At 72.0% G+C, this 43028-nt stretch carries 34 protein-coding genes and 1 tRNA gene; 24 read left to right on the forward strand and 11 right to left on the reverse strand.

The window, feature by feature from the left end:
- The first annotated feature begins 106 nt into the window (after positions 1-106).
- Together K7854_RS31865 and K7854_RS31870 are read left to right on the forward strand one after the other, a co-directional pair.
- Positions 107-769, forward strand: a complete 663-nt coding sequence (locus K7854_RS31865) for a DegT/DnrJ/EryC1/StrS family aminotransferase (RefSeq protein WP_226030061.1) — start codon at positions 107-109, stop codon at positions 767-769.
- An 81-nt stretch (positions 770-850) separates the two neighbouring features.
- A tRNA-Thr gene (locus K7854_RS31870) sits at positions 851-923 on the forward strand.
- Between the two features lie 49 nt (positions 924-972).
- On the opposite strand, the gene K7854_RS31875 is transcribed toward K7854_RS31870, so the two are convergent.
- Positions 973-3726, reverse strand: coding sequence for a SpoIIE family protein phosphatase (locus K7854_RS31875; protein ID WP_226030031.1), 2754 nt, complete (start codon positions 3724-3726; stop codon positions 973-975).
- A gap of 391 nt (positions 3727-4117) precedes the next feature.
- Between K7854_RS31875 and K7854_RS31880 the strand changes: the two genes are divergently transcribed.
- From K7854_RS31880 to K7854_RS31935, 12 genes are all read left to right on the forward strand, one after another.
- Positions 4118-9607 carry a HAMP domain-containing protein gene (locus tag K7854_RS31880; RefSeq protein WP_226030032.1) on the forward strand — a complete coding sequence of 1830 codons (5490 nt, stop codon included), beginning with the start codon at positions 4118-4120 and terminating at the stop codon, positions 9605-9607.
- A gap of 492 nt (positions 9608-10099) precedes the next feature.
- Complete coding sequence (locus K7854_RS31885) at positions 10100-10774, forward strand: response regulator (RefSeq protein ID WP_226030033.1); 675 nt, start codon at positions 10100-10102, stop codon at positions 10772-10774.
- A 136-nt stretch (positions 10775-10910) separates the two neighbouring features.
- Positions 10911-13679 (forward strand): DNA translocase FtsK, encoded by a 2769-nt coding sequence (locus K7854_RS31890; RefSeq protein ID WP_226030034.1) that lies wholly within the window; start codon positions 10911-10913, stop codon positions 13677-13679.
- Positions 13680-13942: 263 nt separating this feature from the next.
- On the forward strand, positions 13943-14806 hold the full coding sequence (locus K7854_RS31895; RefSeq protein ID WP_226030035.1) for a helix-turn-helix domain-containing protein: 864 nt from the start codon (positions 13943-13945) through the stop codon (positions 14804-14806).
- Positions 14807-14896: 90 nt separating this feature from the next.
- A complete protein-coding gene (gene rimO / locus K7854_RS31900) occupies positions 14897-16378 on the forward strand; it encodes a 30S ribosomal protein S12 methylthiotransferase RimO (RefSeq protein ID WP_226030036.1) in 1482 nt (493 codons plus the stop codon).
- Positions 16375-17169: a CDP-diacylglycerol--glycerol-3-phosphate 3-phosphatidyltransferase gene (pgsA, locus tag K7854_RS31905; RefSeq protein ID WP_226030037.1), complete on the forward strand. Its 795-nt coding sequence runs from the start codon at positions 16375-16377 to the stop codon at positions 17167-17169. Before rimO ends, pgsA begins: the two co-directional genes overlap by 4 nt.
- Positions 17166-17711, forward strand: a complete 546-nt coding sequence (locus K7854_RS31910) for a CinA family protein (protein WP_226030038.1) — start codon at positions 17166-17168, stop codon at positions 17709-17711. Before pgsA ends, K7854_RS31910 begins: the two co-directional genes overlap by 4 nt.
- Before the next feature lie 109 nt (positions 17712-17820).
- Positions 17821-18201, forward strand: a complete 381-nt coding sequence (locus K7854_RS31915; protein WP_007387871.1) for a helix-turn-helix domain-containing protein — start codon at positions 17821-17823, stop codon at positions 18199-18201.
- Positions 18202-18409: 208 nt separating this feature from the next.
- Positions 18410-18880, forward strand: a complete 471-nt coding sequence (locus K7854_RS31920) for a Dps family protein (protein ID WP_226030039.1) — start codon at positions 18410-18412, stop codon at positions 18878-18880.
- A 6-nt stretch (positions 18881-18886) separates the two neighbouring features.
- Entirely contained in the window at positions 18887-19195 is a 309-nt protein-coding gene (locus tag K7854_RS31925) for a hypothetical protein (protein ID WP_226030040.1), read from the forward strand.
- A gap of 11 nt (positions 19196-19206) precedes the next feature.
- Positions 19207-19647 (forward strand): ArsR/SmtB family transcription factor, encoded by a 441-nt coding sequence (locus K7854_RS31930; RefSeq protein WP_226030041.1) that lies wholly within the window; start codon positions 19207-19209, stop codon positions 19645-19647.
- Positions 19644-20132, forward strand: a complete 489-nt coding sequence (locus K7854_RS31935) for an SRPBCC family protein (RefSeq protein WP_226030042.1) — start codon at positions 19644-19646, stop codon at positions 20130-20132. Before K7854_RS31930 ends, K7854_RS31935 begins: the two co-directional genes overlap by 4 nt.
- A 26-nt stretch (positions 20133-20158) precedes the next feature.
- Here the strand turns inward: K7854_RS31935 and K7854_RS31940 are convergent, their stop codons facing one another.
- Together K7854_RS31940 and K7854_RS31945 are read right to left on the reverse strand one after the other, a co-directional pair.
- Entirely contained in the window at positions 20159-20989 is an 831-nt protein-coding gene (locus tag K7854_RS31940) for an Fpg/Nei family DNA glycosylase (protein ID WP_226030043.1), read from the reverse strand.
- Between the two features lie 18 nt (positions 20990-21007).
- Positions 21008-26179 (reverse strand): ATP-dependent helicase, encoded by a 5172-nt coding sequence (locus K7854_RS31945; RefSeq protein WP_226030044.1) that lies wholly within the window; start codon positions 26177-26179, stop codon positions 21008-21010.
- 387 nt (positions 26180-26566) lie between these two features.
- On the opposite strand from K7854_RS31945, the gene K7854_RS31950 reads away from it, so the two are divergent.
- From K7854_RS31950 to K7854_RS31960, 3 genes are read left to right on the forward strand one after another with little or no spacing between them, the layout of a single operon-like run.
- Entirely contained in the window at positions 26567-27433 is an 867-nt protein-coding gene (locus K7854_RS31950) for an AraC family transcriptional regulator (RefSeq protein ID WP_226030045.1), read from the forward strand.
- Positions 27430-28203 carry an AzlC family ABC transporter permease gene (locus K7854_RS31955; protein WP_226030046.1) on the forward strand — a complete coding sequence of 258 codons (774 nt, stop codon included), beginning with the start codon at positions 27430-27432 and terminating at the stop codon, positions 28201-28203. The genes K7854_RS31950 and K7854_RS31955 overlap by 4 nt, the downstream gene beginning before the upstream one ends.
- Positions 28200-28508 (forward strand): AzlD domain-containing protein, encoded by a 309-nt coding sequence (locus K7854_RS31960; RefSeq protein WP_226030047.1) that lies wholly within the window; start codon positions 28200-28202, stop codon positions 28506-28508. Before K7854_RS31955 ends, K7854_RS31960 begins: the two co-directional genes overlap by 4 nt.
- A 60-nt stretch (positions 28509-28568) precedes the next feature.
- Here K7854_RS31960 and K7854_RS31965 read toward each other — a convergent pair whose 3' ends face one another.
- Positions 28569-29537, reverse strand: a complete 969-nt coding sequence (locus K7854_RS31965) for a hypothetical protein (RefSeq protein ID WP_226030048.1) — start codon at positions 29535-29537, stop codon at positions 28569-28571.
- Positions 29538-29618: 81 nt separating this feature from the next.
- On the opposite strand from K7854_RS31965, the gene K7854_RS31970 reads away from it, so the two are divergent.
- Positions 29619-29813, forward strand: a complete 195-nt coding sequence (locus tag K7854_RS31970) for a DUF3046 domain-containing protein (RefSeq protein ID WP_226030049.1) — start codon at positions 29619-29621, stop codon at positions 29811-29813.
- Between the two features lie 57 nt (positions 29814-29870).
- Positions 29871-31169 carry an AI-2E family transporter gene (locus K7854_RS31975; RefSeq protein WP_226030050.1) on the forward strand — a complete coding sequence of 433 codons (1299 nt, stop codon included), beginning with the start codon at positions 29871-29873 and terminating at the stop codon, positions 31167-31169.
- Positions 31170-31194: 25 nt separating this feature from the next.
- Here K7854_RS31975 and K7854_RS31980 read toward each other — a convergent pair whose 3' ends face one another.
- Entirely contained in the window at positions 31195-31395 is a 201-nt protein-coding gene (locus K7854_RS31980) for a DUF2191 domain-containing protein (protein ID WP_226030051.1), read from the reverse strand.
- Between the two features lie 288 nt (positions 31396-31683).
- On the opposite strand from K7854_RS31980, the gene recA reads away from it, so the two are divergent.
- The 3 genes from recA to K7854_RS31995 all read left to right on the forward strand — a co-directional run bounded on the left by recA (position 31684) and on the right by K7854_RS31995 (position 34791).
- Positions 31684-32808 (forward strand): recombinase RecA, encoded by a 1125-nt coding sequence (gene recA / locus K7854_RS31985; protein WP_226030052.1) that lies wholly within the window; start codon positions 31684-31686, stop codon positions 32806-32808.
- Positions 32809-32811: 3 nt separating this feature from the next.
- Positions 32812-33594, forward strand: coding sequence for a recombination regulator RecX (gene recX, locus K7854_RS31990; RefSeq protein ID WP_226030053.1), 783 nt, complete (start codon positions 32812-32814; stop codon positions 33592-33594).
- Positions 33595-33828: 234 nt separating this feature from the next.
- A complete protein-coding gene (locus K7854_RS31995; RefSeq protein ID WP_226030054.1) occupies positions 33829-34791 on the forward strand; it encodes a sugar ABC transporter substrate-binding protein in 963 nt (320 codons plus the stop codon).
- Positions 34792-34818: 27 nt separating this feature from the next.
- Here K7854_RS31995 and K7854_RS32000 read toward each other — a convergent pair whose 3' ends face one another.
- The 5 genes from K7854_RS32000 to K7854_RS32020 form a co-directional block, all read right to left on the reverse strand.
- On the reverse strand, positions 34819-36441 hold the full coding sequence (locus K7854_RS32000) for an FAD-dependent monooxygenase (protein ID WP_226030055.1): 1623 nt from the start codon (positions 36439-36441) through the stop codon (positions 34819-34821).
- Positions 36442-36626: 185 nt separating this feature from the next.
- Complete coding sequence (locus tag K7854_RS32005) at positions 36627-37514, reverse strand: amino acid ABC transporter permease (protein ID WP_226030056.1); 888 nt, start codon at positions 37512-37514, stop codon at positions 36627-36629.
- Positions 37511-38179 carry an amino acid ABC transporter permease gene (locus K7854_RS32010; protein ID WP_127892978.1) on the reverse strand — a complete coding sequence of 223 codons (669 nt, stop codon included), beginning with the start codon at positions 38177-38179 and terminating at the stop codon, positions 37511-37513. The genes K7854_RS32005 and K7854_RS32010 overlap by 4 nt, the downstream gene beginning before the upstream one ends.
- A gap of 84 nt (positions 38180-38263) precedes the next feature.
- Positions 38264-39100 carry a glutamate ABC transporter substrate-binding protein gene (locus tag K7854_RS32015; protein ID WP_226030057.1) on the reverse strand — a complete coding sequence of 279 codons (837 nt, stop codon included), beginning with the start codon at positions 39098-39100 and terminating at the stop codon, positions 38264-38266.
- Between the two features lie 139 nt (positions 39101-39239).
- Complete coding sequence (locus tag K7854_RS32020) at positions 39240-40016, reverse strand: amino acid ABC transporter ATP-binding protein (protein ID WP_226030058.1); 777 nt, start codon at positions 40014-40016, stop codon at positions 39240-39242.
- 304 nt (positions 40017-40320) lie between these two features.
- Between K7854_RS32020 and K7854_RS32025 the strand changes: the two genes are divergently transcribed.
- Complete coding sequence (locus K7854_RS32025; protein ID WP_109029956.1) at positions 40321-41007, forward strand: response regulator transcription factor; 687 nt, start codon at positions 40321-40323, stop codon at positions 41005-41007.
- A gap of 9 nt (positions 41008-41016) precedes the next feature.
- Positions 41017-42456, forward strand: a complete 1440-nt coding sequence (locus K7854_RS32030) for a HAMP domain-containing sensor histidine kinase (RefSeq protein ID WP_226030059.1) — start codon at positions 41017-41019, stop codon at positions 42454-42456.
- Here K7854_RS32030 and K7854_RS32035 read toward each other — a convergent pair.
- A partial coding sequence (locus K7854_RS32035) for a TAXI family TRAP transporter solute-binding subunit (RefSeq protein WP_226030060.1) occupies positions 42446-43028 on the reverse strand: 583 nt, incomplete at its 5' end. The two genes, K7854_RS32030 and K7854_RS32035, sit on opposite strands and share 11 nt — an antisense overlap.

The following is a 43028-nucleotide window of genomic DNA, read 5'->3' on the forward strand; positions in this document are numbered from 1 at the left end:
GAAGGGCTGGTCCTGGAACTTCGGTTCCGGGACCAGTCCTTTTTTGCTTTCCTTTACTTCGAGTTCACGTTGCGCCCCGACCATCCCACATATGGGTACTGCAGCAATGCTCAGGGCCGCCGGCGTGGGTGTCGGTGACGAGGTCGTCGTACCTGCCTTCGGGAACGTGGAGGTCGCCGAGGCCGTGGCCCTGGTGGGCGCGTTGCCGGTCTTCGCCGACATAGATCCGGCGACGTACTGCCTGGACGCCTCTCTGGTGGAGGCGGCGCTGACGCCCAGGACCGCCGCCGTCGTCGTCGTGCACCGGTTCGGGCGGCCGGCGGACATGGGCTCCCTGCACCGGATCGGGGAGCGACACGGGCTGCTCGTGCTGGAGCAGGGCGAGTCCGAGGTGCCGTACGACGAGATAGCGCGACGCCGGCAGCGAGCGGCCTATCTCGACGGGAAGTTGAGGGGCGTGCGGACCCCCGACGGGGGTGACGGGCACACCTATCAGCAGTACGTGGTGCGGGTGCCGGGGAACGGGCGGCCGGACCGTGACGCCTTCGCCCGCGCCGTGCGGGGGAGGGGAGTCGAGTGCCGGGTGCCGGTGAAGACGCCCGTGCACCGGATGCCTGGCTTCCGGCGGTGTGTGTCTCTTCCGGAGACGGAGCGGGCCGTCGACGAGACTCTCGCGCTGCCCGTCGAGGCGGCGTTGACCAAGCGGGACATGCAGCGGATCGTGTCCGCCTGCAATGCGCTCGGTGGGCTGCTGCAACCCGCGCACTGAGGAAAGGCCGTGGTTGGGAGCACCGGCTTGTTCGGGGTATGATCTATTCCGTTGCCGCGAGGGAAACCTCGAAAGCGACAGGCCCCTATAGCTCAGTCGGCAGAGCGTCTCCATGGTAAGGAGAAGGTCAACGGTTCGATTCCGTTTGGGGGCTCCGGCACAAAGGCCCCGCCCATTCGGGCGGGGCCTTTCGCATGCCCTGGTCAGTCCGCCTGGGGCTCCGGGACGCGCATCGCGAGAATGGCCATGTCGTCGGACGGGGCGTCGGACGCGAAGCGCTCCACCGCGCGCATGATGCGGGCGGCCACCGCGCCCGCCGTCAGTCCGGTACAGGTGGTCAGGACGTCGGCGAGACCGTCGTCGCCCAGCATGCGCGTGCCCTCGCGGCGTTCGGTGACGCCGTCCGTGACACAGAGCAGGACGTCGCCCGGGTCGAGGGTGACCGTCTGCTCGTACAGCTCCAGGTCCTCGATGACGCCGAGGAGGGGCTGCGGTTCGGCGGCCGGTTCCACCGTGCCGTCCTGGCGCAGGCGGAGCGGGAGCGGATGGCCGGCGCAGACGACCTTCAACTCCGCGCTGCCGTCCTCCTGCGGGCGCATCTCGCCGTACAGCAGCGTCAGGAAGCGGCTGCGGGCACCCTCGTCGAGGATGGCGGAGTTGAGGCGCTGCAGGACCTCCGGGCCGCTGAGGCCTTCGCGGGCCAGCAGGCGCAGGGCGTGCCGGGCGAGACCGGTGACCGCGGCCGCGTTGGGGCCCGTACCGCAGACGTCGCCGATGGCGAAGCCGTAGGCGTCGTCGCTGATGGGGAAGAGGTCGTAGAAGTCGCCGCCGACCTCGTTGCCCTCGCCCGCGGCGCGGTAGATGACGTCGACCTCGACGCCGTCCACGACGGGCAGCTCCGGGGGCAGGAGGCTGCGCTGGAGGGACTGGCTGATGGCCGTGCGCTCCGAGTACAGGCGGGCGTTGTCCAGGGCCAGGGCGGCCCGGCGGGACAGGTCCTCGGCCAGTTCCAGGATCTCCTGGCGGAAGTGGTCGTCGGTGGGCTTGCCGAGGGTGAGCATGCCGATGACGCGGTTGCGGGCGACCAGCGGCAGGACCACGGTCTCGCCGCCGACCGCGGAGGCGGTGGCGAGGGTGGGGCCGATGCCGGTGCTCAGCGGCTGGGTGGCGCCGCCGCCGCTGAGGCCGAGGTCGCGCATGGAGGTGCGCAGCGCCGCCTGGTGGGCCATCTCGGCGGGCGCCGTCCACACCCGGGCGCCCGGGGTGGGCACCGGGTCGGGCGGGGCGATCTTCGACAGCAGGGACTTGATGCCGTCGATCAGCTCCTCGTCCTCGTGCAGGACGTAGGAGAGGTAGGGGTCCGAGGCCTGGTCGGCGATGGTGTAGACGGCGCACCAGGTGGCCAGCGTGGGGACCGTCATCTGGGCCATCAGGGCCAGCGTCTGGTCGCGGTCGAGGGTGCCGGCGAGGAGGTCGGAGGCCTCGACGAGGAAGCTGAGCGAACCGCGGCGCAGCCGCTCCAACTCGCCCAGGCGCGCCGACTCGACGGCGAGCGCGATGCGGTCGGCCGCGAACTGGAGGCGCAGCGCCTCCTCGTTGGAGTACCGGCCGGGGGCCTCGGCGGCGACGCCGAGGGAGCCGGTGAGGCGGCCCTCCACCTTGAGGGGGACGGTGACGACCGAGCGCATGCCCGTGCTGTTGAGCAGCGGGACCGCGCCGGGGACGGACTCCAGGTCGTCGTGGACGGCGGGCATGCGTGCCGAGCCGTAGCGGCCGGGGCCCGCCTCGACGGGGACGCGGGCGAAGCGCTGGCGGGCGGAGGGCAGTCCGGTGGAGGCGCGGACCTCCAACTCCGTTTCGTCGTCGGTCGCCAGGAGCAGGAAGGCGGCGTCGGCGTCGAGCATGTCCCGGGCGCGTTCGACCGTGCGCTGCAGGAGGCCGTCGAGGTCGTCCGGGGCGGGGGAGCCGATGAACACCTCGAAGGGGTCCGCGCTCTGGCCCTCGGCGGACGGGGCGTCGGAGGCCGGCACGCGCAACGGGGTCTGCAGCACCGCGCGTTCGTGGTCGCGCACGAGGAGGCAGACCGTGGAGGGCTCGCCGTCGGCGTCGCGGACGCGCAGGTGGGAGGCGTAGACCGGGGTGACGCGGCCGTTGGCGCCGCGCATGCCGTAGCTGCCCTCCCAGCGGGAGAGTTGGAGTGCCTCGGCGATGCCGGTGCTGGTGCCGGGGGTGTGCGGCCAGGCGGCGAGGTCGGTGAGCGGCTTGCCGGTGACCTGGTCGGCGGTGTAGCCGAACAGCTCCTCGGCGTCCTCGTTCCACGATGTGACCGCGCCGGTGCGGTCGATCTGGACGACGGCGACGCGTACCCGGCCGTCGGCGAGCGGCAGCAGGGCGGCCGGGAGGGAGGGGCCGGCGGCGCGGGTGCCGACGGGGCGCTCCGGCAGGTGGAGGTGGAACCAGACGTTCTTGAGGGTGGGTGTGTACTCCACGCCCCAGCGGTCGGCCAGGGCCGCGCACAGCTGGAGGCCGCGGCCGCCCTCGCGGTCGGGGCTGCCCATGTCGGCGGGGGAGCCCTGGAGGGGAACCTCGCGCTCCGGGTAGTGGTCGGCCACCTCGATGCGTACGCCGTCGTCGCTGCGCAGGCACAGGACGTCGGCGGTGGTGCCGGCGTGGACCACGGCATTGGTCACCAGTTCGCTGGTGAGCACCACGGCGTCGTCGACGATGTCGGCATGGCCCCAGCCCTGGAGCGTGTCGCGGACGAAGGACCGGGCGCTCGCCACGGATCGTCCGACGGGCTCGAAGCTGGCGGCCGCGCGCGCGGTGATCACTGAACTCCTCGTCCCTCTCTCCCCGTGCACGGCCTCATGGCCGACCGGCTCGCGCCGCTGCTGCGGCAGTCCACCCGTCGGCCCGGGATCCGGGGGCTGCTCCCCCGGGATCAGTCCGGTGGTCATTCCGGCCGCCCCTCCGATGCCCGCTCGTCTCCGTGCCACCGCCCAGACCGGACGGACCGGTTTGGCTGGACAGCCGTATGCAAGGTTACTTACCTTCGCCGTCCATCCGGATGCCGGTCTGCAGTGTTTCCGCCCAGAGGGTGTGCGGACGATGTGCGAAGCTGCCGAACTGTTATGGCCTGGTTCGGCCGGGGTGAAACACTGGGCAAGCTGCTTGTGAAGGTCCGGGCAGGTGAATGCACGCCGAGTCGGGTGGGCAGCAGCCCTGGAAGCGGTCCGGCGTGCCGGGCCGGATCGCCCGGCAGTACGGGAAACAAGCGGCAGGAACCGGTCCGCCGAGCGTTGGCGGCCCGGGCAAGCGGTATCGGTCGACCCCTGCGGGAGGGACACAGTGGAGTCTGGCGCAGCGACGCGGGCCACGAAGACGCGCGCGAAAGGCGGACAGTCCCTGAGTAACCAGGGCAAATCGCGGGGTGGTGGCGCGCGGACCGGCAGCACGACGGTGGACACCGCCGCGCTGAACCGGCTGCTCGCGGCGCTGGTGTCCATGCGCGAGGGGAATTTCCGCCGGCGGCTCACGGTGTCCGGCGACGGTGTGATGTCGGAGATCGCGGCGGTCTTCAACGAGGTGGCCGACCGCAATCTGCACCTCACGGGTGAGCTGGCGCGGGTGCGGCGCGTGGTCGGGCGTGAGGGAAAACTCACCGAGCGGCTGGAGACCGGGGCCTGCGAGGGGTCCTGGGCGGCCGCGATCGACCACTCGAACGCGCTGGTGGACGATCTCGTACGGCCGGTTTCCGAGGTCAGCCGGGTGCTGTCGGCGGTGGCGGACGGTGATCTGTCGCCCCGCATGGAGCTGCGGACGCAGAACGACGAGGGCACCGGGCAGCCGCTGCGCGGTGAGTTCCTGAAGGTCGGCCGGACGGTGAACAACCTGGTCGACCAGTTGTCGACGTTCACCGACGAGGTCACGCGGGTGGCGAGCGAGGTCGGCACCGAGGGCAAGCTGGGCGGTCAGGCCCGGGTGCGCGGCATGTCCGGGTCGTGGAAGGACCTGACGGACTCGGTCAACACGATGGCGTACCGGCTCACCGCGCAGGTGCGGGACATCGCGCTGGTGACGACGGCGGTGGCCAAGGGCGATCTGTCGCGCAAGGTCACGGTGCACGTGGCCGGCGAGATGCTGGAGCTGAAGAACACCGTCAACACGATGGTCGACCAGCTCTCCGCGTTCTCCTCCGAGGTGACGCGGGTGGCCCGTGAGGTGGGCACCGAGGGCGCCCTGGGCGGGCAGGCGCAGGTGCCGGGCGTGGCCGGGGTGTGGAAGGAGCTGACCGACTCCGTCAACACCATGGCCGGGAACCTGACGGCCCAGGTGCGGGAGATCTCCCACGTGACGACGGCGGTGGCCAACGGCGACCTGTCGAAGAAGGTGACGGTGCCGGCCCGCGGCGAGGTCGCGCAGCTCGCCGAGACGATCAACCAGATGACCGAGACGCTGCGGATCTTCGCGGACGAGGTCACGCGCGTGGCGAACGAGACGGGCGGGGAGGGGCAGCTCGGCGGGCAGGCGAACGTGCCGGGCGCGGCCGGCATCTGGAAGGACCTGACGGACTCCGTCAACACGGTCTTCCGGAACCTGACGACCCAGGTGCGGGACATCGCCGCGGTGACCACGGCCGTGGCCAGCGGTGACCTGTCGCAGAAGGTCACGGTGGACGTGGCCGGGGAGATGCTGGAGCTGAAGAACACCGTCAACACGATGGTGGACCAGCTCTCCGCCTTCGGCGCCGAGGTCACGCGCGTGGCCCGCGAGGTCGGTGTCGAGGGCGAGCTGGGCGGTCAGGCGCAGGTGCCGGGGGCGGCGGGGACGTGGAAGGACCTCACCGACTCCGTCAACACCGCGTTCCGCAACCTCACCGGTCAGGTGAGGAACATCGCCCAGGTGACGACGGCGGTGGCCAACGGCGACCTGTCGCAGAAGGTCACCGTGGACGTGTCCGGCGAGATGCTCCAGCTGAAAAACACCGTGAACACCATGGTGGACCAGCTGTCGTCCTTCGCCGACCAGGTCACGCGGATGGCCCGGGACGTGGGCACGGAGGGCCGCCTGGGCGGTCAGGCCCGGGTCGACGGCGTGTCCGGCACCTGGAAGGAGCTGACGGACTCCGTCAACTCCATGGCCGGCAATCTGACCTCCCAGGTGCGCAACATCGCGCAGGTGACGACGGCGGTGGCGCGCGGTGACCTGTCCCAGAAGATCGACGTCGACGCGCGCGGCGAGATCCTGGAGCTGAAGAACACCATCAACACGATGGTCGACCAGCTGTCGTCCTTCGCGGAGCAGGTCACGCGCGTGGCCCGCGAGGTGGGGACCGAGGGCCGGCTCGGCGGTCAGGCGCAGGTGCCCGGTGTCGCCGGTGTGTGGCGGGACCTGACCGACTCGGTGAACGGCATGGCCGGCAACCTCACCGCCCAGGTGCGCAACATCGCGCAGGTCGCGACGGCGGTGGCGCGCGGTGACCTGTCCCAGAAGATCACCGTGGACGCGCGCGGGGAGATCCTGGAGCTGAAGAACACCCTGAACACGATGGTGGACCAGCTGTCGTCGTTCGCCCAGGAGGTCACGCGCGTCGCGCGCGAGGTGGGTACCGAGGGCATCCTCGGCGGCCAGGCGGAGGTGCAGGGCGTCTCCGGCACCTGGAAGGACCTCACCCAGTCCGTGAACGGCATGGCCAACAACCTGACCATGCAGGTGCGCAACATCGCCGAGGTGACGACCGCGGTCGCCAAGGGCGACCTGTCGAAGAAGATCACCGTCGACGCCAAGGGCGAGATCCTCGAACTGGTCACCACCGTCAACACGATGGTGGACCAGCTGTCGTCCTTCGCCGAGCAGGTCACGCGGGTGGCCCGCGAGGTGGGCACCGAGGGCATCCTGGGCGGCCAGGCGAGCGTGCCCGGCGTCGTGGGCATCTGGAAGGACCTCAACGACAACGTCAACCTGATGGCCAAGAACCTCACGGTCCAGGTGCGGAACATCTCCCAGGTGGCGGCGGCGGTGGCCAACGGCGACCTGACGCGGACGGTGACGATCGAGGCGCGCGGCGAGGTCGCGCAGCTCGCCGACACCTTCAACACCATGGTGCGGACGCTGCGGTCCTTCGCCGACCAGGTGACCAAGGTGGCCCGCGAGGTGGGCACCGACGGCATCCTGGGCGGCCAGGCGCAGGTGCCGGGCGTGTCGGGGACGTGGAAGGACCTCACCGAGTCGGTGAACCAGATGGCGTCCAACCTGACCGGTCAGGTGCGCAACATCGCCATGGTCACCACGGCGATCGCGAAGGGCGACCTGACCAAGAAGATCGACATCGACGCGCGCGGCGAGATCCTGGAGCTGAAGACGACCATCAACACGATGGTCGACCAGCTGTCGTCGTTCGCCGAGGAGGTCACCCGGGTCGCCCGCGAGGTGGGCACGGAGGGGCAGCTCGGCGGCCAGGCCCGCGTCCGGGACGTCGACGGCACCTGGCGCGACCTGACGGAGTCCGTGAACGAGATGGCCGGGAACCTCACCCGGCAGGTGCGGGCCATCGCGCGCGTGGCGACCGCGGTGACCCGCGGTGACCTCAACCTGAAGATCGACGTGGACGCCTCCGGGGAGATCTCGGAGCTGCAGGACTACATCAACAAGATGATCGCCAACCTGCGCGACACCACGATCGCCAACAAGGAGCAGGACTGGCTCAAGGGCAATCTGGCCCGGATCTCCGGTCTGATGCAGGGCCGCCGCGACCTCCAGGACGTGGCCTCGCTGATCATGAGCGAGCTGACGCCCGTGGTCTCCGCCCAGCACGGGGCGTTCTTCCTCGCGATGCCCCTGGTCGACGGGCAGGAGCAGGCGGGCGCCGAGGGCGACGCGTACGAGCTGCGGATGCTCGGGTCGTACGGCTACTCGATGGGCTCGATGCCGACTTCGTTCCGGCCGGGTGAGGCGCTGGTCGGCACGGCCGCCAAGGAGAAGCGCACGATCCTCGTGGAGAACGCGCCGACCGGCTACCTGAAGATCTCCTCCGGGCTCGGCGAAGCCCCGCCCGCGCAGGTGATCGTGCTGCCGGTGCTGTTCGAGGGGCAGGTGCTCGGCGTCATCGAGCTGGCGTCGTTCACGCCGTTCACGCACATCCAGAAGGACTTCCTGAACCAGATCGCCGAGATGATCGCGACGAGCGTCAACACCATCTCCGTGAACACCAAGACGGAGGTGCTGCTGAGCCAGTCGCAGGAGCTGACCGAGCAACTGCGGGAGCGGTCGGAGGAGTTGGAGCAGCGGCAGAAGGCGCTCCAGTCGTCCAACGCCGAACTGGAGGAGAAGGCCGAACTGCTGGCGCAGCAGAACCGCGACATCGAGGTGAAGAACACCGAGATCGAAGAGGCCCGGCAGGTCCTGGAGGAGCGTGCCGAGCAACTCGCGGTCTCCATGCGCTACAAGAGCGAGTTCCTGGCCAACATGTCGCACGAGTTGCGTACGCCGCTCAACTCGCTGCTGATTCTGGCCAAGTTGCTCGCCGACAACGCCGACGCCAACCTCACCCCGAAGCAGGTCGAGTTCGCCGAGACGATCCACGGCGCCGGCTCCGACCTGCTCCAGCTGATCAACGACATCCTCGACCTGTCGAAGGTCGACGCGGGGAAGATGGACGTCTCCCCGACCCGCATCGCACTCGTACAGCTCGTGGACTACGTGGAGGCCACCTTCCGGCCGCTGAGCGCGGAGAAGGGCCTGGACCTGTCGGTGCGGGTGTCGCCGGGGCTGCCCGCCACCATGCACACCGACGAGCAGCGGCTGCTCCAGGTGCTGCGCAACCTGCTGTCCAACGCGGTGAAGTTCACCGACTCGGGCTCCGTCGAACTGGTCATCCGCCCGGCCCGGGACGAGGTCCCGCAGGCCATCCGGGAGCAGTTGCTGGAGGCCGGTTCGGTGAGCGACCCGGACGCCGAGCTGATCGCGTTCTCGGTGAGCGACACGGGCATCGGCATCGCGGCCAGCAAGATGCAGGTGATCTTCGAGGCGTTCAAGCAGGCCGACGGCACCACCAGCCGCAAGTACGGCGGAACGGGCCTCGGGCTGTCCATCTCGCGGGAGATCGCGCAGCTGCTCGGCGGGGAGATCCACGCGCAGAGCGAGCCGGGCCGCGGTTCGACGTTCACGCTCTACCTGCCGCTGCACCCGAGCGAGCTGCCCCCGCACGGCTACCAGCAGCCGCTGCCCTCCGTGGAGGCCGGGGAGCTGCCGGCGTCCCCGGGCGCCGCGGGCGAGCTGCCGGACACGGAGTTCGAGACGTCGGCCGAGGCGACGTCGTACCAGGACCCGCAGAGCGGTGCGGCGGCCCTGTTCCGGCGTCGGCGCAAGTCGGCGGCGGAGAGCGAGGGCCGGCCCGAGCCGCAGGAGCGGCAGCCGGGTGCCGGGCAGGAGTCGGCCCCGCATGCGAGCCGGGGCATCCGGTTCGGCGGGCAGAAGGTCCTGATCGTCGACGACGACATCCGCAACGTCTTCGCGCTCACCAGCGTCCTGGAGCAGCACGGCCTGTCCGTGCTGTACGCCGAGAACGGGCGCGAGGGCATCGAGGTGCTGGAGCAGCACGAGGACGTGGCGGTCGTCCTGATGGACATCATGATGCCCGAGATGGACGGGTACGCGACGACCACGGCGATCCGCCGGATGCCCCAGTTCGCCGGTCTGCCGATCATCGCGCTGACCGCGAAGGCGATGAAGGGCGACCGGGAGAAGGCCATCGAGTCCGGCGCCTCCGACTACGTGACGAAGCCGGTCGACCCCGACCACCTGCTGACGGTGATGCAGCAGTGGATGCGTGAGGAGTGAGCGCGGGGGAGCCGGTGCGGCGGGCGGAAGCCGGGACCGGACCGGGGCCGGTGCCGGGACCCGGCCGAGGACCGGGGGCCCGGGCCTGGCGGGAAGCGGTCGGTACGCTCGGACCCCGGGCCCGTAGTACGTTCGGGCACGGTGTCCTCGTCCCTGCGGGCACCTTCCGTGCGGCTCGTCCGGGCGGTGTGCGAACGTGGGGTGTGTGTAAACGGCGGGAACCTTCGGCGTTCACGCGGAGTCGCTGACTCAGCGTGCCCGAAGCCGTGTAGGAGTACGGGATTCGGGGAACCTTCTGGTCTCCCGCCGCGTTTCTGCTACGAGCACAGTGACATCACGGTGACAGGGTGTGGCGACAGGCGGGGTGCGGCTACGATGACCGGCACAAGGACGGACGGCGCAAGGGAGCCGTCCCCCGGGGCGGCACCCGCCGGTGCCGTGCCAGGTCCTGTGGACAGGGGAGGCCCCACGCCGGGGCGAGGAGGGCGGGCCATGGTGCAGAAGGCCAAGATCCTCCTGGTCGATGACCGGCCGGAGAATCTGCTTGCGCTGGAGGCGATCCTCTCGGCGCCCGATCAGACGCTGGTGCGGGCATCGTCCGGGGAGGAAGCGCTCAAAGCACTGCTCACGGACGACTTCGCGGTCATTCTGCTGGACGTCCAGATGCCGGGCATGGACGGTTTCGAGACCGCCGCGCACATCAAGCGACGGGAGCGGACCCGGGACATCCCGATCATCTTCCTCACGGCGATCAACCACGGCCCGCACCACACCTTCCGCGGGTACGCGGCGGGCGCGGTGGACTACATCTCCAAGCCGTTCGACCCCTGGGTGCTGCGCGCCAAGGTCTCGGTCTTCGTCGAGCTGTACATGAAGAACTGCCAGCTGCGCGAGCAGGCGGCGCTGCTGAGGCTCCAGTTGGAGGGCAACGGCAAGGCCGAGGCGGGCGAGGCCAAGGAGCCGGCGGGGCTGCTCGCCGAGCTGTCGGCGCGGCTGGCGGCCGTGGAGGAGCAGGCGGAGGCGCTGTCGAAGCAGCTCGGCGACGAGTCGACGGACGCTGCCGCGGTGGCGACGGCCGCCCACCTGGAGCGCAAGCTCACGGGACTGCGGCGGGCGCTGGACGCCCTGGAGCCGGGCGCGTCCGGCGGCCAGGCCGCCGTCAACTGACGCCGCGGGGGCCTGTGAGGGCTTGTCAGGGGCGGTAGCGGAAGCGTCAGTTCCGTCCCCGGCGCGGGGACGACACGAACGGGTGAAGCGGTAGGCACACGTGTCGACCGGCGCCTCCCCCGGTAACCTCACACCCATGGCCTCACGTCCCTCCGCAGCCAAGAAGCAGACCGCGAAGAAGGCGGCCGCTCCCGCGAAGGGTCCCGCCAAGAAGACCGCCGCGAAGAAGGCACCCGCGAAAAAGGCGCCGGCCAAGAAGGCGCCCGCCAAGAAGGCCGCGGCGAAGAAGCCCGCGCCCAAACCGGCTCCGAACCCCACCGGGGGCGTCTACCGGCTGGTGCGCGCCCTCTGGCTGGGCCTCGCGCACGCGGTGGGCGCCGTCTTCCGCGGCATAGGGCAGGGCGCCAAGAACCTCGACCCGGCCCACCGCAAGGACGGCGTCGCCCTGTTGCTGCTCGGCGTCGCGCTGATCGTCGCGGCGGGCACCTGGGCCGACCTCAAGGGCCCCGTCGGCGACCTCGTCGAGATCCTCGTCACCGGCGCCTTCGGCCGCCTCGACCTGCTCGTGCCGATCCTGCTCGGCGCCATCGCCGTACGCCTGATCCGGCACCCCGAGAAGCCCGAGGCCAACGGGCGGATCGTGATCGGGCTGTCCGCGCTCGTCATCGGCGTGCTCGGCCAGGTGCACATCGCCTGCGGCTCCCCGGCGCGCAGCGCGGGCATGCAGGCCATAAGGGATGCCGGCGGCCTCATCGGCTGGGGCGCGGCGACCCCGCTGTCGTACACGATGACCGATGTGCTGGCCGTGCCGCTGCTGGTGCTGCTCACGCTCTTCGGGCTGCTGGTCGTCACCGCCACCCCGGTCAACGCGATTCCGCAGCGGCTGCGGCAGCTCGGGGTGCGGCTCGGCGTGGTGCACGACCCGGCGGCGGACGAGTTCACCGAGGACGACGAGCGCTACGACGAGCAGTGGCGCGAGGCGCTGCCGGCCCGGCCCCGCAGGCGCGGCGCACCGGCGGCCGCCGAGCCGTACGACCCCGACGCGGCCGAGCAGGAGGCGCTCAACAGGCGCCGCGGCAGGCCCCGGCGGTCGGCCGTGCCGCAGCCCGAGATGAACCGGCCGATGGACGCCGTGGACGTCGCCGCCGCCGCGGCCGCCGCGCTCGACGGCGCCGTACTGCACGGGATGCCGCCCTCGCCGCTGGTCGCCGACCTCACCCAGGGCGTGAGCACGGGGGACCGCGAGTCCACGACCCCGACGCCCACGCCGGTGCCGGCCGCGCGGCCGCAGCCGGGCAAGCTCAAGAAGGACCCCGCGAAGGAGTCCGACCGGGAACCGGCGGGCGGTGCGGTCCCCGACCTCACCAAGACGCCGCCGCCCAAGGAGCGGGACCTGCCGCCGCGCGCCGAGCAGCTCCAGCTGTCCGGCGACATCACGTACTCCCTGCCGTCCCTCGACTCCCTCACGCGCGGCGGTCCCGGCAAGGCGCGCAGCGCCGCCAACGACGCCATAGTGGACTCCCTGACCACCGTCTTCACCGAGTTCAAGGTCGACGCCGCCGTCACCGGCTTCACCCGCGGCCCGACGGTCACGCGCTACGAGGTGGAGCTGGGCCCCGCCGTGAAGGTCGAGCGGATCACCGCGCTGACCAAGAACATCGCGTACGCCGTCGCCAGCCCCGACGTGCGGATCATCAGCCCGATCCCCGGCAAGTCCGCGGTCGGCATCGAGATCCCCAACACCGACCGGGAGATGGTCAACCTCGGCGACGTGCTCCGCCTCGCCGAGTCCGCCGAGGACGACGACCCGATGCTGGTCGCCTTCGGCAAGGACGTCGAGGGCGGCTACGTCATGCACTCGCTGGCGAAGATGCCGCACATGCTGGTGGCCGGCGCCACCGGCTCCGGCAAGTCGTCCTGCATCAACTGCCTGATCACCTCGATCATGATGCGGGCGACCCCGGAGGACGTCCGGATGATCCTGGTCGACCCCAAGCGCGTCGAGCTGACCGCGTACGAGGGCATCCCGCACCTGATCACGCCGATCATCACCAACCCCAAGCGGGCCGCCGAGGCGCTCCAGTGGGTCGTGCGCGAGATGGACCTGCGCTACGACGACCTCGCCGCCTACGGCTACCGGCACATCGACGACTTCAACCGCGCGGTGCGCGAGGGCAAGGTCAAGCCGCCCGAGGGCAGCGAGCGCGAACTCCAGCCGTACCCCTACCTGCTGGTGATCGTGGACGAGCTGGCCGACCTGATGATGGTGGCGCCGCGCGACGTCGAGGACGCGATCGTGCGGATCACCCAGCTCGCGCGCGCGGCCGGCATCCACCTCGTACTGGCCACCCAGCGGCCCTCCGTGGACGTCGTCACCGGTCTGATCAAGGCCAACGTGCCCTCCCGGCTCGCCTTCGCCACCTCCTCGCTCGCCGACTCCCGGGTCATCCTCGACCAGCCCGGCGCCGAGAAGCTGATCGGCAAGGGCGACGGCCTCTTCCTGCCGATGGGCGCGAACAAGCCGACCCGCATGCAGGGCGCGTTCGTGACCGAGGAGGAGGTCGCGGCCGTCGTCCAGCACTGCAAGGACCAGATGGCGCCGGTCTTCCGGGACGACGTCACCGTGGGCACCAAGCAGAAGAAGGAGATCGACGAGGACATCGGCGACGACCTCGACCTGCTGTGCCAGGCGGCCGAGCTGGTGGTCTCCACGCAGTTCGGGTCGACCTCGATGCTCCAGCGCAAGCTGCGCGTCGGCTTCGCCAAGGCCGGGCGGCTGATGGACCTGATGGAGTCACGGAGCATCGTCGGGCCGAGCGAAGGCTCAAAGGCTCGTGACGTTCTTGTGAAGCCTGACGAGCTGGACGGCGTGCTCGCGGTGATCCGGGGGGAGTCTGAAGGGTAGGGAGCGGCGCGCGAGGGGGTTCCGCCGACGGAGTGGCAGGACGGCCGGGCGGCCGATCGTGACTCACCCGTTAGGGATCATTGAGCAACCGTTTCCCCATGCCCTACGTCAAGTTGAGGGAAGTGACAAACAGGTAGTCCACCATCGGGGTGCCGGGCCATTCCGATGGCGTAAAGGTCGTACCGCCCGGTTGCCCCACCCGTTTGCACCCCCCCTAGACTGAACGCCCAGCACAGGCGGCAAACGCTCGAAAGGCGCCCCCCGTGTCCAACGGAAACTCCCCCGAAGACGAGCGTCCGATCGAAGACGTGTCCCGAGACGTCCCTGCCGACGTCTCCGAGGAAACCCGCCCCTCCGTGGGCCGCGCCCTGCAGCAGGCCCGGATCGCCGCCGGGCTGACCGTCGACGACATCACCACCGCCACCCGGGTCCGCATCGCCATCGTGCACGCCATCGAGGCGGACGACTTCGCGCCCTGCGGCGGCGACGTCTACGCGCGCGGTCACATCCGCACCCTGGCCAAGGCCGTCGGGCTCGACCCGGCCGAACTGCTCGCGCAGTTCGACGCCGAGCACGGCGGGCGACCGGCTCCGACCCCCGCCGCGCCTCTGTTCGAGGCGGAACGCATCCGTCCCGAGCGGCGCGGGCCCAACTGGACCGCCGCCATGGTCGCCGCGATCGTCGCGGTGATCGGTTTCGTGGGCTTCACCTTCGTCAAGGGCGGCGACGACGGCGGCAACGAGGCCAGCGTCGCCGAGGGCGCCCAGCCGTCGTCCGGCGAGTCCGCCTCGTCGAGCGCCAAGCCCGACAAGCCCGCCGACCCCAAGCCGGAACCGAGCGACAGCGCCATCGCCGCCGCGCCCGCCGACAAGGTGACCGTCAAGGTCAGCGCCACCGAGGGCCGCAGCTGGATCTCCGCCCAGGACCACAACGGCCGGCTGCTCTTCGACGGACTCCTCAAGCAGGGCGACTCCAAGACCTTCCAGGACAACGAGAAGGTCAAGCTCGTCCTCGGCGACGCCGGAGCCATCCAGCTCTACGTCAACGGCAAGAAGATCGAGGACGACTTCCAGCCCGGCGCCGTGGAGCGCCTGACGTACACGAAGGGCGACCCGCAGGTCGGATAGGGACCCGGGGGACGAGTCGGGACGGGGTTGGCCGGGATCGGCCAACCCCTTCGACATGGGCTGTCGGCGGGACGAAGTAGTCTTGAGCCCATGCCTGAAAGCCGTACCGTCGCACTCGTCACCCTTGGCTGCGCCCGTAACGAGGTGGACTCGGAGGAGCTCGCAGGCCGTCTGGAGGCGGACGGCTGGAAGCTCGTCGACGACGCCGAGGAAGCGGACGTCGCCGTCGTGAACACGTGCGGCTTCGTCGAGGCCGCCAAGAAGGACTCCGTGGACGCCCTCCTGGAGGCCAACGACCTCAAGGGCCACGGAAGAACGCAGGCCGTCGTGGCGGTGGGCTGCATGGCCGAGCGGTACGGCAAGGAGCTGGCCGACGCCCTCCCGGAGGCCGACGGCGTCCTCGGCTTCGACGACTACGCCGACATCTCCGACCGCCTGCAGACCATCCTGAACGGCGGCATCCACGCCGCCCACACCCCGCGCGACCGGCGCAAGCTGCTGCCGATCAGCCCCGCCGAGCGGCAGGAGGCCGGCGCCGCCGTCGCCCTGCCCGGGCACGGCCCGAGCGACCTGCCCGAGGGCGTCGCCCCCGCCTCCGGGCCCCGCGCGCCGCTGCGCCGCCGCCTGGACGGCTCCCCGGTCGCCTCGGTGAAGCTGGCCTCCGGCTGCGACCGGCGCTGCTCCTTCTGCGCCATCCCGTCCTTCCGCGGCTCCTTCATCTCGCGCCGCCCCAGCGACGTGCTGAACGAGACCCGGTGGCTGGCCGAGCAGGGCGTCAAGGAGATCATGCTGGTCTCCGAGAACAACACCTCCTACGGCAAGGACCTCGGCGACATCCGCCTGCTGGAGTCGCTGCTGCCGAACCTGGCCGAGGTCGACGGCATCGAGCGGGTGCGCGTCAGCTACCTCCAGCCGGCCGAGATGCGCCCCGGCCTGATCGACGTGCTGACCTCGACGCCGAAGGTCGCGCCCTACTTCGACCTCTCCTTCCAGCACTCCGCGCCGAACGTGCTGCGCGCGATGCGCCGCTTCGGCGACACCGACCGCTTCCTGGAGCTGCTCGACACCATCCGGAGCAAGGCCCCCGAGGCGGGTGTGCGCTCCAACTTCATCGTCGGCTTCCCCGGCGAGTCCGAGGCCGACCTCGCCGAGCTGGAGCGGTTCCTGAACCACGCCCGCCTGGACGCCATCGGCGTCTTCGGGTACTCCGACGAGGAGGGCACCGAGGCGGCGACCTACGCCGACAAGCTGGACGAGGACGTCGTCGCCGAGCGGCTGGCCCGCGTCTCCCGCCTGGCCGAGGAGCTGGTCTCGCAGCGGGCCGACGAGCGCGTCGGCGCGACCGTGCGGGTACTCGTCGAGTCCGTGGACCCGGCCGACGAGGGCGACGCTGTCCGCGGCCGCGCGGAGCACCAGGCGCCGGAGACGGACGGCCAGGTGGTGCTCACGAGCGGCGAGGGCCTGAGCGTCGGTCGTATGGTCGACGCGAAGGTGGTCGGTACGGAGGGCGTCGACCTGGTGGCCGAACCGCTGCTGGGCTCGCCCGAGTGGAGTGAGGAGGCCGGCAGATGACCGGAGTCCCGGCGTCCGCGGCGGGCGGCTCCTCCAGCGCGCGCAGGACCGGCCCGCGCGGCACCTCGGGCCCGGCGGCGCAGGAACCGGCCGGGCGTACGACTCCGGGGGGCGCCGTGGAACGGGATGCGGGAGAGCGGCGGGGCGCGACCGAGGGCGGCGCCGGCGGGCGCGGTGGCAAGATCGCCGCCGCGGCCGTCAACCAGGCGAGCGTCTGGAACGTCGCCAATCTGCTGACGATGCTCCGGCTGCTGCTCGTGCCGGCCTTCGTCGCGCTGATGCTCGGCAACGGCGGGTACGACCCGGCGTGGCGCTCCTTCGCCTGGGCCGCCTTCGCCATCGCCATGATCACCGACCTCTTCGACGGGCACCTGGCGCGCACCTACAACCTCGTCACCGACTTCGGGAAGATCGCCGACCCCATCGCCGACAAGGCGATCATGGGCGCGGCGCTCATCTGCCTCTCCGCGCTGGGTGACCTGCCGTGGTGGGTGACCGCCGTCATCCTCGGCCGGGAACTCGGCATCACCGTCCTGCGTTTCGTGGTCATCCGGTACGGCGTCATCCCCGCGAGCCGGGGCGGCAAGCTCAAGACCCTCACCCAGGGCATCGCCGTCGGCATGTACGTGCTGGCGCTCACGGGGCCCCTGGCCACCCTGAGGTTCTGGGTGATGGCCGTGGCGGTCGTCCTGACCGTGGCGACCGGACTGGACTATGTGAAGCAGGCCATTGTGCTGCGCCGCCGGGGAATCGCCGACCGCAGAGCGGCGTTGAAGGAGACGGAAGCTTGAGTTCCAGGGCTGCCGACGTGGTGCGACTACTCACCGTCAGGGGCGAGACCCTCGCGGTCGCCGAGTCACTGACCGGCGGAATGGTCGCTGCCGCGCTCACGGCGGTCCCCGGAGCGTCCAAGGCCTTCCGGGGCTCCGTCACCGCCTATGCGACGGTGCTGAAGCAGGAGCTGCTCGGCGTCGACGGCGACCTGCTCGCCGCCCGCGGTGCCGTGGACCCGCAGGTCGCCGCCCAGATGGCGGCAGGTGTACGTGCGGCGCTGGGCGCCGACTGGGGCATCGCGACGACGGGCGTCGCCGGCCCGGAGCCGCAGGACGGACAGCCCGTGGGAACTGTCTTCGTGGCCGTGGAGGGGCCCTTCGGGGCGGCGCAGGGTTGCGCCGATGGCGGAAAAGTGGAGGCGCTGCGGTTGAACGGCGACCGCGCGGAAATTCGTATGGAGAGTGTACGGAGCGTACTCGCACTTCTTTTGAGGGAGCTTGCGAGCGAACAGACCGGGAATGAGCGGGCACAGGATACGGAACGGAACGGGGGGTTTTGATGTTTGCAGCCCTGAGTGAACACGACATCGCTCCCCGCACGGCCGCGGCGCGAGGCGGTACGGTGGGGCGTGAAGGATGCGGTTACACGGTCCGAGGAGGGAGCCACCGATGATTCTGCTCCGTCGCCTGCTGGGTGACGTGCTGCGTCGGCAGCGCCAACGCCAGGGCCGTACTCTGCGCGAAGTCTCCTCGTCCGCCCGAGTCTCACTCGGCTATCTCTCCGAGGTGGAGCGGGGGCAGAAGGAGGCTTCTTCCGAGCTGCTCTCCGCCATCTGCGACGCGCTGGACGTACGGATGTCCGAGCTCATGCGGGAAGTGAGCGACGAACTCGCCCTCGCCGAGCTGGCCCAGTCCGCTGCGGCGACACCCAGCGAGACCGTACCGGCACCGGTGCGCCCGATGCTGGGTTCCGTCTCGGTGACCGGCGTGCCACCGGAACGGGTGACCATCAAGGCGCCCGCCGAGGCAGTGGACGTCGTCGCCGCCTGAGCGCCCGAGAACGTGTGCGTGTGAGACCCCGGCCGGGGTCGCTCCGGGAGACCGGAGGGATCCGGGCCGGGGTCTTCGCATGCCCGGGAGAGCACCGGGGAGCCCGGGCCTGAGCGCCGTGTGCGGTGCGGCCGCCCGGTTTGCCGGTCCGTTGCGGTGCGGTCATCGTGGAGGGAGATGGCCGGGGGGCGAACCGACGGAGGCGTGAATGTACGTCGTGAAGAGCCCGTTGTCCGACGCGGACCTGAAGACCGTCTCCGAGGCGTTGCAGGGCGCTCTCGTCGACCTGGTCGACCTGGCCCTGGTGGCGAAGCAGATCCACTGGAACGTGGTCGGCCCGCGCTTCCGCTCCGTACACCTCCAGCTGGACGAACTGGTCGGCACCGCCCGCACGCACTCGGACACCGTGGCGGAACGCGCCTCGGCGCTCGGCGTCTCCCCCGACGGGCGGGCTGCGACCGTCGCCGTCGGCAGCGGCATCGACGTGACCCCCGAGGGGTGGGTCGACGACACGACCGCGGTGCAGACCATCGTGGACGCGCTGGGCGCGGTGATCGGACGGATGCGTGAGCGGATCGCCGCGAGCGGTGAGCCCGATCCCGTGAGCCAGGACATCTTCATCCAGATCACGGCCGACCTGGAGAAGCAGCACTGGATGTTCCAGGCGGAAAACGGCTGACGCGGGATGGTCTCGGCGCGGACGGCTCGCCGGGCTGCCGCGCTGGGGCTCGGCGCGCTGTGGTGGTGGGCCGTGCTGCGCCTGGCGCTGGAGCCCGGCGCCGGGGTGCTCGAAGGCGCGGTCGCGGTCGGCGGCTGGGGACTGAGCGTGCTGCCGGTGCACTGCGTGCCGAGGCGGCAGGCAGCGGGGGCGCTGGGGGCGGGGCGGTGGCGAAACGCCCTGCGCGGGGCGCGGCGGGGCCCGGCTCCCTCCAGCCCGGACGAGCACCGGCCTTTGCGGCAGAGGGACCTTTACGGGAGGGGCCGGAGGGAGTAACGTACAACCAAATGGTTGTAGATGGAGTGGCCGAAGAAGCGGAAGCGGGCACGGACCGTCTGTTCCAGGCCCTGGCCGACCTGACCCGCCGCGACATCCTGCGCCGCTGCGGGCGGGACGAGCTGTCGGTGTCCCGGCTGGCCGAGGCCTACCCGATGAGCTTCGCCGCGGTGCAGAAGCACGTCGCGGTACTGGAGCGGGCCGGCCTCGTGGTCAAGGAACGACGCGGACGGGAGCAGCTGGTGCGGACCGATCTCGACGCCCTGGACCGGGCCCGCCGCGCCCTGGACGAACTCGAGGGTGCCTGGCGCGGGCGGGTGGCGCGGATGTCCGAACTGCTCGCCGAGGCGCCGGAGGCCGGATCGGAATCTCCCTCGGAGTTCCCGGCGGAATCCCCCTCGGAATCCGAGCCCGAGACCACGCACCAACCGACGGAAGGACAGAGCCGATGAGTGTCACCAGCCTGGACAAGGACCTCGACAACCTGACCCTCACCCTGGTCGCCGACTTCGCCGCCCCCGTGGAACGGGTGTGGCAGCTGTGGTCCGACCCCCGGCAGCTGGAGCGCTGGTGGGGACCGCCGGCCTACCCGGCGACGGTGGAGGAGCACGACCTGACCCCCGGCGGGGACGTCACCTACTTCATGACCGGCCCGGAAGGGGAGAAGTTCCGCGGCTGGTGGCGGGTGGCCACGGTCGACGCCCCGAGGTCGCTGGAGTTCACCGACGGGTTCGCCGACGAGGACGGGGTGCCGAACGCCGCGATGCCGACGACCGCGAACCGGGTCACGCTCACCGCACGCGACGGCGGCACCCGGATGGAGATGCGGGCGGTCTTCGACACCAGGGAGCAGATGGACCAGCTCATGACGATGGGCATGGAGGACGGCCTGCGCGAGGCGGCCGGGCAGATGGACGCGCTGCTCACCACCGGCTGAGCCGCACCGGCATCCCGGCGGCTTCCTCAGCGCCGTGTGCGGGCGCCCGCGACGGTGCCCGGCCGCGGCGCGGGCCCGCTCTGGCAGGTCGGGCACCAGTACGTGGGCCGCTCGCGGGAGCCGTCGCCCTGGTCGGCCACCCGGACCGACGTGCCGCAGCGCAGGCAGGGGCGGGGCGCCCGCCCGTACACGAACAGGTCCTGGCCGCGCAGGCCCGTGGTGCGGCGGACCGGGCGCTCGCGGTTGGCCTCCAGGAGCTTCTTGGCGAGCGTGGGCAGCAGCGCGGCCCGGTCGGCGGGCAGCCCGCCGACCGGCAGCCAGGGCGTGACGCCGAGCAGGAAGCACAGCTCGCACTTGTAGACATTGCCGATACCGGCGAGATTGCGCTGGTCCAGCAGGGCCTCGCCGAGCGGACGGGCCGGGTCCGCGCACAGGTTGTCCAGCGCCCGCGCCGGGTCCCAGTCGGGGCCGAGCAGGTCGGGGCCGAGATGGCCGACGGCGCGCTCCTCGTCACCGGTGCGGAGGATGTCCAGCACCGGGAGGCGGTAGCCGACGGCCGTGCGGTCGGCGGTGCCGAGGACCACCCTGATCTGGTGCGCCGGGCCGCCGCTCCAGCGCTGGTGTGGCGCGAAGACCCTCCAGGAGCCGTCCATCCGCAGGTGCGAGTGCACGGTCAGGCCGCCTTCGACCCGGGCGAGCAGGTGCTTGCCGCGCGGGGTGACGTCCAGGACGGTACGGCCGGTGAGGTCGACCGTGGCGTACCGGGGGACGCGGAAGTCGCTGCGGGTCAGCACCTTGCCCGCGAGGGCGTTGTGCAGCCGTCGCGCCGCCTGCCAGACCGTGTCTCCTTCGGGCATGGCTCAAGGGTGACAGGGTCACGCCCTGATGCGCAGACCGCGCGGGGTGGCGATGAACCCCGCTCCCTCCAGGAGCGGGCCGAAGGGTGACGTCAGGGCCGCCGTGCCGTTGACGCGCTCCACCGTGACCGTGCCGAGGGAACCGGCGCGGGCCGCCTCCGCGAGCGCCTGCGCGGCGGCCCGCAGCCGCGGGTCCTCGGTGGGCAGCCGGTCGGGGTCGGAGGGCCACAGCAGGAGGGTCTTGCCACCGCGCTCCATGTAGAGCGCCGGTTCGCCCTCGACGAGCACCACCAGGGAGCCCGCCTTGCGGCCGGGCTTGTGCGTGGCACCGGCGGGCGGCTCGGGCCAGCCGAGGGCCGCACCGTAGGCGTTCGCCGGGTCGGCGGCGGCCAGGACGACGGCTCGGGGACCGGCGGCGGTGCGGTCACGGCGACCGGGGAACCCGGTGTCGTACGCGCCGCGCGGGCCGTCGAAGCGCCCGTACGCGCCGCCGCCGCGTGGACCGCCGGCGCCCGGCTCGGCATAGTCGCGAGGTGAGATGTAGTCGCCCCGGGAGGGGGAGCGGCCCAGGCGGTCGGGGTCGGCGAAGACGTCGTCGTAGGGGGCCGGGCCTCCGGGTCCCCCGGAGCCTCGGAGGTGTTCCGGACCTCCGCGACCCCCACGGTCGCCGCGGGCGCCGGGGTCACCTGGGTCTCCGGGGGAGAAGTCGGCGAAGGGGTCCGGTGTGTCGTCGGGTCCCCCGGGGCCGATGGACGCGGGGTCACCGGAGGGGGTCAGGGGGTCGAGCGGACCGAGAGGACCGGCGAGGGGACCGAAGGGGGAGTCGTCGGCCGGTCCGCCGGAGCCGTGCGGTCCGCCGGAGCCGTGCGGTCCGGTGGAGCCGCCGGGACCGGAACGGCTCGCGGAGCCGCCGCCCGTGAACCCTTCCGGTCCGGGCGGGCCGTCACCGCGCTCGCGGGCGTTCGCCACCGCGCGCAACCGGTCCACGGCGCCCTCCATGGCGAACTGCGCCGCCCCGAGCCCCTCGACCACATAACCGCGCCGGGCCTGGCCGCTCTCCTCGAACGCGGCCAGGATCCGGTACACCGCCGAGAAGCCGCCCTCGACGCCCTCCGCGGCGACGGCGCCGCGGGTCACCACGCCGTGCCGGTCGAGGAGCGTGCGGGCCAGCGCGTGGGCCCGCACCGTGCCGTCGGCCTCGCGGGCCGGGAGCAGCGACCAGCGGCCCGCGACCGTCGGCGGGCCGCTGCGGGAGGCGGGGCGGGCGGCGGCCGTCAGCGAGCCGTACCGTCCGCGGGGCACCGCGCGCTTGGCACGGTGGGCCGTGGAGCCCGCGGTGCGCCCGGAGCCCAGCAGGGAGCGCAGGGGCGCGAGCGTGTCGTTCGTCAGCCGTCCGGACCAGGCCAGGTCCCACAGGGCGTCGGCCAGCTGCGGATCGGTGGCCTCCGGGTGGGTGGTGGCGCGGACCTGGTCGGCGATCTGCCGGAAGAACAAGCCGTACCCGCCCGCGAGCACGCTCAGGACGGACTCGTGCAGGGCGGTCGTCTCCAGGGGGTGCGGGGGCGGCAGGAGCAGCGGGGCCGCGTCCGCGAGATAGAGGGAGACCCAGCCGTCCTTGCCGGGCAGCGAACCAGCACCGGCCCACACCACCTCACCGGCGGCCGTCAGCTCGTCCAGCATCGCCGGGCTGTAGCCCGCCACGCGGGAGGGCAGGACCAGCTTCTCCAGGGCGGAGGCAGGCACGGAGGCGCCCTGCAACTGCTCGACGGCGCGGACCAGCCCGTCGACGCCGCGCAGCGTGTGCCCCTTGCCGATGTGCTGCCACTGGGGCAGGAACTGGCCGAGCGCGGCCGGTGCCACCGGCTCCAGCTCGTGCCGGAGCGCGGCCAGGGAACGGCGGCGCAGCCTGCGCAGCACGGTCGCGTCGCACCACTCCTGGCCGATGCCGGCCGGATGGAACTCGCCCTGGACGACCCGTCCCGTCCCCGCCAGTCGCTGCAGGGCGCCCTCGGTGACCGCCACGCCCAGCCCGAAGCGGGCCGCCGCGGTGACCGAGGTGAAGGGGCCGTGGGTGCGGGCGTGCCGGGCGAGGAGGTCGCCCAGGGGGTCCTTGACCGGCTCCGTGAAGGCCTCCGGCACACCGACGGGCAGTGCCGTGCCCAGGGCGTCGCGCAGCCGGCCCGCGTCCTCGATCGCCGCCCAGTGGTCGGCGCCGGCGATGCGCACCCTGATCGCGCGGCGGGCCGCGGCCAGCTCGGGCGCCCACCGCGGTTCGGCGCCCCGCTCGGCCAGCTCCGCGTCCGTCAGCGGGCCGAGCACCCGCAGCAGGTCGGCGACGCCCTCGGCGTCCTTGACGCGGCGGTCCTCGGTGAGCCACTGCAGCTCGCGCTCCAGCTCGGTGAGCACCTCCGCGTCGAGCAGCTCGCGCAGCTCCGCCTGGCCCAGCAGTTCGGCCAGCAGCCGCGAGTCCAGGGACAGGGCGGCGGCCCGGCGCTCGGCAAGCGGCGAGTCGCCCTCGTACAGGAACTGGGCGACGTAGCCGAAGAGCAGGGAGCGGGCGAACGGGGACGGCTCCGGGGTGGTGACCTCGACCAAGCGGACCTTGCGGGCCTCCAGGTCGCCCATCAGCTCGACCAGGCCGGGCACGTCGAAGACGTCCTGGAGGCACTCGCGGACGGCCTCCAGGACGATCGGGAACGAGCCGTACTCGCTGGCCACCTCCAGCAGCTGCGCGGCGCGCTGGCGCTGCTGCCACAGCGGGGTGCGCCGGCCGGGGCTGCGGCGCGGCAGCAGCAGCGCGCGGGCGGCACACTCACGGAACCGGGACGCGAACAGGGCCGAGCCGCCGACCTGGTCGGTCACGACCCGGTCGACCTCGCCCTTGTCGAAGAGGACGTCGGCCGCGCCCACGGGCGCCTGCTCGGCGTCGTACTCGAGGCCGGGCTTCGCGGGGTCCTGGTCGAGGAAGTCCAGGCCCATCAGGTCGGCGTCCGGCAGGCGCAGCACGATGCCGTCGTCGGCGTGCATGACCTGGGCGTCCATGCCGTACCGCTCGGACAGCCGGGCGCCGAGGGCCAGGGCCCAGGGGGCGTGGACCTGGGCGCCGAAGGGGGAGTGGACCACGACCCGCCAGTCGCCCAGCTCGTCGCGGAAGCGCTCGACGACGATGGTGCGGTCGTCGGGGACGTGGCCGCAGGCCTCGCGCTGCTCGTCGAGGTACGACAGCACGTTGTCCGCGGCCCAGGCGTCCAGGCCCGCGGTGACCAGGCGCAGCCGGGCGTCCTCCTCGGACAGCGAACCGACCTCGCGCAGGAACGCGCCCAGCGCCCGGCCCAGCTCCAGGGGGCGGCCCAGCTGGTCGCCCTTCCAGAACGGCAGCCTGCCCGGCACGCCCGGCGCCGGGGAGACCAGGACCCGGTCGCGCGTGATGTCCTCGATCCGCCAGGAGCTGGTGCCGAGCGTGAAGACGTCCCCCACCCGGGACTCGTACACCATCTCCTCGTCCAGCTCGCCGACCCGGCCGCCGCCCTTCTTCGGGTCGGCACCGGCCAGGAACACCCCGAAGAGTCCGCGGTCGGGGATGGTGCCCCCGGACGTCACGGCGAGCCGCTGCGCCCCCGGGCGGCCGGTGACCGTGCCGGCGACCCGGTCCCACACCACGCGCGGGCGCAGCTCGGCGAAGGCGTCCGAGGGATAGCGGCCGGCGAGCATGTCCAGGACGGCGGTGAAGGCCGACTCCGGCAGCGAGGCGAAGGGCGCGGCCCGGCGGACGGTGGCCAGGAGGTCGTCGACCTGCCAGGTGTCCAGCGCGGTCATCGCCACCAGCTGCTGGGCCAGCACGTCCAGCGGGTTGGCGGGAATCCTGAGGGCCTCGATGGCGCCGCTGCGCATCCGCTCGGTGACCACGGCCGACTGCACCAGGTCGCCGCGGTACTTCGGGAAGACCACGCCCGTGGAGACCGCGCCGACCTGGTGGCCCGCGCGGCCCACGCGCTGGAGGCCGGAGGCGACCGAGGGCGGCGATTCCACCTGGACGACCAGGTCGACGGCGCCCATGTCGATGCCCAGCTCCAGGCTGGAGGTGGCGACCACGGCGGGCAGGCGGCCCGCCTTCAGGTCCTCCTCGACGAGGGCGCGCTGCTCCTTGGAGACCGAGCCGTGGTGGGCGCGGGCGATCACCGGCGGGGCGCCCTGGGCGGCGCCCGAACCGCCCATCAGCTCGGCCGGGGAGTGGTGCTCGTCCAGGGGCTCGCCGGTCGCGCGCTCGTACGCGATCTCGTTGAGCCGGTTGCACAGGCGCTCCGCCAGCCGCCGGGAATTGGCGAAGACGATCGTGGAGCGGTGCGACTGGACCAGGTCGGTGATCCGCTCCTCGACGTGCGGCCAGATCGACGGGCGCTCCGCGCCCTCGTTGCCGTCCGCGACCGGGGAGCCGCCCAGCTCGCCCAGGTCCTCGACCGGGACGACCACGGACAGGTCGAACTCCTTGCCCGACTCCGGCTGCACGATCTCGACCCGGCCGCGCGGGGCGAGGAACCGGGCCACCTCGTCCACCGGGCGGACCGTCGCCGACAGACCGATGCGGCGGGCCGGCTTCGGCAGCAGCTCGTCCAGCCGCTCCAGGGTGAGCGCGAGATGGGCGCCGCGCTTGGTGCCCGCGACCGCGTGCACCTCGTCCAGGATCACCGTCTCGATGCCGGTCAGCGCCTCGCGCGTGGCCGACGTCAGCATCAGGAACAGGGACTCGGGGGTGGTGATCAGGATGTCCGGCGGCCGGGTGGACAGGGCGCGGCGCTCGGCGGCCGGGGTGTCGCCGGACCGGATGCCGACCTTGACCTCGGGCTCGGGCAGGCCCAGGCGCACGGACTCCTGGCGGATGCCGGTCAGCGGGCTGCGGAGGTTGCGCTCCACGTCGACGGCCAGGGCCTTCAGCGGGGAGACGTACAGGACGCGGCAGCGCTTCTTGGGGTCGGCGGGCGGGGGTGTCGAGGTCAGCTGGTCCAGCGCGGCGAGGAAGGCGGCCAGCGTCTTGCCGGAGCCCGTGGGGGCGACCACCAGCACGTCCGAACCCTGCGAGATGGCCTGCCACGCGCCCGCCTGGGCGGAGGTGGGCGCGGAGAAGGCCCCCGTGAACCAGCCGCGGGTCGCGGGGGAGAAGCCGTCCAGGGCTCGGTGTGCGGAGCTGACCATGGATCCATCGTGCACCCGGCCACTGATAATCGGCCCGAGCCGGGCGACCGGGCAGGTCACCGCCGGAACCGGGCGCGGCCGGAAGCAGGCGTCGGTGGGGTCGGTGGGTCGGTCGTCGGGGGCGGTCGGCGGTTGCCCGCCGCCCTCCCCGTCCGGGCCATGGCGGGACGCAAGCCGGCGGGTGCCCGTCCGTCCGCGGGTCCCGCCTCCATGCGTGACCGTCGGCGTGCGGAGGGCGTCCTGCGCCGGTGGCCGGGGCCGGGGGCGTTCGAGCGGGGCCCCCGGGGCCGGTGGCCTCCCGAGGCGGCCGGCCCCGGTCGGCCGGGTGGTTGCGGCTCCGCACCGGCCGTTCCCGGCGGTGCGCCGCAGGTGACGCAGAATGGGGGCATGGCGGGATCGGGCGAGCGGGCGCGGCACTGGCGGTACGCGGAGCTGCCCGACGTCGACCTGCTCCGCGCCCAGTACATACGGAAGACCTTCGTGCGCCACACGCACGAGCACTTCGTCATCGCCGCCATCGCCGACGGCGTCGAGGTCTTCCACCACGGCGGGAGCGACCAGTACGCCGGGGCCGGCTCCCTCGCGCTGGTCAACCCGGACACCCCGCACACGGGGCGGGCCGGGGTGCCGGAGGGATGGCGGTACGGAGCCGTCTACCCGGCACCCGAACTGGTGGCCGGCATCGCGGCGGAGACGACGACGCTGCGCGGGACGCCGGGATTCGTCCGGCCGGTGCTCGACGACCCGTACACCGTCGAGCTGGTGCACCACGTGCTGCGGGCCGCCGACGACGGGAACGCGCTCGCCGCCGACACCCTGCTGCGGGTGGCCGTGACCCGGCTGCTGCGGCTGAACGGCGGCTCGCTGCCCCGGCGCCGGGTGCGTACGGCCGGGGCCAGGACGGCGGCACGCGCCCGTGCCGTGCTGGAGGAGCGGATGGCCGACCCGCCGAGCCTGGAACGGCTCGCCGGGGAGCTCGGGAGCAGCCCGTTCGCGCTGCTGCGGGCCTTCCGGGACACCTACGGCATGCCGCCCCACACCTGGCTGACGGACGCCCGGGTGCGTCGGGCGCGGCGGCTGCTGGACACCGGGACCTCCCCGGCCGAGACCGCCGTCGCCGTCGGGTTCACCGACCAGCCGCACCTTAACCGGCACTTCGCGCGGATCGTCGGCGTGCCGCCCGGTGCCTACCAGCGGGAGCGCAAGAACGTACAAGACGATCGGCGAGGGCTGCTCCTACCGTTCGAGGCGTGACAGAACAGACAGCCCTTTCCGACGCTCCCGGCATCGGGGACACCGGCGCCAAGCCGGACGCCGCCGTCGTACGGGACGCCCTCGGGGTCGGGGTCGCCGTCGGACTGTCCGGGTTCGCCTTCGGGGTGACCTCGGCCGGCAGCGGACTCACCCTGGCCCAGACCTGTGCGCTCAGCCTCCTGGTGTTCACCGGGGCGTCCCAGTTCGCGCTGGTCGGCGCCCTCGCGGCCGGCGGCAATCCGCTCACGGCGGCGGCCGGGGCCTTCTTCCTGGGCGTGCGCAACGCCTTCTACGGGCTGCGCCTGTCGCAGTTGCTGGCCCTCCCGCGCGCGGTGCGACCGTTCGCCGCGCAGTGGGTCATCGACGAGACGACGGCCGTGGCGCTCGCCCAGCCCACGCGCCGCGCCGTCCGGCTCGGGTTCACCGTCACCGGACTCACCCTGTACGTCCTGTGGAACCTCACCACCCTGCTCGGCGCGGTGGGCGCGGAGGCCATCGGGGACACCGACGCCTGGGGGCTCGACGCCGCCGGTCCCGCGGTCTTCCTGGCGCTGCTGGCGCCGATGCTGAAGAACACCACCGAGCGCGTGGTCGCCGCCCTGGCCGTCCTCCTGGGCCTCGGTCTGCTGCCCGTGCTGCCCGCGGGCGTACCCGTCCTGGTGGCCGCGCTGGCGGCGCCGCTCGTCCTGTGGGCACGCGGCCGCCGCGCGCGTGGTGCCGAGGACGACGGCGCGCTGCGCGGGGCCGTGGAACGGGAGGACGGGCGATGAGCGTGTGGATCGCGATCGGCGTGACCGCGGTGGGCTGCTACGCGGTCAAGCTCCTCGGGCTGCTGGTCCCCGCGGGCGCCCTGGAACGGCCCCTGGTCCGGCGGCTCGCCGCGCTGCTGCCCGTCGCCCTCCTCGCCGCGCTCACCGCCCAGCAGACCTTCGCCGACGGACAGGAACTCGTCCTGGACGCGCGGGCCGCCGGAGTCGCCGCGGCCGCCGTCGCACTGCTGCTGCGCGCGCCGTTCCTGCTCGTCGTCGCGGCGGCCGTGGTGGTCACCGCGGGCGTACGGGCCATGGGCGGCTGAACCACCGGCGGGCCGACCGCCCGTCCGGGGCGGTGTCCGCCGGGTCGGCCGCCCGGCGCGTCAGCCGAGGGGACGGCCGTACGCCCGGAGGGTGTGCAGGGCATCGAGGGTCGCCCGGCCGCGGGCCTCCAGCGCCGGGGCGGGGGCCCACCGGCGGCGGCGCACCGGCCAGCCGCCGTCGCCCTCCTGCTCCGCCGCGAGGTGGTCGAGGGAGCGGGTCATCTCGTCGTCCGTGAACCACGCGCGCGCGAGCGAACGCGGATCCTTCGCGTAGTCGTGCGGGAAGTGGTGCTCGCCCGCGGCGTGGCCGTCGGGTACCGGACCCGCGTCGAGATCTTCCGGGTCCAGCACGGCCAGGCGCTGTTCGCGCACCAGGCGACCCAGCCGGTCGGCCGCGGCCCGCGCGCGCGGACGGTCCGGAGCGCCGTCCAGGAAGGCCACGGCGGCCGCCACCTCGTACGGGCGCGGGGACACCAGCGACTCGGCGGCCTGCCAGCAGAAGTCCGTGGCCCGGAACAGCCAGGCGTGCCAGACCTCGTTGCGGTGCAACAGGCCGACCACCGGCCCGGTGACGAGCAGCTCACCGGCAGGGCCCGCCACCACCGGCACGAAGGGCGCGGCCGGATACCCGTCCCGGCCCGCACGCGTCACCGGCAGGGCACCGTCGGGCGTGGACACGGAGGTCAGATAGCGGCAGACCCGCTCGGCCCGCTGCCCGCCGCAGCGGCCGACGGCGTCCAGGACGCGCAGGGCGCACACGGTGTGCAGCGGCTGGCTGACCGGGCCGCGCAGATCGGGCTCCAACGCGTGTCCGTACCCGCCGTCCTCGTTGCGGTAGGCCTCCAGCGCGGTCTCCACCGGGTCCGGGTCCCCGCCCCGGAAGTGGTACGCGAACAGCCGCTGCTCCAGTACGCGCGCGGTGAGCCAGACGAAGTGCTCCGCGCGCGCGAGCGGTGATCGCGAGTCCGGGGTGCGGACGGGCGCGGGCGGGGGGATCGCGGGGAGCGGGGACGCTCCGGTTTCGGCCATGGGACAGACCGTAGGCCGAAAAGCGGTTCCGGCAGGTGGTCCCGGCTCGGGGCCCACTCTCAGGGGCGGGATACTGGGGGCATGCGGTTGACGGTCTTCTGGGAGCGGATGACGGATCACTTCGGTCCGGCGTACGCCGACACCTTCGCGCGCGATCACGTGATGGCGGAGCTGGGCGGGCGTACGGTGCACGAGGCGCTGGACGCCGGCTGGGACGCCAAGGACGTGTGGCGGGTGGTGTGCACCGTCATGAACGTGCCGCGGGAACAGCGGTGACGATCGAAGATCGCCGGACGGGGCTCCTGTGCCGGTGGCGTGGGCGAGACTTGCTCCGTGGCATCCACTGACGAGACCGGGCAGGCCGCCCGGCACACTGTCCCGGCCGGCAGCACGCCGCCCACCGGCCCACCGGCCGACGGCACCGCCGCCGGGCCGGGCGCCCGCATGCCGCGCTGGCTGCCGCGCGCCATGGTGCTGGCCCTCGCGCTCATCGCCGCGTTCCAGCTGGGCAGCTGGGCCTTCCACCAGCTCACCGGGCTGCTGATCAACGTCCTCATCGCCTTCTTCCTGGCCCTGGCCATCGAACCGGCGGTGAGCTGGATGGCCGGGCGCGGCCTGCGCCGGGGGTTCGCCACCTTCCTCGTCTTCCTCGCGGTGCTGATCGCCGCCGCGGGGTTCGTCACGCTGCTCGGCTCCATGCTCGCCGGGCAGATCGTCAAGATGGTCGAGGACTTCCCGGACTACCTCGACTCCGTCATCAACTGGGTCAACGGCCACTTCCACACCGAACTGCGGCGGGTCGACATCCAGGAGGGCCTGCTCCGCTCCGACTGGCTGCGCAACTACGTGCAGAACAGCGCGACGGGTGTCCTGGACGTGTCGGCCCAGGTCCTCGGCGGCCTCTTCCAACTGCTGACGATCCTGCTGTTCTCGTTCTACTTCGCCGCCGACGGCCCCCGGCTGCGGCGCGGACTGTGCTCCGTCCTGCCGCCCGCCCGCCAGGCCGAGGTCCTGCGCGCGTGGGAGATCGCCGTCGACAAGACCGGCGGCTACCTCTACTCACGCGGGTTGATGGCACTGATCTCCGGCATCGCCCACTACATCCTCCTGGAGATCCTCGAGGTGCCCTACGCGCCCGCGCTCGCCGTGTGGGTGGGCCTGGTGTCGCAGTTCATCCCGACCATCGGCACCTATCTCGCGGGCGCCCTGCCCATGCTGATCGCGTTCACGGTCAACCCCTGGTACGCGCTGTGGGTGCTGATCTTCGTGGTGGTCTACCAGCAGTTCGAGAACTACATGCTGCAGCCCAAGCTGACGGCCAAGACCGTGGACATCCACCCCGCGGTCGCCTTCGGTTCCGTGATCGCGGGCACCGCCCTGCTCGGCGCCGTCGGCGCGCTGATCGCCATCCCGGCGGTCGCCACGCTGCAGGCGTTCCTCGGGGCGTACGTCAAGCGCTACGACGTCACGGACGATCCGCGGGTCCACGGACGCCGGGTCCGCCGGACGGTGTCCGGATCGTCCACGCGGCTGCGCAAACTGTGGGTCCGGCGCCCGGAACAGGAACGCCCGGAACAGGAACGCCCGGGGCCGGAGGACACGGACGGCACCGGGGGCGGCGGCTCCTCCTGAGGGACCGCACCGCCCGGGAGCGGGCTCAGCCCTGCGGCTCCTGGGGCTTGGCGTCGATCTCCCGCAGGCTGCGGTCCTTGAACTCGGTGCGGGTCTCGGTGCGGTGGCCGCGGGCGATGTAGTCCCGCACCACCGCCTCGACGGCGTCCTGGGGCGAGCCGACACCGGCCAGGACCATCACTTCCACCACCAGTTCGGCGTCGAGACTGATGCTGACCTTGGCCACGGTGTCCCCTCTCGTCCCCGCTCCCGGTGCCGCATCCGCATCCAACCACCTGGCGCGCCGGCCCGTGGTCGTACGCTCGGAAGTGCCGCGTGGTGCGCTTGACACGAAAATCGAACATCCATTCTTATGGAGGCTCCGGCGGGGCTCGCGACGGGTGATTCGAGTGGGTTCGGGTGGAGATGTACCCGAGTTATCCACAGGCCGGACCCGCGTCGGGGCCCATTGTCAGTGGCAGGCATTAGCGTCTTTGACGTGAAGCGATCGAATCAAGCAAACCGGGTGGAACCCATGGCAGGAACCGACCGCGAGAAGGCCCTGGACGCCGCGCTCGCACAGATTGAACGGCAGTTCGGCAAGGGCGCGGTCATGCGCATGGGCGAGCGGCCGAACGAGCCCATCGAGGTCATCCCGACCGGATCGACCGCGCTCGACGTGGCCCTCGGCGTCGGCGGCCTCCCGCGCGGCCGCGTCGTGGAGGTCTACGGCCCCGAGTCCTCCGGCAAGACGACCCTGACCCTGCACGCGGTCGCCAATGCGCAGAAGGCCGGCGGCCAGGTCGCCTTCGTGGACGCCGAGCACGCCCTCGACCCCGAGTACGCCAAGAAGCTCGGCGTCGACATCGACAACCTGATCCTCTCCCAGCCGGACAACGGCGAGCAGGCCCTGGAGATCGTGGACATGCTGGTCCGCTCCGGCGCCCTCGACCTCATCGTCATCGACTCCGTCGCCGCGCTCGTCCCGCGTGCGGAGATCGAGGGCGAGATGGGCGACAGTCACGTCGGCCTGCAGGCCCGGCTGATGAGCCAGGCCCTGCGGAAGATCACCAGCGCGCTCAACCAGTCCAAGACCACCGCCATCTTCATCAACCAGCTCCGCGAGAAGATCGGCGTGATGTTCGGCTCCCCGGAGACCACGACCGGTGGCCGGGCACTGAAGTTCTACGCCTCCGTGCGCATCGACATCCGCCGCATCGAGACGCTGAAGGACGGCACCGAGGCGGTCGGCAACCGCACCCGCTGCAAGGTCGTCAAGAACAAGGTCGCGCCGCCCTTCAAGCAGGCCGAGTTCGACATCCTGTACGGCCAGGGCATCAGCCGCGAGGGCGGGCTGATCGACATGGGCGTGGAGCACGGCTTCGTCCGCAAGGCCGGCGCCTGGTACACGTACGAGGGCGACCAGCTCGGCCAGGGCAAGGAGAACGCGCGCAACTTCCTGAAGGACAACCCCGACCTGGCCAACGAGATCGAGAAGAAGATCAAGGAGAAGCTGGGCGTCGGCGTGCGTCCCGAGGAGTCGGCCACCGAGCCCGGCGCGGACGCCGCCTCCGCCGCCACGGCCGACGCCGCACCGGCGGTGCCCGCGCCCACGACCGCCAAGGCCACCAAGTCCAAGGCCGCGGCAGCCAAGAGCTGACCCGTGACCCGACGAACCGACTGGGCCGAGTACGCGAGCGGCTCCGCCGGGCCGGGCGACGGCGCGTACGGGGCGGCTGCGGCCCCGTACGAGACGGACCCCTCCGCCATGGGGCCCCGTGAGGACGCTGCGACGCGCCACGGTGACGGCGAGGCGCGCCACGGCGGCGGACGGGGCCGCGGAGCGGGCGGCGGGCGCGGGCGCCGGAGACGCGAGCGCGCTGAGGCGTCCGCCGAGGACGGAGGTGCCACTTCCTCGTCGAGGGCCGAGAAGGGGGAGCCTCCGCGGGACCCGGTCGAGCAGGCACGGGCGATCTGCCTGCGCCTGCTCACCGGGACCCCGCGCACCCGTAGGCAGCTGGCCGACGCCCTGCGCAAGCGGGAGATCCCGGACGAGGCCGCGGAGGAGGTGCTGTCCAGGTTCGAGGAGGTCGGCCTGATCAACGACGGCGCCTTCGCTCAGGCCTGGGTGGAGTCCCGGCACCACGGCCGCGGGCTGGCCCGGCGCGCCCTCGCCAGAGAGCTGCGCACCAAGGGCGTCGACACCACGCTCATCGACGCGGCGGTGTCCCGGCTGGACACCGAGCAGGAGGAGGAGACCGCGCGCGACCTGGTCGCCCGCAAGCTGCGTGCCACCCGGGGACTCGACCGCGACAAGCGGCTGCGCCGTCTCGCGGGCATGCTGGCCCGCAAGGGCTACCCCGAGGGCATGGCCCTGCGGGTGGTCCGCCAGGCGCTGGAGGAGGAGGGCGAGGACACGGAGTACCTCGGCGACGAGGGATTCTGAGCCGACGCCCGACCCGAGGGCAGGCGAGGGCGACCCGGTCGCCGACCGGCGAAGACCGCGCAGGATTACCTTGCGTTCCCGGAAGGGTGAGGACCCTGCGCACGGCGGTACCGTCTGCGCCGTCGCGTGGCCGTACGAGCCGCGGCCACCGCGCGCATGTCCCGTCGCCGGACGACCGGCGGCGGACCGACCCGCGCGGACACTCCTCCAGCGCCCCGGAAAGGCGGCCCTGCCATGCCCACGCCCGCCCGCCGCCGAAGAGCCCTCCCCGTTCTGCTCCTCGGCACCGGTCTGCTGCTGAGCGGCTGCGGCCTCTTCTCGGCCGACTCCGGTTCCGCGGACGACGGGCCGCTCACCCTCGGATTCGTCAACGGTGGCGACAGCCGGTTCCACACCTGCCTCCAGCGGTCCGTGGAGATCGCCGCCAAGAACAACTTCGCGAGGCTGGTCACCGCCAACTCCCGGCAGGACGCGGCGACCGAGCTGAGCAACATCGAGGACATGATCGCGCGCGAGGTCGACGCGATCATCCTGCAGACCGTCGACACGGACGCCCTGAAACGTGACTTGGCGAAGGCCGAAGAAGCGGACATCCCCGTCTTCCTGACCTCCGTGAGCACCGACCCGGACGACATCCTGGGCGCGGTGGTGGTCGACCTGGAGGCGGTCGGACGGCTCGACGCCCAGTGGGTCGCCGACGACGCCGGCGGCCGGGACGTACAGGTCGCCGTCGTCGCGGGGGCGCCGGGTGCCGCCTCCGACCTGCTCACCGACGGCTTCACCAAGGCCCTGCCCGCCAACGCCGAGGTGGTCGCCGAGCAGCCGGGCATGTTCGACGCCGACAAGGCCGAGGAGGTCGCCGCCGGCATGGCCCGGGCCCACCCCGGCCTGGACTACGCCTTCGTCGCCAACGAGCAGATGGCGTTCGCCGCCCGCAAGGCCTTCGACGCGGCCGGAGCGGACCGGGTCAAGATCGTCACGGTCAACGGCACCGACGAGGCCCTCGACGCGCTGAAGGACGGACGCTTCTCCGCGACGGTGTCCAACTCGGCCGGAAACACCGGTGAACTGGCCGTCCGCAACACCATCGCACTGCTGCGCGACAGGACGGCGAAGAAGATCGACCACACCCCGATCCGCCTGGTCACCGAGGACAACGCGGACACGGCACCCCTGTACTGCCCCGCCGAGTACTGAGACCGGACGGCCACTGGCGCGTTCCGTTCAGCGCGACCCGGCCGCCGCTCCCGCTCCCTGCTCCGCCTCGGTCGCCGCCCCGGCCGTCGCTCCGCCCAGCGCGCTCTCCGCGGCCGCGTAGAGGTCGGCCGGGCGCACCCCGTTCAGCGCCGTGACCAGGTGGCCGTCGGGCCGCACCAGCAGCACCGTGTGCGCCGCGGCACCGGGATAGCTCTCGGTGACCAGCAGCTCGGCACGGTGGGGCAGCGCCGTCACCGCGGCCGCCAGCCGGGGCATGATCCCGGCCGTCACCCAGTGCTTGCGGTCCCACACCCCGGTGCCCGGCGCGATCAGCACCACCAGCAGCGCCCCCCGCCCCAGCCGGTCGCGCAGCCGTACGAAGGTGCCGTCCTCCGCAGTGACCCGTACATCGGTGACGGGTGTCCCGGGCGGGGTGTCCACGGCCACCTCACCGGTGAGGTTCTCCGGCGCGAGGGGTGAGCGGGCGTACGTCACCGGCGCGCCCAGAGCCCCGCGTCCGAGGTGACCGTCCGTCAGCAGCGCGTCGTTGCCGCGCGCCGTGCCGGGGACGTAGGAACGCAGCCCACCGCCGCCGCGCAGCAGCGGGAGCAGCTGATCGGCGGCGCGCAACCGCGCGGAGATCGCCGCCCGCCGCTCCTCTTGGTAGCTGTCGAGCAGCGCCTCGCGGGGCCCGTGGTGCCAGGCCAGGGCCAGCTTCCAGGCGAGGTTGTCGGCGTCGAGCAGCCCTTCCTCCAGGCCCTGCGTGCCCAGTGCGCCCAGCAGGTGGGCCGCGTCCCCGGCGAGCAGCACGCGGCCCACCCGCCAGCGGCGGGCGAGGCGGTGGTGGACGGTGTGGACTCCGGTGTCGAGGAGTTCGTAGGCGGGGGCCGGACCCTCGGCCCACCCCGCGAGGGTCTCGCGGACCCGGTTCACCAGCAGTTCGGGCGTGACCAGGTCCTTGCCGGGCGGCAGCAGCCAGTCCAGGCGCCACACGCCGTCCGGCAGCGGGCGGCCGACCACCTCACCGGCCCACGGTCCGGTCGTCCGCCACGGCGGCATGCGGTGGAGCAGTGCCTCGTCGGTCCACGGGAGTTCGGTGCGCAGCGCGGCGACGGCGTATCGTTCCACCGCCGTACGGCCGGGGAAGCGGATGTCCTGGAGCTTGCGGACGGTGGAGCGCGGGCCGTCGCAGCCGACCAGGTAACTGCCCCGCCACCAGGTGCCGGCCGGGCCGCGGGTGTGGGCCGTGACGCCGGACTTCTCCTGCTCGATGCCGTCCAGCCGGCTGTCCACGGCGATCCTGACGAGCCGCTCCCGGGTGAGCGCCGTGCGCAGGACCCCGGTCAGCTCGTGCTGGGCGATGTGCAGCGGCGCCGGGTCGGCCTCCCCGAAGACGACCTCGCGCGTCACCTGCTTGCGCCGCATCGACCGCCATCCGGCCCAACGGGAACCCAGCCCCGCCAGTGGCGTGCCGGTCAGCCGTTCGACGAGCGCGACGGCCTCCTCGCGCAGGACGACGGTGCGTGCGGGGCGGGGCTCGTCCTTGCCCGGCCCCTCGTCGAGGACGACACAGGGCACCTCCTGCCGCGCCAGCGCCAGGGCGAGCGTGAGCCCGACGGGCCCCGCTCCGGTGATGATCACCGGGTCCACGGTGCGGCGCCCCCTGCCCGTGGCGGTGTCCCGGGGGACGTGGGTGAACAGGACATTGGAGCAGGGTGCACGGTCACAGAACGTATGCAACCTATTGCCGCTGCTTGCGTCAAGCGACGGAGGCCGTGGCGATCACGCCACGGCCTCCGTCGATGGTCATACGAGATGACCGAGGGTCAGAAGTGCTAGACCTTGCCGACCGTGCCGGCGTCGGCGGTCTCCACGTCGTCCGCACTCAGTACCGCACCGGTCGACTTCTTCGCCCGCCGCAGCCGGCGTTCCAGCCAGCTCGCGAAGCTGGTGAGGGCGAAGTTCAGCGCGATGTAGATCACGGCGACCACGGTGTAGCTGGCGATCACGTTGGCGCCGTAGTAGCCGCTCATGGTGTTGGCCGAGGCGAGCAGCTCGGGGAAGGTGAGGATCGCGCCGCCCAGCGCGGTGTCCTTGAGGATCACGACGAGCTGGCTGACGATGGCCGGCAGCATCGCGGTGACCGCCTGCGGCAGCAGGATCAGCCGCATGACCTGGCCCTTGCGCAGCCCGATCGCCATGGCGCCCTCGGCCTGCCCCTTGGGGAGGGCCAGGATGCCGGACCGGACGATCTCGGCGAGGACCGAGGCGTTGTACAGCACCAGGCCGGTGACGACGGCGTACAGCGGGCGGTCGTCCGAGCTGACGTTGGTGTACTCCGCGAACAGCGCGAGACCGAAGATCATCAGGACCAGCACGGGGATGGACCGGAAGAACTCGACCACGACCGCGGCCGGGACGCGGACCCACGCGTGGTCGGAGAGCCGGGCGATGCCCAGCGCCGCGCCCAGGGGCAGGGCGATGACCACCGCGAGCACCGCGGCCTTCAGGGTGTTCTGCAGACCCGGCCAGATGTACGTCGACCACGCCTCGGTGCCGGTGAAGAAGGGCTTCCACAGGGCCCACTCCAACTGACCCTTGTCGTTGAGGGTGCTGAACACCCACCACAGCAGGGCGGCGAGGGCGACCAGGAAGACGACCGTGAACAGGACGTTGCGGCGCTTGGCGCGGGGGCCCTGGGCGTCGTAGAGGACCGAACTCATCGCTTCACCGCCACCTTCTTGCCCACCCAGCCGAGGATCAGGCCGGTCGGCAGCGTCAACACCACGAACACGAGAGCGATGACCGCGGAGATGAGCAGCAGCTGAGCCTCGTTCTCGATCATCTCCTTCATCAGCAGCGCCGTCTCCGCGACACCGATGGCGGCGGCGACCGTGGTGTTCTTGATCAGTGCGATCAGCACGTTCGCCAGCGGAACGACGGACGAGCGGAAGGCCTGCGGCAGAACCACCAGCCGGAGCACCTGCCCGAAGCTCAGGCCGAGCGCCCGAGCCGCCTCCGCCTGGCCGACGGGCACCGTGTTGATGCCGGAGCGCAGCGCCTCGCACACGAACGACGACGTGTAGAGGATCAGGCCGAGGACGGCGAGCCGGAAGTTGATCGTCTCGAAGTCGTTACCGCCGCCGAGGGTGACCCCCAACGTCTGGTTCAGTCCCAGGGACGCGAACAGGATGATCACGGTCAGCGGGATGTTCCGGACGATGTTCACGTACGCGGTTCCGAAACCGCGCATCAACGGCACCGGGCCGACCCGCATGGCGGCCAGTATGGTGCCCCAGATCAGGGAGCCGACGGCCGAGAGCACAGCGAGCTGCACCGTCGTCCAGAAGGCTCCCAACAGGTCGTACTTGTCGAGAAAGTCGAACACGATCTCCCGCGCTTCCGCGTGTAGGGACGCCCGGTCCGGTGCGCCGCCCCAGCCGTGGGGCGGCGCACCGGGTCAGGCCCGGCCTCAGCTCTTGATGTCGCCGATCTTCGGCGCCGGCTCGTTCTTGTAGTTGGCCGGGCCGAAGTTGTCCTTGACGGCCTTGTCCCAGGCACCGTCGGCGACCATGGCCTCGAGCGCGTCGTTGATCTTGTTCTTCAGGTCGCTGCCCTTCTTGACGCCGATGCCGTAGTTCTCGTTCGTCAGCTTGAAGCCGCCGAGCTTGAACTTGCCCTTGAACTGCGCCTGGGAGGCGTAACCGGCGAGGATCGAGTCGTCCGTGGTCAGCGCGTCGACGGCGCCGTTCTGCAGGCCGGGCAGGCAGGCCGAGTACGTCGGGTACGGCTGCAGCTGGGCCTTGGGGGCCAGCTCCTTCTTGATGTTCTGCGCCGAGGTCGAGCCCGTGACCGAGCAGAGCTTGGCGTCGTTCAGGTCCTCCGGCGACTTGATCTTGTCGTCGTCGGCGCGGAGCAGCACGTCCTGGTGGGCCAGCAGGTAGGGGCCGGCGAAGTCGACCTTCTCCGAGCGCTCGGGGGTGATCGAGTACGTGGCGGCGATGAAGTCGACGTCACCGCGCTGCAGCATGGTCTCGCGGTCGGCGCTCTTCGACTCCTTCCACTCGATCTGGTCCTCGGTGTAGCCGAGCTTCTTGGCGACGTACGTGGCGACGTCCACGTCGAAGCCCGCGTAGCCGTCCGGGGTCTTCTGGCCGAGGCCGGGCTGGTCGAACTTGATGCCGATGGTGATCTTCTTGCCGTCACCGCCGGAGGAGCCGCTGTCGTTGTCGTCGCCGCCGCACGCGGTGGCGGTCAGGGCGAGGGCGAGCACGGCGGCCGAGGCGGCGGAGACCTTGCGGAGCTTCATGGTGGACATCCTTTGGCTGTGATCGAGCCGCGATGAGCGAGCTGCGATCGGACGATCAGAGGATCAGGCGATCAGGTGCGGCCGTCGCGAGCGGGCCGCCGGTGCGGCCGGCGCGGGGCGCCGGAGCCGCTCCGAAGTCTCAGTGGTGCAGGATCTTCGACAGGAAGTCCTTGGCGCGGTCGCTGCGCGGGTTGCTGAAGAACTGGTCCGGCGTGGCCTCTTCGACGATGCGGCCGTCCGCCATGAACACGACGCGGTTGGCCGCCGAGCGGGCGAAGCCCATCTCGTGCGTGACCACGATCATGGTCATCCCGTCCTCGGCGAGCTGCTTCATGACCTCCAGGACCTCGTTGATCATCTCGGGGTCGAGGGCGGACGTCGGCTCGTCGAAGAGCATGACCTTCGGGTCCATGGCCAGCGCACGCGCGATGGCGACGCGCTGCTGCTGACCACCGGAGAGCTGCGCGGGGTACTTGTCCGCCTGGGCGCCCACCCCGACCCGGTCGAGCAGGGCGCGGGCCTTCTCCTCGGCCTTCTTGGCGTCGGCCTTGCGGACCTTGACCTGGCCCAGCGTCACGTTCTCCAGCACCGTCTTGTGCGCGAAGAGGTTGAACGACTGGAAGACCATGCCGACGTCGGCCCGCAGCCTGGCCAGCTCCTTGCCCTCGGCGGGCAGCGGCTTGCCGTCGATGGTGATCGAACCGTCGTCGATGGTCTCCAGACGGTTGATGGTGCGGCACAGGGTGGACTTGCCGGACCCCGAGGGCCCGATGACCACGACGACTTCGCCGCGGTGGATCGTCAGGTCGATGTCCTGGAGCACGTGCAACGCGCCGAAGTGCTTGTTGACACTCTTCAGGACGACCAGTTCGCCGGTCGCAGCCTTGTCTTCCTTGGCCACCGATACTTCGGTCATCGCTCTCGGGCTCCGTCCTCCTGGGTTTCGCAGGACAGTAGTGACCCGGGCCACGTCGCGTCTCTACATCTGAGCGAGATCTGAGCATCACGATCCGATAGCAATCGGACACGAGTCGTAGCACTTGTGAGCTGGGCGCATATCGGCCGGATAACTTCGAGCGGCCGCAACCGGAAGCCTCTTGACGCCGTCCCCCCTCATCGGCGTCACTGCACAGGACGCACGCGCGCGCGTGCCCGTCCGCCAGCCCGTCCCGATTTCTACCCGCCCCAGGCGTACGGCCGATGAACCGAAGGGAGCCCGGATGAGACTGCTGCTCGTCGAGGACGACAACCACGTGGCCGCCGCCCTGTCCGCGATCCTGGCACGGCACGGCTTCGACGTCACCCACGCGCGCAGCGGCGAGGAGGCGCTCCAGGCGCTCGTCCCCGAGGTCGACGGCTTCGGCGTCGTCCTGCTCGACCTGGGCCTGCCCGACCAGGACGGCTACGAGGTGTGCGGCAAGATCCGCAAGCGCACCAGCACCCCGGTCATCATGGTCACCGCCCGCTCCGACGTGCGCTCCCGCATCCACGGCCTCAACCTCGGCGCCGACGACTACGTGGTCAAGCCGTACGACACCGGGGAGCTGCTCGCCCGGATCCACGCCGTCAGCCGGCGCACCGCGCACGAGGACGCCACCGGGAGCACCGAGACCGTGGTCCGCCTCGGCGCGGTCCGCATCGAGCTGCCGACACGCCAGGTGAGCGTGGACGGTTCGGTTGTCCAACTCACCCGCAAGGAGTTCGACCTGCTGGCCCTGCTCGCCCAGCGCCCCGGGGTGGTCTTCCGCCGCGAGCAGATCATCAGCGAGGTCTGGCGCACCAGCTGGGAGGGGACCGGGCGCACCCTGGAGGTGCACGTCGCCTCGCTGCGCTCGAAGCTGCACATGCCCGCGCTGATCGAAACCGTCCGCGGCGTCGGCTACCGCCTCGTCGCCCCCACCGCCTAGCGGGGCCGGGTGAGCACACGCCTGCTCCCGCTGCTCATCGTCCTGATGGCGGCCGTACTGCTCGCGCTCGGCGTTCCGCTCGGCGTCAGCGTCGCCCGCGCGGAGCAGCAGAAGGTCGTCATCGACCGCATAGACGACACGGCGCGGTTCGCCGCGCTCGCCCAGTTCGTCACCGAGGACGGGACGGGCGGCTCGCGGCGGACGGACACGGACGAGCGCCTGGAGACCCTGCAGACCGAGCTGACCAGCTACTACGAGGTCTACGGCATCAAGGCGGGGGTCTTCTACCGCAACCACATCCCGATGGCCAACGCGCCCACGACCTGGTTCCTGCCGCAGTCCGGCGAGGTCCGCGCGTCCTTCGACGAGGCGCTGCTCAGCCGCCGCAGCCACGACCCCGAGCAGGTGTGGCCGTGGCAGGACGGCAGGCTCGTGGTGGCCTCGCCGGTCATCCGGGACGGCGACGTGGTCGCGGTCGTCGTCACCGAGTCGCCGACCGACTCGATGCGCTCGGCGACCCTGCGCGGCTGGCTGGTCATCGGCGCCGGGGAGTTCGCCGCGATGCTGCTCGCCGTCGGTGCCGCACTGCGGCTGACCGGCTGGGTGCTCAGGCCGGTGCGGGTGCTCGACGCCACCACCCACGACATCGCCACCGGGCGGCTCAAGTCCCGGGTCGCGCCGGCCGGCGGGCCGCCGGAGCTCAGACGCCTGGCCCGGTCGTTCAACGAGATGGCCGACCACGTCGAGGACGTCCTGGAACAGCAGCGCGCCTTCGTCGCCGACGCCTCGCACCAGCTGCGCAACCCGCTCGCCGCGCTCCTGCTGCGCATCGAGCTGCTCGCCCTGGAACTGCCCGAGGGCAACGAGGAGATCGCCTCCGTCCAGACCGAGGGCAAACGCCTGGCCAGGGTCCTGGACGACCTGCTCGACCTGGCGCTGGCCGAGCACAGCCAGGCCGACCTGAAGGTCACCGACATCGGCACCCTGACCGCCGAGCGGGTGGCCGCCTGGGCACCGACGGCCGAGGCCAAGGGCGTACGGCTGGTCGGCGACTGCCCGCCGACCACGGGCTGGGCCGACCCGGTGACGCTGTCCAGCGCCCTGGACGCGGTCATCGACAACGCGGTGAAGTTCACGCCGCGCGACGAGACGGTACGGGTCGCGGTGGCCTCCACCGGGGACGCGGCCACCGTCGTCGTCACCGACAACGGGCCCGGGCTCACCGACGAGGAGCTCACGCGCGTGGGCGACCGTTTCTGGCGCAGCGGCCGGCACCAGAACATCAAGGGCTCCGGTCTGGGCCTGTCCATCTGCCGGGCGCTGCTCGCGGCGGGCGGCGGCTCGATCTCCTTCGGCCACCACGATCCCCACGGCCTGGAGGTCACCGTCACGGTCCCCAGGACCGGCACGGCGCCCACGGAGCCGCGGCAGCGCGACCCTAGGGCTTGACCGACCGGTAATAGCGCCGGGCGCCCTCGTGCAGCTCCAGCGGGTCGGTGTAGATCGCGGTGCGCAGGTCCACCAGCTGGGCGGAGTGCACGTGCGCTCCGATGCCGTCGCGGCTGTCGAGCACGGTCCGGGTCAGCCACTCGGTGAGCCGCGGATCGACGTCCGCGCGGGTCACCAGCAGGTTGGACACGGCCATCGTCGGTACCACCGCGCCGTTCTGGACCGTGGGGTAGGCCGACTCGGGCATGTTGGTGGTGCGGTAGTAGCGGGTCGCGCCGCCCGACCCGTGCAGCTTGGTGACCAGGTCGGGGCTGATCGGCACGAACCGGAAGGCGGAGCGCTCCGCTATCTCCTTGAGGCCGTCCGTCGGCACCCCGCCGGACCAGAAGAACGCGTCGAGCTCGTGGCCCAGCCGTCCGGGGCCGGTGTCGATCCCGTCCGCCCGGGGCGTGATGTCCGTCTCCGGGTCGATGCCCACGGCCTTCAGCAGCCGGGTGGCGATCAGCCGCACCCCCGAGTCGGGCAGCCCGATGGCCACCCGCTTGCCCCGCAGGTCGGCGACCGACTGGATG

This window comes from Streptomyces hyderabadensis (assembly GCF_020404845.1).
GTDB lineage: Bacteria > Actinomycetota > Actinomycetes > Streptomycetales > Streptomycetaceae > Streptomyces > Streptomyces hyderabadensis.

Bases quoted from the DNA above. Each gene is read 5' to 3' on its own strand.
- K7854_RS31865 (WP_226030061.1), top strand. From the start codon at position 107: ATGCTCAGGGCCGCCGGCGTGGGTGTCGGTGACGAGGTCGTCGTACCT.
- K7854_RS31875 (WP_226030031.1), bottom strand. From the start codon at position 3,726: ATGACCACCGGACTGATCCCGGGGGAGCAGCCCCCGGATCCCGGGCCG.
- K7854_RS31885 (WP_226030033.1), top strand. From the start codon at position 10,100: ATGGTGCAGAAGGCCAAGATCCTCCTGGTCGATGACCGGCCGGAGAAT.
- K7854_RS31890 (WP_226030034.1), top strand. From the start codon at position 10,911: ATGGCCTCACGTCCCTCCGCAGCCAAGAAGCAGACCGCGAAGAAGGCG.
- rimO (WP_226030036.1), top strand. From the start codon at position 14,897: ATGCCTGAAAGCCGTACCGTCGCACTCGTCACCCTTGGCTGCGCCCGT.
- pgsA (WP_226030037.1), top strand. From the start codon at position 16,375: ATGACCGGAGTCCCGGCGTCCGCGGCGGGCGGCTCCTCCAGCGCGCGC.
- K7854_RS31915 (WP_007387871.1), top strand. From the start codon at position 17,821: ATGATTCTGCTCCGTCGCCTGCTGGGTGACGTGCTGCGTCGGCAGCGC.
- K7854_RS31920 (WP_226030039.1), top strand. From the start codon at position 18,410: ATGTACGTCGTGAAGAGCCCGTTGTCCGACGCGGACCTGAAGACCGTC.
- K7854_RS31925 (WP_226030040.1), top strand. From the start codon at position 18,887: ATGGTCTCGGCGCGGACGGCTCGCCGGGCTGCCGCGCTGGGGCTCGGC.
- K7854_RS31930 (WP_226030041.1), top strand. From the start codon at position 19,207: ATGGTTGTAGATGGAGTGGCCGAAGAAGCGGAAGCGGGCACGGACCGT.
- K7854_RS31935 (WP_226030042.1), top strand. From the start codon at position 19,644: ATGAGTGTCACCAGCCTGGACAAGGACCTCGACAACCTGACCCTCACC.
- K7854_RS31940 (WP_226030043.1), bottom strand. From the start codon at position 20,989: ATGCCCGAAGGAGACACGGTCTGGCAGGCGGCGCGACGGCTGCACAAC.
- K7854_RS31945 (WP_226030044.1), bottom strand. From the start codon at position 26,179: ATGGTCAGCTCCGCACACCGAGCCCTGGACGGCTTCTCCCCCGCGACC.
- K7854_RS31950 (WP_226030045.1), top strand. From the start codon at position 26,567: ATGGCGGGATCGGGCGAGCGGGCGCGGCACTGGCGGTACGCGGAGCTG.
- K7854_RS31960 (WP_226030047.1), top strand. From the start codon at position 28,200: ATGAGCGTGTGGATCGCGATCGGCGTGACCGCGGTGGGCTGCTACGCG.
- K7854_RS31965 (WP_226030048.1), bottom strand. From the start codon at position 29,537: ATGGCCGAAACCGGAGCGTCCCCGCTCCCCGCGATCCCCCCGCCCGCG.
- K7854_RS31970 (WP_226030049.1), top strand. From the start codon at position 29,619: ATGCGGTTGACGGTCTTCTGGGAGCGGATGACGGATCACTTCGGTCCG.
- recA (WP_226030052.1), top strand. From the start codon at position 31,684: ATGGCAGGAACCGACCGCGAGAAGGCCCTGGACGCCGCGCTCGCACAG.
- K7854_RS31995 (WP_226030054.1), top strand. From the start codon at position 33,829: ATGCCCACGCCCGCCCGCCGCCGAAGAGCCCTCCCCGTTCTGCTCCTC.
- K7854_RS32005 (WP_226030056.1), bottom strand. From the start codon at position 37,514: ATGAGTTCGGTCCTCTACGACGCCCAGGGCCCCCGCGCCAAGCGCCGC.
- K7854_RS32015 (WP_226030057.1), bottom strand. From the start codon at position 39,100: ATGAAGCTCCGCAAGGTCTCCGCCGCCTCGGCCGCCGTGCTCGCCCTC.
- K7854_RS32020 (WP_226030058.1), bottom strand. From the start codon at position 40,016: ATGACCGAAGTATCGGTGGCCAAGGAAGACAAGGCTGCGACCGGCGAA.
- K7854_RS32025 (WP_109029956.1), top strand. From the start codon at position 40,321: ATGAGACTGCTGCTCGTCGAGGACGACAACCACGTGGCCGCCGCCCTG.